Raw genomic sequence first — 57,183 nt, 5'->3', positions numbered from 1 at the left:
CTTATATTTTGGCATATAGCACATTTGGTGCGACAGCTCGCGAAGTAGTTGAATACTATAAAGACCGTTTAGGCATGCATCCTGTAGGTACAGGACCTTACATGCTAAGTAAATACGTACCACGAAGTAAAATTGAATTGGTTGCAAATCCTGATTATCGCGGCTTTGTTTGGAATTTTAAGTCCACTGGAACAGCTTGGGATAATCAACTGGTTAAAGAAATGAGCGGTAAGCAAATGCCGCAAATTGGTAAGGTCAACATTAGTATTATCGAAGAAGAGCAATCTCGTTGGTTGGCGTTTCAATCGAAACAACTCGATTTTGACAAAGTCACTGCGAATGCTATTCCTAAAGTCCTCGATCAAAATAATCATTTAAAATCTGAGATGAAAAACAAAGGTGTTCAGCTTTATCGCAATAAAGAGGCTGAGATTACCTATTCTATGTTGAATATGCGAGATCCGATTGTCGGTGGCTCATCTTTAGATAAAGTTGCACTGAGACGAGCAATTGCACTGTCATTTGATGTAAATGAATATATTCGTATTTTAAGAAAAGGACAGGCTGTAAAAGCTGAAATGCTTGTGCCAGCTGGGGTGAATGGTCATAACCCAAATTATCGCAGCAGTATCGGATACAACCCTGTTTTAGCCAATAAACTACTTGATCGATTTGGTTATAAAAAAGGGGCTGATGGCTATCGCACATTGCCTGATGGTAAAGCACTGACTTTGAAAATAAATACTGAAAGTGGCTCGGCTTCTGTCATGTATTCAGAGTTGTGGAAGAAAAGTTTAGATGCGATTGGGATTCGGTCTGATTTTCGAGTCAGCAACTTTGCCGATAATTTAAAAGCAGCAACACAATGTCAATACATGATGTGGAGTGGTGCTTGGCATGCGGATTATCCTGAGGGAGAGAATTTTACTCAGCTTCTTTATGGGCCTAATGTCGGACGCGGTAATCAGTCATGTTATCAGTCAGATGCTTATGACAATTTATATCGACAAGCGATGCAACAACCGCCTGAAAAGCGAATGCCATTTTACGAAAAAATGAGTCGACAAATAGAAGCAGATACGACTTGGATTTTACAAGATACACGAATTAGAAACTGGCTGATTCAACCTGAAGTTCAAGGTTTTAAAGCCCATCCAATTATGAATTCCAATTGGCAATATTTAGATATTGCTTCACCACGTCAAAATAAGTGATGAGTTTATGATGAAGCAAAAGTTTAAGCTTTCTTTACCTCGCTATGCCTTAGCGCTTTTGATTGGTAGCTCTATCAGCTTAAGTGCAGCATGGACTGAGGCTAAAAGCCCAGCAGATCCGAATAAGGTTTTGCGCTATGTATTTCCTGTTGCCGAAACAGGGTTTGACCCAGCTGGTGTGCATGATCTGTATTCGGCACATGTCAATGGTTCGATTTTTGAAACGCTATTTACTTATGATTATTTGGCTTCACCTGCAAAATTAGTACCTCGAACGGCAGTGGCTTTACCTGAAGTCAGTGCAGATGGTTTGACCTATACCATTCGTGTGAAAAAGGGTATTTATTTTGCCGATGATCCCGCTTTCAAAGGTAAAAAACGAGAGCTGACAGCTGCAGATTATGCTTACACATTCAAACGTTTGCTTGATCCAACATTGCGTTCACCAAATAGTTGGTTGTTGGATGGGCGAATCGTTGGGATGGAAGCTTTACAGAAGAAAGCGCAAAAAACAGGGAAGTTTGATTACGATCAGCCTGTTGCAGGTTTGCAAATGCCTGATCGCTATACGTTGGTGATTCGCCTAACTAGCCCTGATCAAAACTTTCCGATGTTATTGGCACATCAGCCTGCTGGTGCTGTTGCACGAGAAGTGATTGAAAAATATCGAAACAAAGCTGGCTTTGCGATGGGACATCCTATAGGCACAGGGCCTTATATGCTGTCGAGCTGGACGCCGGGTTCACGGATTATTTTAAAAGCCAATCCCGACTTTAGAAGTTTTGTGTGGAACTTTAAAGCAAGCTCAGCGGATGATGAAAAGATCGTTAAAGCCATGCAAGGCAAGCAAATGCCACAAATTGGTGTGATTGATATACAAGTGATGGAAGAGGGGCAGTCTCGTTGGTTGTCGTTTAGCAAAGATGAAGTCGATCTATTTCAATTAGAGGGCGAGCTTGTTTCCCAAGCCATAAAGGAAGGAAAGCTTAAACCTGAATTAGTTAAAAAAGGCGTGCAACTGTCTCGGATTGTTGATCCTTCAATTGATTATCACTATTGGAATATGCAAAACCCTGTTGTCGGTGGAATGAGTAAAGAGAAAATTGCACTTCGCCGTGCGATGTCGATGGCTTTTTCCGCGGATAACTATATCAATATCTTGCAAAAAGGCGATGCAAAAAAACTACAAGCCTTGATTCCTGAAGGAATTGTGGGGTATGACCCGAATTATAGAAGTAGTATTCCTTATTCAGTCAAAGCTGCGAATTTATTGTTAGATCGCTATGACTATAAAGTGGGGGCAAATGGTTGGCGAACTTTGCCGAATGGTAAGCCCTTAGTCATTGAAATGACGGTGAGTGGAAATAGTTTGCGTAGTCAACAACAAGCTGAGTACTGGAAGAAAATTTTGGATAGTCTAATGATCCAAATGACGACACAATCTTTACCTTTTTCAGAAGCATTAAAGTTAGAAAAACAGTGCAAAACCATGTTTAAAACATCTGCTTGGATCGCTGATTATCCTGATGCTGATAATTTTATGCAGCTGTTCTATAGCAAAAATATTCATGCCAGTAATAACAGTTGTACCAGTATTCCTGAATTTGATCGTTTATATGAGCAGACACAGAAAATGGCACCTGGACCTGAGCGTGATGCTTTATATCGCAATATGTCACGGGTACTAGAAGTGTATATGCCTGTACAGGTCATTGGCGCTCGTTACCGAAATATTCTAGCGCAACCTCGCGTAATTGGATTTAAAAAGCATCCCATTCTGCCTGCTGAATGGATGTACATCGATATTGACATGAAGAAATAGAAATTAAAAAACTGGAGTAGTGATGAAAAATCAAACATTCAAATTGACCACATTATGTCTATGTGCAATCGGAGCGAGCCAAATGGCTGTTGCTGAAACAGCCGTTCGTCAAACCTTACCTCAATTTCAAGCCAAAGACATTCCAGCGCTATGTGATGCGAAAATTAATGATGTCAAAAATCAGTTGAAGAATTTGGAGACATTAAAATTAAAGCAAGATGCTCCTGCTGCAGCTGTGCTTGCTGAATGGGATCGTATTTTTGCATCTTTTGAAGATTTTTATGGCCCGATTGGCTTATATAGCAATGTTTCTCCAGATGAGGCCGTGCGAAAAGCATCCGATGATTGTGAAATTAAAATCAGCCAGTTCCAAACCGATATTTTGCAAAACCCAAAACTATATCAGCAATTTAAAAAGCTAAAAGCATCGGATGCAATTGATACTAAATTCCGCGATGACATTCTCTATGACTTTGAAAAAACAGGCATTCAGCTATCAGCGGCTAAGCAAAAACGCTTAAAAGCGATCTTGGATGAACTCACAAAAATTGAGCAAGAATATGCCCGTAATGTCCGTGATAATCAGGAAAAACTTGAATTCACTCCAGATGAACTCAAAGGATTACCGCAAAGTTATATTGATGGCTTAAAGAAAAATGATAAAGGTAACTATTTACTCGGTTTCGAATATCCTGAATATCGCCCATTTATGGAATTGGCGGATAATGATGATGCGCGTAAACGTTATCAAATAGCATTCACTCGTCGTGGTGGAGAAAAGAATTTAGCCTTACTCAAGCAAGCGATGGATTTGCGATATGAACTTGCGCAATTGTTTGGCAAGGCGAACTATGCAGAGTGGGTATTACAAAAACGTATGGCAAAAACACCAGAAGCTGTTAACAAGTTTCTAGCCGATGTTCACGCCACAGTTGCACCTTTAGAACAAAAAGAAGTCGATACTTTACGTGCGTTCAAAGCCAAAACTTTAAATATCCCACTTGAGCAAGCCACAATTGAACGATGGAGCGAAGCGTATTGGAGTGAAAAATTACGCAAAGCTGAGTATCAAGTTGATCAAGAACAGTTACGTGATTATTTTCCAACTCAAGCTGCACAAGATTGGTTATTTGCAATTTCATCTAATTTGTATGGCATCGAATTTAAACCCGTGAAAGTTGCTGCTTGGCAAGATGAAGTTGAATATTACGACGTCACTGATGCTAAAACAGGGAAGCTTTTGGGCGGACTTTACATGGATAAATTTCCACGCGAAGGAAAGTATGGGCACGCTGCGGTATGGGGCGTTTATGGCGGCAGCACACTCACACAACGTAAACCGATTTCTGCTTTAGTCACTAACTTTAACCGTAAAGGTTTAAATAGCGATGAGTTAGAAACTTTCGTACATGAGTTTGGACATGCCTTACATGGCATTTTATCTAACACACGTTATTCCACTCAATCAGGTACTTCAGTGGAACGCGACTTTGTTGAAGCACCTTCGCAGTTGTATGAAGAGTGGGCGAGACGTAAAGAAACACTGTCTAAAGTTGCTGATTACTGTAAACCCGCTTGCCCTCGTGTAGATGATGCTTTAATTGCGAAGTTAAATGCAGTGCACAATTATGGTCGTGGTTTACGTTATGCACGTCAGGCACTCTACGCACAGTACGATATGGCGTTACATGGCAGCGATGCTTTAAAAGTACAGCCATTAGATGTTTGGAAAAAAATGGAAAGTGCAACAGCACTGGGTTATGTACCAACGACAGAGTTTCCAGGGCAATTTGGTCACATCATGGGCGGCTATCAAGTTGGCTACTATGGCTATATGTGGTCTGAAGTGATGGCTTTAGATATGTTGTCAGCCTTTGGAAATAACCTAAATAATCCAGAAGTAGGGCAACGCTACCGACAAACGATTTTATCTCAAGGTAGTCAAAAACCAGCACAAGCACTCGTTGAAGATTTTCTTGGGCGAAAACCTGATAACAAAGCTTTCTTTGATGAAATTACAGGTCAACGAGTGAAATAAGGGAGCATCTTTATGCTGGCATATATCATACGACGTATATGGCAGATGATCCCGACCATGCTTGGGGTTGTACTGCTGATTTTCTTCCTGTTTAACTGGGTAGGAGGCGATCCTGCCTATATCTTGGCAGGGAAAATGTCGAATCCAGAACAGATCGAAAATATCCGACAGCAGCTCGGTATTGATCAACCTTACTATGTTCAGCTGTGGATTTTTATTAAGCAGATATTAACCTTTGATTATGGTGTGAGTTGGAGTACAGGTGAATCTGTATCTCAAATCATTATGACGCGTTTAGGGCCATCACTGACCTTATTGATCCCGTTGGTGGTGCTTCAAACCGTGATCTCAATCATTCTTGCGCTGGCTGTTTCTGCGGTTCGTGGCAGCTTGACTGATCGTATGGTGATGATGATGTGCACGATAGGCATGTCGATCAGTATTTTAGTTTATATCATTGTTTTTCAATATTTTTTTGCTTATCAGTTGAGTTGGTTTCCAGTTCAAGGGTGGAGTGATAGTTTTACTGAAAATTTATTCAAATATTCACTATTACCTATTCTGATTATGCTAGTGGTGAGTATTGCTCCAACTCTACGTTTATATCGTAGCTTCGTTTTAGATGAAGTGAATCAGGACTATGTTCGTACCGCGCGTGCTAAAGGGGTGAGTGAGCGCCGTGTATTTGGTGTACACGTGCTGCGTAATGCATCTATTCCAATCGTGACAGATGTGATGGCAACCTTGCCAGCATTATTGATCGGTGCATTTTTGATTGAGCGTTTCTTTGGGATTCCGGGAATTGGGCGGGAAGTGATTATTGCGGTTGAGCGTAGTGATTTCCCTGTGATTAAAGCGATTACCGTGTATGTCGCCGCAGCAACGATGATTTTTAATCTCATCGCAGATCTGGTCTATAAATTGATTGATCCACGTGTGCAGTTGAAGTAGGTGGGAATATGCTGAGTATATTATTGAAAAAAAAGGCAGCTACTTCATCTAACACAGCTTCGTCAGGATTATGGCGGTTAGCAATGCGACGTTTAAAAGCAGATCGTATTGCGATGGCTTCTTTATTCGTGGTGTTGTGCTATTTCTTGGTGTTGATTTTGTCTGCGACGGGTGTGATTGCTTCAGACTGGAATAAAGAGGTTGCGGTAAGTTACGCACCCCCGAGTTTCATCGGTGCAGATAAGAGCGATAATCAGGCTGAGCAAAAAACTGAGGTGATTGAAGCTTTACCAGAGAATCCTGTTGATCCTTTAAAAGATGTGATTCATGAATTAAATGCTGAAATTGCTAAAGAGCAAAAAACAGGTTCACCAGTTGATTATTATGGTGTGGTCGATCCACTCGCAGAAGATATGCAAGCGATTGATCAGCAACTTGATGGACATTTACTTGATCAACAAGTCGAACTTAAACAAACCTTGCCATTTGGGGCTGATAAATGGGGACAAGATGTCCTATTGAAAACCATTAAAGGTGCAGAAACCTCTATTCTTGTAGGATTGTTATCGGCTTTGCTTGCTGTTGTCATCGGTACATTTTTGGGGGCAATTGCGGGTTACTTTGGTGGTTGGGTGGATGATGTCTTGAACTGGTTCTACAACATTTTTACCTCCATTCCTTATTTACTCTTGGTTCTTGCAATTGCTGCGGTACTTCAACAAAAAGGAATTTTGTCAATTGTTCTGATCTTAGGCTTGACAGGCTGGACAGGCGTATTTCGTCTCATCAGGGCAGAATACATGAAACATAAGTCACGCGAATATGTCCTTGCTGCCAAAGCGATTGGTGTGAGTCATTTACGTCGTATGTTTATACATATCTTTCCAAACGTTAGCCATATTGCCTTAGTGCAGATTTCAATTTTAGTTGTCGCATTTATCAAATCAGAAGTGATCTTGAGTTTCTTGGGTTTTGGTGTTCCTGTTGGCGTGGTGTCATGGGGCAGTATGTTGAATGAAGCGCAAAGTGAATTGATCTTAGGGAAATGGTGGCAATTGGCAGCTGCATCAATTGCAATGGCAGTATTGGTGACAGCATTTTCAATGTTCACTGATGCATTACGTGATGCATTAGATCCTAAACTGAAATAGCGGAGTGAAATAAGATGAATTATCATGATCAAGAAACGCTATTAAATGTCGAAAATCTTCATGTCAGTTTTAAGGGTGAAAATAAACAGTGGATTGAAACGGTCAAAGGCATTTCATTTTCGATTCCTAAAAATAAAACAGTCGCTTTGGTCGGAGAGTCGGGAAGTGGTAAATCCGTAACCTCGCTTGCAATTATGGGCTTGTTACCCAAAGGTCAGAGTCAAATCGCCACACAAAGTCAAATTACATTTGAAGACAAAGACTTGTTAAATCTTTCTATGAGTGAAATTCGGAATATTTGTGGTAAAGAAATTGCCATGATTTTCCAAGAGCCGATGTCTTCTTTGAATCCTGTTTTTACGGTTGGCGATCAAATTGCTGAAGTGTTACGAATTCATCTTGGCATGGGGCGTAAACAAGCACGAGCGCGCGTACTTGAGTTGTTAAAAGAGGTGGGGATTCCGTCACCTGAGACCAAGATAGATGCTTATCCAAGCCAGCTATCAGGTGGTCAACAGCAGCGGATTATGATCGCAATGGCGATTGCTTGTGAACCGAAATTGTTGATTGCCGATGAACCGACCACTGCACTCGACGTGACCATTCAAAAGCAAATTATTGATTTATTAGAGTCACTACGCCAACGCCGTCAAATGTCGATGCTGTTCATCACTCATGATTTGGCATTGGTCGGTGAAATTGCCGATCAAGTGATTGTAATGCGTCACGGTGAAATTCGTGAATGTGGCGAAGCCAAGCAGGTGCTCGAACAACCAAATGACGTTTATACACGCGCTTTATTGCATTGTCGTCCTCAGTTATCAGCTCGTCCTTATCGTTTACCTGTGACCAGTGACTTTATGAAACAGGAAAATGGTAAATTGGTTGAGGCGATTAATTTATCCACCTTTCACTTGCAAGAGCGTACACGTGGTGTAACAGGTGAAGAACCGATTGTGTTGGATGTGAAAGATTTGAAAAAGTCTTTTTATAGTCGTAAAGGGCTATGGGGACGTGATGAGTTTCAAGCAGTTAAAGGCGTATCTTTTCAACTGGCAAAGGGTAAAACCTTAGGGTTAGTCGGGGAGTCGGGTTCAGGTAAAACCACCATAGGTCTATTGTTAATGCGCTTGCATGAAGCAACTGGTGGTCAAGCCTTAATCGATGGAAAAGATATTTTGGCAATGTCTGAGAAAGAGTTTGCTCAGTATCAACGGAAAATACAGATCATTTTTCAAAATCCTTATGCATCGCTTAATCCACGTTTTACGATTGGGCAGATTCTACTTGAGCCGATGCGTATTCATGGCATTGGTCAAGACGATACGGAACGTAAGAAAATTGCTTTAGAGCTATTAGAGCGCGTCAGTTTACCTGCTCAAGCTTATGATCGTTATCCACATGAGTTTTCGGGTGGTCAGCGTCAGCGTATTGCGATTGCACGATGCTTAACTTTAAAGCCTGAGATTCTGATTTGTGATGAATCCGTTTCAGCGTTGGATGTATCGGTACAAGCTCAGGTGTTGAATTTACTGCAAGATTTACAGGATGAATTCGGTTTGAGTTATATTTTTATTTCACATGATTTATCCGTTGTGAAATATATTTCGGATCAAGTGATGGTGATGAATCATGGTGAATTGGTTGAGATTGCCAATTCAGATGAGTTATATCTACATCCACAGCATGAATATACGAAGAAGTTACTGAATGCGATTCCTCAAGGGGTGACTTCAACGCATTAACAGTAATAAAAAACGCTCTAATAAGAGCGTTTTTTATATCAGTACAAAGGATTAGAACTTCTTAAAACCTTTATTGAAACCAATCGTTTTACGACCGTTACTATTATTGCCATTACCACTTGAACGTTGTTGTGGTTGATCTTGTTCATCATCACGACGTTGTTGACGTAAATAACCACCACGACGAGCTGCCATTGGTTTATCAGTCATACGTTCAGTACGACGTTTTGCCATACCAAATAAACCTGTACCTTGACGCGGTTTTAACTCAACTGATTTCGCTAAGTTATCAATATCCGTTTTATCCAGCTCCATCCAACGACCAGTACGCAATTCGCGTGGCAGAATCACGGTACCGTAACGGGTACGTAATAGACGGCTTACTTTTAAGCTTTGTGATTCAAAGATACGACGTACTTCACGGTTACGACCTTCTTTTACAACCACTTGATACCAACGGTTGATACCGTCACCACCAATTTCAGAGAATGACTCAAATTTTGCTGGGCCATCTTCAAGTTCCACGCCTTTGAGCATGTTGTTGCGAATTTGCGGTGTGACTTCACCCATAACACGTACAGCGTATTCACGCTCAACTTCATTTGAAGGGTGCATTAAACGGTTTGCAAGTTCACCATCATTTGTGAATAACAAAAGACCTGTACTGTTAATATCGAGACGACCAACCATCACCCAACGATCATTAGCGATTTGAGGTAAATGATCAAATACAGTTGGGCGCTTTTCAGGATCGTTGCGTGAGCAAATTTCACCTTCAGGCTTATAGTAAATTAAAACGCGACGACGAATTTCGTCTTCAACTTGGAATTGTACTTTACGACCGTCTATACGAAGTTCATCTGTTGGTTCGATACGTTCGCCGACTTGCGCAATTTTACCATTGATGCTGACACGACCAGCAGCAATGACTTCCTCCATATAGCGACGCGAGCCAAGCCCGACTCTCGCTAACACCTTTTGTAATTTTTCACTCATGACAGCACAACCTTAGACATAATGATCAACAGTTCACCTTTCTCAGGACTTCGGCGCATGCGCGTCAAGTGCCATGAATGCTTCCTTGGCGTTCTGTAGGGGAGGCAATTGACCTAGCGAGGCTAAACCAAAAGCATTTAAAAATTGGGGCGTTGTCACTAACAACGCAGGTCTTCCAGGCAAATCTCTAAAACCAGACTCTTTGATCCAGTTCCAGTCAAATAACGTTCTTAAATTTTGACTATTATTTGATACACCACGAATTTGTTCAATATCTGCACGAGTAACAGGCTGATGATAAGCAATCACAGCAACCGTTTCGAGTAACGATGGTGATAGTTTCGTTGGGCGTTCAGGCCACACTTGAGCAATAATATTTCGATATTTTGCTCGGACTTGAAAGCGAAAGCCTTGTGCAGTTTCAATCAGTTCAATTGAACGGCCATGTTGCAACATCGCAAGTTGCTGCAAAAATGTACGTAATTGCTGTTTATTATATTGGTTTTGAAAAGCTTCTTTTAGTCTTGCAAGAGAAACTGGTGAGTCACTGGCAAATAAAATCGCTTCAATTTGTAGCAATACATCATGATGAATATCTTCTAAAGACATTCCTTCATTGGTATCAAATTGATCTAAACTCATGCAGCAACTCCTTGAATGGTTAAAGGAGCTTCAATACCTGTATGAATAATTTGGATTCTTTGTTGACGGGTGAGTTCAAGAACCGCCATAAATGTCACAACCATTCCCATACGACCTTGCTTGGGATTTAATAGTTCAATAAAACTGAGTGCTTCGCCTGATGCCAATTGGCTTTCAATAAATGCAATTCGTTCTTCAAGTAAAACTGGCTCTTGTGCAACAACATGTGTAACAGGTTCTGGACGATTAAAAACACAAAATAATGCATCATGCAAAGCTTCGACATCATAACCTTCATAAATTGGAGCAATATGACCGATACTGACATTGGCACTAAAGGTATCCCGCTCAAAAATTGGCATTTGACCGAGTCTTTCAGCAGCTTGTTTGATGCGTAAATAGGTTTCTAGACGATCAATCAGTTCTTGTTTTGGATCTTTTTCAAATTGGTCGATTGCTGTTGGTTTCGGTAATAACAGGCGAGACTTTAGATCAGCCAATAAAGCAGCCATCACCATATAATCTGCGGTCAACTCGATATTGAGTGACTTCATACTATCCATGTATGAAAGATATTGAGTTGCAATCGGAGAAATATCTAACTGTAGTAAATCAAAGCCATTCTTTTGAATTAAATAAATCAAGAAGTCTAAAGGACCTTCAAATTGTTCAAGTAAAATTTCGAACGCAGCTGGGGGAATGTACAAATCTTCAGGTATGACTTCTTGCCACTCGTCGAGCACGCGAATGGAAGGAGTTAACTCCGATGTAGAGGGAAGAATTTGGTTCATTACCGTTATAAGCCACGCGAATTTTCAAAAGCATGAAAGAGATTTTTTGTGTACTTGAGATGACACAAGCCGCAAAGAGCTACGCTATTCTAATCGAAATGCCTCATTTAATAAATTACTCACTTACAAAAACCTTAAGCTTCTTAGGGTATTTTTTGTGTTTATGCGCTATCGCATAGGTCATAGATATAATTTATGGTTAAATTAAATACTGAAATGATGCTAAACCATAAATTTCAATGAAAAATTACTTAAAAACGCAGCAAAATTTACTTGGTCAGGAAGTCGGCTATTCCATTGATAACCCTATTGTATGTCAGCAACTACAAACCAATTTGTTTGGGCATAGTGTAAGGTTGTTGAACACTTTAAATGATCTGACTGAGCTTGCAATAGATCAAATTTGGGAGTGTGTAGCCACTGAACCAAATGATGGGTGTTGGACTTATCTTCCATATCAACCTCCATCTGATCGAGAGAAGTTAAAGCTGTCTTTACTCAATCTTTTTGGTTTTAAAGATTCAACGCATTTTTTGATTGAAGTGAACGGAGAAGTTCATGGATGGATTGCGTTATTAGATCCTAGGCTTGAGCATGGCGTTATTGAAATAGGTAATGTTTATTTCTCACATAAAATGAAAAAATCTAGAGCTGCAACAGAAGTTATCTTTTTATTATTACAACAATGTTTTAAGCAAGAATTTCGACGTGTTGAATGGAAATGTGATGACGCGAATCAACCATCTAAAGCAGCGGCCTTGCGCTTTGGTTTTCAATACGAAGGACTATTTAGACAAGATCGTATTGTCAAAGGGCGTAATAGGAATACAGCATGGTTTTCAATCATTGATGAAGAATGGTCTGATTTAGAGCAAGTCTATCAATACTGGCTAAATTCAGAAAATTTTGATGCAAATGGTATTCAGAAAAAGCGTTTATCTGACTTCATGTCAGTATTTACAAGTTTATGATCGAAACAATAGCCTTTTTGTTGTCTGTCGGAAATATAAAATGGTTTTAAAATTTTAATATGATTTTTATTGTCTTTCGACATAATTTATTAATAATGAAGCTATAAATAATTTTAAATTTCATCACTATAAGTTAAATAATTTGGGGTCGTATGAATATCAAATTTATTACAATTGGTTTGGTAATTATTGGTGCATTATATTTTGGTACAGAAAAATATTGGCAGCATGAATTTGAGGAACAACAGCGTAACGAACTTAAAAGCCTTACATTTGATGAAAAAATGCAAGAAGAAATTAGAGGCTTGCCAATCAAAGGAGATATTTTGAATCAATATCCAAATATTTTCTTATATATGAGTTTTACTGCTGATTTACCAAAGAATATAGAAACTCAAATTAAGTCAAAATTAGCAGAGAATAGTCAAAAATTGATATGTCGTTATTTTTCTGAGGTATCCGATCAAGATGATAAATATAAAGATCGTGCTAAAGCAATCGTTAATGTTATTGAGGAAGATAATATAACAATGACATACATAGCAAAAAACCGCTTAGGTGATATTTTGCTTGAACATAAGCAAGTCTTGTCACAGTGCCCTGAATTTATAAATTTAAAGCAAAGTATTTCATAGCATATTAGCCTTTAATCTATTAAAAATAATTAAAAAATCTTTTTAACTTATTTTAGCAGTTTAAAACGCTTTCAGTTTTAGGCTGCTAAACTCAATATTGTTATTCAAACGCACTGACATCACCGACGCCACGACGAACGATTTCTGGGTTTTCACCCGATAAATCTACGATACTGGTAGTTGATAAAGTGCCAAAACCACCATCAATAAACACATCAATACGTTTGCCTAACTGATTTTCAATATCGTAAGGATCATCAAGTGGATCTTTTTGATCAGGTAAAATTAATGTACTGGTCAATAACGGTTCACCAAGTTCTTGCAGTAATGCTTGAGCAATTGGATTACTTGGAATACGTAAGCCAATGGTTTTTTTCTTTGGATGCATCAATCGCTTAGGAACTTCACTTGTTGCAGGCAGGATAAAAGTGGTTACGGCAGGGGTATTGTTCTTGAGGAGTCGATACATCGCATTGTCGACTTTGGCATATGTGGCAATATCGGATAAATCACAACACATAATTGCATACTGATGTTTTGGGCCTAAGCCACGAATTTGTGCAATTCGCTCCATTGCATTCTTATTTCCGATTTGGCAACCAATCGCATAGGCTGCATCTGTTGGATAGACAACGACATCACCAGCACGAATACGGTCAACGGCTTGAGTAATCAGACGGGCTTGTGGATTCTCAGGATGAATATGTAGATGTAACATGATTAAACTCCCTGATTGATATACCGTTAAATTGAGTATGAAACTTGTTGCTGCTGAGATGCAAGTGTTTGCTGTGGTAATTTTGTCATTTAATTCAGCGATTCACGTTTAAATTCATCAAGTTGTAATGGCTTTCCATTGCGAGTACAGATACAGATGTAATGAATAAAATGTGCCGCATCAAGAGGCAATTTTGCTTCACCAGAAAAATAACGTTGAACTTGCATAAAAACATTGTCTTTAAAATGCTGTCCATTTCCGCCATCACCTGTCAGATTGTCGAGAGACACGCGAAATTTACGACCAAATGCAATCGCAAATAACCATTCTATCGCTTGTGGTTTAATTTCCACCTGTTCAAATAACGCTTGTTGTTCTGCACTTCGACCATCTGGTGCGTACCAATAACCAAGGTCTGGTAATAGTCGACGTTGTGCTCCAGAAATCGTCCAATGACTGATTTCATGCAGAGCGCTATTAAAAAAACCATGCGCAAATTGGATTCTTGCGGGATGTTCTATAGTTGCTGGGAAATATTCTGGTTCAAAATCACCTTTAACAAGCGTGACATTATGGTGGGAAAACCAGTGATTAAAGTGTAAAATAAGCCAATCAACTTGTTCTGCTTCTGTTGTTAACTTTTGCCAAGATGAACGTTGCACTTGATCGGGCGTTAATGCAGGAACAGATGTTGAATGGGTGCTAACAAGTAATGAAGTTGTTACTTCAAGTTGCGGCTGCAACAGGTGCATTGCTTAATTTACCCCGAGTTCTGTCTAAAGAAGTGCAAAATTGTATCTTAATCTTTGACAGAGTACCGATGAATTTGTAGAATTGCCGCCTTAATTATGTCAGCAAATACCTTTCCGGCACAGATTGAGCCGTTTAAATGGGCTGAACAGGGCTTTACATGGTCAGGCACACTGCCATTGTCTCGCTTTGCTCGTATCGCTCGTGAAGCTGTTGGATCAATTAATGATCAATTGATCAACATAGACTGTAAGCTATCAATGGATGCCTATCATCGCATTGTATGGTTAGATGCACATGTTGAAACAAAAGTTCCGATGGAATGCCAACGTTGTTTGGATACTGTTGAGACTCCACTTGTTTTAGATGTTCGTTTAGCTTTGATTGATGATGAGTCACTGATAGAGCGCTTGGATGAGGATGCTGATTTCATCGTTTTAGGTGAAAGTGAATCTTCGAAAAAAGGTGATTTTGATACACCTGCTTCGATTGATTTGCTCGCATTGCTAGAAGATGAATTGTTATTGTTGATGCCTCTATCTCCCAAACATGATGTTTGTGAGCATAAACATCAACCTGTCGTTCAGGAAGTTGTCGAAGAAAAGCGGGATAACCCGTTTGATGTTTTGGCAAGTTTGAAAGGCAAACTTAACTCATAACACAATTTGTGTTATTATGTTGAGTTAAGACAACTGAATTTTTTCTGATCCATTTTTCGATCTTTGTAAGGAGCCATCATGGCCGTTCAGCAAAACCGTAAAAGTCGCTCTCGCCGTGACATGCGCCGTTCACATGACGCTTTAACCGAGAATGCATTATCTGTAGACCAAACTACTGGTGAAACTCATCGTCGTCACCACGTGACTAAAGACGGTATTTACCGTGGTCGTCAATTATTCGCTAAAGCAGCTGATGCTGAATAATTGAGTCATATGCATTAAGCGTTAGCTTAAAGTATAAAAAAAATGGGAGCGAAAGCTCCCTTTTTTGTTGTTTTTCGCAATTATAAAACGATTTAATCAATGGTAAATTGCCGCATCGGGAAAGAGTCTGTTGTCATTCTCATGTAAAATCATGAGTGTTGATGAAATTGGCGATAGACCATTTGAAGGATTTTTATATGTCGACTAAACGACTTGAGCAGGCTGCTCAAGCAACAAAAACTGCATTTGTTTTTCCTGGTCAGGGTTCACAAAAAGTAGGTATGTTAGCTGAACTTGCTGAGCAATTTAGTGTGGTTCAAGAAACTTTTGCTGAGGCGTCTGAAGCGCTTGGTTTTGATCTTTGGCATATCGCGCAAAGCGGAGAAGGTCTAGATCAAACTGAGAATACTCAGCCTGTCTTACTTACAGCAAGCATTGCATTGTGGCGAGTTTGGTTAGAGCTTGGGGGCGTTGCACCAAAATACTTGGCTGGTCACTCTCTTGGCGAATACAGTGCGTTGGTTGCGGCAGAAGCGATGACGCTTGCAGATGCAGTTAAGTTGGTTAATTTACGTGGTAAGTTAATGCAAAGTGCTGTTCCTCAAGGTGAAGGTGCAATGGCTGCGATTCTTGGCTTGGCAGATGAAAAAGTGATAGAGCTTTGCCAAAAAGCGTCTGCTACAGGACAAGGTTCAGTTGAGGCAGCCAATTATAATGCTCAAGGTCAAGTTGTGATTGCTGGAAGTGCAGCTTTGGTTCAACAAGTGATGGCTGAAGCAAAAGAGCAATCAGGCAAAGCAATCGCATTACCAGTTTCAGTACCGTCTCATTGCACATTGATGAAGCCAGCAGCAGAAAAGTTTGCTGAAGCTTTGGAACAAACTGCCATTGAGCTACCACACCTTCCTGTAATACAAAATGTCAACGCGGAAATCGCGACAGATGTTGCTCAGTTGCGTCAAGCTTTAACGGCTCAATTGTACGAATCAGTACAATGGACCAAGACGATGCAATATCTACAAGATCAAGGTATTCAGTATGTGGTTGAGTGTGGACCAGGGACTGTACTTAGCAATCTTGCAAAGCGATTACCGAACATAGAAAAAGCTTTTGCCATTGATAGCAAAGCTCGGATGGAAGATGCCCTAAACGCAGTGTTAGTGGCAGAAGGAAAAATTGCATGACACAACAACGAAAAGTTGCGTTAGTGACAGGAGCAAGCCGAGGAATTGGCGCAGCAATTGCACAGCAACTCATTCAAGACGGTTTTTTTGTAGTTGGTACAGCCACTTCTGAATCAGGCGCGCAAAAACTCACAGAGAGCTTTGCAGAGAATGGTGCAGGCGCAGTATTAGATGTTCGTGATGGCGAGGCGATTGATGCACTTGTTTCAGATATTGAACAAAAATACGGTTCGGTTTTGATTCTCGTAAACAATGCGGGTATTACCAAAGACAATTTATTATTGCGTATGTCTGAAGATGATTGGGATGACATTCTCAATATCCATCTCAAAGCAGTCTACCGCTTATCTAAGCGTGTGCTGAAAGGTATGACCAAAGCTCGTTTTGGGCGCATTATTAATATCAGTTCTGTTGTTGCGCACTTTGCTAACCCTGGTCAAACAAACTATTCAGCTGCCAAAGCTGGTATTGAAGCGTTTAGCCGTAGTTTAGCAAAAGAGATGGGTAGTCGTCAGATTACTGTAAATAGTGTTGCACCAGGCTTTATTGCAACTGAAATGACTGATCAGTTAAGCGAAGAGATTCGTAAAAAAATGACTGATCAAGTCGCTTTAAATCGTCTAGGTGAACCTCAAGATATTGCTGATGCAGTGAGTTTCCTTGCTAGCGATAAGGCAAGTTACATTACTGGTACAGTTTTACACGTAAATGGTGGTTTATACATGGCCTAAGTGGTGATGTATAAACTTTTAAAAATTTTTATATTCAATTAAACTAGTGGCAAATTAAAACGCCACAAGCAATGAGGAGAATTCCTGTGAGCGATATCGAACAACGCATCAAACAAGCAGTAGCTGAACAATTAGGTATGCGTGCTGAAGAGATTAAAAACGAAGCATCTTTCATGGATGACTTAGGTGCTGACTCTTTAGATTTGGTTGAACTTGTAATGTCTTTTGAAAATGATTTTGACATCACGATTCCAGATGAAGATTCAAACGAAATCACAACTGTTCAATCTGCAATTGATTACGTAACCAAAAAACTTGGTTAATCATATTGCATGATCAAAAGCCACCGAAAGGTGGCTTTTTTATCTGTTCAACTTTTTAACTGGATAGATATATAAATATCTTTACAAGAAAAAATAAACGATCAACATGAAAAGGATTTATTTAGGTGTATAAATTTTATTCAATTTAAAATAACAGACTAAATCATAACAACAAAAGGAAATATTATGAGTATCGAAATGCGAGTTAAAAAAGTTATTATTGAAAAACTTGGTGTAGAAGAGCAAAAGGTCGTACCTAGTGCACTTTTTGTCAATGACCTAGGGGCTGATTCTATGGATCTCGTTGAATTGCTCATGGGTTTTGAAGAAGAATTTGGCTTTGAAATCCCAGATGAAGATGCCGAGAAAATTACGACAGTCCAAGCTGTAATTGACTATATAAGAACTACTGTTGGAGACGATATGTAATCGTATAATCCAATTTAACGATCAAAGGCTACCGTAAGATAACTTTTTATATGTTTAATTTTTATTTGAGTAAATATAAATTTTTTTACAAGAAAAAATAAATGATAAATATGCAAAGAATTTATTTGAGTGTATAAAGTTTATGCTATTTAAAAATAATTGATTAAACCATAACAACAAAAGGGAATTTTATGAATATAGCAGAGCGTATTAAAGAGATCATCATTGAGCAACTTCGTGTAGATGCAGATGAGGTTGTGCCTAGTGCATCTTTTACAGATGATTTAGGTGCTGATTCGTTGGCTGTTGTTGAGCTGATTATGGCTTTGGAAGGGGAGTTTAGTATCCAAATTCCTTATGAAGAAGCAGAAAAAATCATCACGGTTCAATCTGCAATTGATTATATGACCAATATTGTGGGAGAAAATGCTTAAATTACACCGTATTTTGAGCAGGTTAAAAGCTACCGTTAGGTGGCTTTTTTGTATTTAAAAATACGTGAATCTGCGAGTTTTATATAAGTTTTAGCGTATATACATATGTTTACAAGACCTCGTTAAATTGAAACTCGCATGCTTCATTTTTTCGGTATAACTAATTGTGAGTCTGTTTCGACTATGCTTAATCAATAATTACAGAGGAAATAACAATGGGTCTTTTTGATTTTGTGAAAGGTATTGGTAAGAAAAATACAGCGCCAGCAGAACCACAAGCTGCACCAGCAACTCCAGCTGAACCTTCTGCTCAGGAAGTCGCAAATAAATTATTAGGTTTGATTAAAAGTTTAGGTTTAGGTGTTGAAGGCCTATCAGTTACTTATAATGGAAATACTGATACAGCCGTAATTAAAGGTCAGGTGAAAAGCCAAGCCGATAAAGAAAAAATTATTCTTGCTGTAGGTAATATTGATCATGTTGCACAAGTTGATGATCAAATGACGGTAGAAACGCCTGAGCCTGAAAGTAAGTTTTATACAGTGAAATCTGGTGATAATTTATCTAAGATTTCAAAAGAAATGTATGGTGATGCAAATCAGTATCCGAAAATTTTTGAAGCAAACAAACCAATGCTCAAAAGTCCTGATGAAATTTTCCCAGGTCAGGTGTTGCGTATTCCGCAATAATTTCAAAGTAATAGAAAAGGCGCATTTAGCGCCTTTTTCATAATTTTAAAAAGAAGCATAGTATGAAACTTTATAATACGACCATATCAGGAAATTGCTATAAAATTAGATTGTTACTTTCATTTCTACGTTTAGATTATGAGAAGATCAACATTGATTTAAAAGCAAAGGATCAAAAGAAAGTTGAATTTCTTGCGCTCAATCCTTTAGGGCAAGTGCCTGTGCTAGAAGATAATGGTATTTATTTACGTGATTCTCAGGCGATCCTGTGTTACATCGCCCGTGAGTATGATGTGGAACAGTTATGGTTTCCATTAGAACCGATGTTAATGGCACATGTTTTAGAGTGGTTGTTTTTTGCGAATCAAAATATTGCTTCTAGTTTAGCGGCTGCACGAGCTTTTTATTTAGTAAATAAACCACATGTACAGATTGAGCATGCAACTGAACAGGCTTATGTAGTATTAGAGATGATGAATCAACATTTATCTGAACAAGATTGGTTGGTAGGGCGTCGAGCAACGCTAGCAGATATTGCTTGTTATCCTTATGTGGCGATGGCTCATCAAGGTAAGATTGAGTTAGATCAATATCCATACATCCAAGCTTGGTTGAGACGTTTTGAGCAACTCCCAAACTTTATTGAGCTGAATAGTTAGAACGAAAAGAATAGAAACAACTCGGGTTTCTATTCTTTTTTTATTTTTAAAAGCGTTTTGGAATTTTTTGCCCATTCGGAACAGGTGTTTCAGCATTCTTTAATACACCGAATAACCATGTTTCAGCATACTGAACGGCTATTTTCAATGAATCACCCAATGCTAAACGTCCAGCAATAAAGCTTGCTAAGGAACAACCTGAACCATGATATTGACCCTCTAAGCGAGGACAGCGACTTTCAGCAATCATTTTTCCATTTGCATAAAGCACATTTCGAATATGATCAGGTGTATCTTCATGCCCACCTTTAACTAGGACGGCTTGAGCACCCATTTCAAATAATTTCTGAGTTGCTCGTTCGATATCATCTAAACCAGTGAGTGCACGCAGTTCAACGGTATTTGGTGTAATGACTGTTGCTAAAGGAATTAATTCAACAAACGCCTTTACTAAGGTTGCTTGATCGCCGAGTGAACCACCGCTATTGGCAACAAGTACAGGATCAAGCACATACAAGTAGTCAGGATGCTCACGTAAGAACGTTGCGAGTGCTGCAATATTGTCAGTTGTCCCTAACATGCCCGATTTGACACATTTAATCGGAAGATCGCCGACGACGGCATTTGCTTGGGCGAGTAGGAGTGCTTTAGATGTTGCTTCAAAACCAAACACTTGTTGTGAGTTTTGCACGGTCAACGCAGTACAGGCAATTGCTGCATGTGCACCACTTTGTCCAATCGCCTCAATATCAGCTTGTAAGCCAGCACCACCTGATGGATCTAAACCTGAAAAACAAAGTACGGTAGGTCGCACTGCAATTTCCTTTTATTCTTCAATATACGCTAGTATAAGGAAGTTTCGAGAAACTCTCGACACTGTTGTGTAAGGCGATAAGAGATTGAACGAATGACGATCAAATATATTTTGATAGATTTAGATGGGACATTAACAGATCCTAAAGAAGGGATTCATCGTTCAATTCGGTTTGCACTAGAAAAATTGGGTCAGCCAATTGCAGATAATATTGATTTAGATTGGACGATTGGCCCACCTTTAAAAGCATCGTTAGCAAAATTATTAAATACACAAGATGATGTTCTCGCTGAACAGGCATTAGCAGCTTATCGTGAGCGGTTTTCTGTCACAGGCTTATTTGAGAATGAAGTCTATCCAAAAGTTGCTGCAACTTTGCAACAGTTGCAAGCGCAAGGTTTTTCTTTATTTTTGGCAACAGCTAAGCCAACAATTTACGCCAAACAAATTTTAGTTCATTTTGACTTGGCTCAATACTTTACCGAAATGTATGGTAGCGAATTGACTGGAGAGCGAACTAATAAAGCTGATCTAATTGCTTATATACTTGATCAAGAAAAGTTAAATGCTCAAGAATGTATCATGGTTGGTGATCGTCAATATGACATTATTGGCGCGCGTGCGAATGGAATTGAAACGATTGCGGTGGACTATGGTTATGGAACGGCTGAAGAGTTGTTACAGGCACAACCTGTGATGCAAATTGCAGAGTTTAATCAATTGATTGCATGTGTGGATCAGATTAACGCAGAACGAAAAGTTTCATGATAAAAGATGGAAAAAGCCTCGAATGATCGAGGCTTTTTTGTTTAATTAAACATTATGTTTTAAGCGATATTGCACCAGTTCATCAATACTGATCACAGTCAAACCATGTGTTTGAGCATAAGCTAAGACTTGAATGCCGGAAGCCATAGAACCATCTGGATTTGTTAATTCACACAGAACACCAGAAGGTTTCAGACCTGCTAAACGTGCTAAATCAATAGTTCCTTCAGTATGACCACGACGGCTTAATACGCCGCCATCACGGGCACGTAATGGAAAAACATGACCTGGACGGCTGAGATCACTTGCAATAGCACCACCTTTAGTTGCAGCTAAAACAGTGGTTACACGATCTTTAGCAGAAACACCTGTTGTTACACCTTGAGCAGCTTCAATTGTGACCGTAAACGCTGTTTTGAATTGGCTAGAATTATCCATAACCATAGGTGGAAGTTCTAAGTGATCTGCAAGTTCTTCTGTTAAGCATAAGCACACAATACCAGAGCCATCACGGATCATTTGTGCCATGGTTGCAACGGTTAAAGTCTCGGCTGCAATTATTAAATCAGCTTCGTTTTCACGGTCAAAGTCATCCATCACCAATACGGGTTTACCTTGGCGGATGTCTTCTAAAGCTTGTTGAATACGTTGTTCAGCAGGGGAAAGGGCTGAAAAGAAAAGTTCGGGTTGGATTAAACTCGACATAATGAAACGCTCTCGTAAATAGGATACGGTTGAACATTTCAGGACTGATGTAAAAATAAGCGGATACCAAAACAAACCAAAGTTGTTTTGGAGGTTTCGTCTTCTTTCATCCGGACTATACCGTCGGCTTTGGTTTCTCACCAAATCTGCTTATATATAAAACATATACAAGCTCGTGGGCTGATTAGGTCATGCCTAACTTACCACCGGTGGGGAATTTCGCCCCGCCCTGAAGCGATGTGCTTTGATTATAGCCATAATTATTATGTGAAAGGGAACTTTTTTATAGAATGAATCGTTCTATGAAAAACGATAATGTTGCGAACCAAATCAATTTTTTAATTTAATCTGTGAAACTGGTAATCAGTCAACAATCGGCATAAACTCATTAGATAAAACAACAATAACATGGAGTAATGAATTTATGGACCCAGCCAATAAAAGCGAAATTGAATGTTTGGCACAACAATTACACCGACCAGTCATGAGTCTAAAAGCATTTTCTCAAATGTCAGATCGTGATTTAGCATGGCTCAATCAGAAGTTATCTGAAGCAATGCAAAATGAAGAAAAGAAAATGAATCAAAGTTTGTACCAGACACCTTTCTTTTTACGTTGGTTATTCAAACAAAAATAACATGGATAGATGCGATGACTCGATTAGCAGTACAGGCAGAAATCATTAAGCTCGCAAGAATTTTAAATGTATCAGAGCAAGAGTTGGCTTTCATGCAGCAGACTGCACCAGAGAGCTTGAGACAATTTCGTTTTGCGATATTAGACAGATTACAAAATCAACAAAAAATGCGTTTTAAGCATTTGGCTGGATGGGTAAATTGGCTGCCACTGGGACTGAGTGTTTTTATGGTTAAACACTTCTTGGAGCCGTATATTGTGGCGCAAATTGCTGTGTATTTATCCACTGAACGTTCTTATCGGATTGTAAAGCATTTACCCCCGAAAACCGTAGCGGCAATTTCTGTTCATCTTGATCCTCGATTAGCCAGAGAGTTATTGGGGTATCTAACCACGCATCAAATTACTGATATTACCAAGGTATTATTGGCGCAACGTGATTTTGTCACGATGGGGCGATTTGTCAGCATGTTATCTGATTCGGTTTTACAAGATGTTGCTCAGATCGTTGAAAGTGAGAGTGACCTCTTGGAAATTGCATTCTATATTGAATCGAGAGAGCAAATCGATCATTTAGTTCATGTCTTACCCAAGCAACGAATTGAACAGGCTTTACTGATTATTGGTGATCCTGAGCAACGGCTGATATGGCCAAAGGTTTTGGCACTGATGAGTTATATCAGTTATGGACTAAAACAGGAGCTTGGGGATTTAGCTGTGCAGCAGGGGGAAGTGGTGATTAATGCGATTATCCAAGCCACCCAAGAAGATCAGCTTTGGGAGGATATGCTGCCAGTAGTTGCATGTTTATCTGAGAATGCACAAAGTTTTGTCGCTAATTTACCTGCTTTAAGAAAAGTGGAGATCATTCAAAGTATTGTTGAGGCTGCTGATCGTTGTGATCTTTGGGCTGATATGTTGGTGATCGTAAGTTATATGTATGATGAAGCACGGCAGGCTGTCGCTACTGCAATTGCGCAGATCGATGAGTTCGTACTGCATCATATTGCTTATGCATCTTTGTTACGCTCACAATGGGAGGTCACATTCGATATTATGCGACGTATGCCTATTCCTAAACAACAACAGTGCCACAAAATTTTGGACGTTTACATGAGGCAATTAGATATTGAAACCTATCAATATTTAGATGAGTTATTAAATCGCTTTCAGATTCATACTTCGGTTTAACTGGTCGGGAGTGTATTTCTAATCGGTAATAAGGTCTCTAAGGCATGTTCATAACCACGTTCAACGAGTTCGTCTAGTTTATGCCAGTCAAACATACCAATACCTTCAATTGGCATTCGAATATGTAAATTGGCACGTTCGATTGCAGCAGTTTGAATCATGGTGTCGCTGGCAAGTGTTGCGGTTCGCATTAAGATTTCGGCGAGTCTTGGCGCATGTAGTAGTTTATCTTTAATAATTTTATTCCAATTCAATAAAGCGCTTTGATCGGGTTTGTCTAAACCAATACCGGGAACGCGGATATCATCATGTAAGCTCACATTACTAGCAATCACTGTTCCTCTCTCAAGATTTTGCATGACATCCGTCGGTAAATTATTAATTACGCCTCCATCACAAAGTAAATTTTCATGCCAAGCCACAGGAGGAGCGACACCGGGGACACTCATACTGGTTCCAACCCACGTTGCAAGCTCGCCTTGATCATGAATCATGGCTTGACCTGTCGTCAGATTAGTAGAGATACAGTAAAAGGTTTGTTTTAACTCTTCTATTTTTCGTTGTCCAAAGATTGCGTGCAATCTTTCATGAAAGCGTTGTCCTCGAATCAATGAAACTCTCGGCATGGTGTAATCATTTAAATAATTTCTGGCTACAAAGGTTTCATAAGCAATATGCGTCATTTCTACACTATTAAATCCACAGGCAACGAGAGCTGCAACGAATGCGCCCATACTAGTTCCACCAACGATATCAATAGGAATATGCAGTTGTTCAAGTGCGCGAATTAAACCGATATGCGCAAAACCTCGTGCACCGCCGCCGCCTAGCACTAAACCTAAGCCTTGGCTTGAAATTTGTCGAGCGACGGCACAAATATCTGCTTGAGCCCAAGGATGAATGAAATAATGTGCTCGAGCGTGGTAAAGCTTTTTCCAAATAAGCGTATGAGGAGAGGGGTCACCTTCAGAGCGTAATAACACTAATTCAATTGGACTTTGCCAATTATGCTGATTAAGCACATCGACCAGTTTGGTATGAGTTGGTGTTTGATTGGCTTCTGCAAGAATCAGAATACGATCTGCTTGATGTAAACAGCGTTTAGTCCATTCATCTTCATTGTTATGTGCTGCATATAGAACATAACAATGTTTTTCTTCTAAGCTTGCTAACCATTGTCGGAGCTTAAGATCATCTACGCTATAGTCCAATGGTGTTTGGCTAAAGCCCTCACCAAATAACGCATCAACATGTGCCGCGGTGACTAGACGAACATGGGGCCAACGTTGCAAATGTTCAGTCAGCTTTTCGGCTAGGTGTGTGGCAGGTATTTGAGATGAAACAGGAATTACTGAAAGCGTGCGGCTATGACTCATCGCATGAATATGCTGTAGTTCAGGTTGTGAGCGACTAATAATCAAGCGAGAGAGAGTAAATAAGATATTGGCATGTTGGGTAATAAACTCAATGAATTGTTGCTTAGGAATAACGACTAAAGCTGTGTCTCTTAATGCGTTAACAGTTCCGTGATGCGGTTGATTTGAGATCACGCCCGTTTCACCAACAATTTCATTCCGCCCAAGATAGGTAACTAAACCTGAAGGTGTCGCTAATTTTACTCTGCCAAAAGCAATAATGTAGATGTAGTTAGCTTGATCATTAACCTTATAAAGTTCTTGTCCTGTTTGTAGGTGACGAATATGACAGTGCATCGCCAATGTCGACAAAATAGATTGATCTAGTTCAGCAAAAAGCGTTGCTTTGCTTAGAGTCGTTATAATATCCATATTCTTCGAGTTATCTTTATTGTCTTTTTATTTAATAAAGCATATGCCTGTTTTACAAGTCAGATTACGTAAACAGATAAAAGCTAATTTCATGCAATATTTATAAGTTTGCTTTTATTTAGACATAAAAAAAGCCAGTTCATCATGACTGGCTTTTTAAATTTTATCTTTTGCTTATGCAATTTGTACAGGAATACAGTTTGCTGTGTGATTCACTGTATTGTCTGGATTTGCATACACAAGACGAGGTTTGTGAAGATTAGCTTCAACTTCAGTGAAATCACCAAAAGTTGCAATAATCACTAAATCACCAACGTCAGCTTGATGTGCTGCACCACCATTAACTGAAATAATACCTGAATCATCTTCACCACGGATTGCGTAAGTTGTGAAGCGTTTGCCGTTAGTTACGTTCCATACGTGGATTTCTTCGTATTCACGAATCCCTGCTAAGTCCATTAACACACCATCAATTGCACAAGAACCTTCATAATGAAGCTCTGCATGTGTCACAACTGCACGGTGAATTTTACATTTTAATAAACGAGATAGCATGGCTAGCGTCTCCTGAGTAAGACCTAAGATGGAATCTTATGGTTGACTTGTCACGTTTTCCGCAGGGTGTAGGCGGTTTGATGCGCATTTTGCGCTTAAAAGTGCAATATAGCAAGCGTGATTGATCAACAATTCAGTTTAAGTTTAAGCGGGTTTGTAAGCATTAATTTGATTCATGGCTTGTGAAACTTGTCCGTCAACAAGCATTTTCACTTTTGAAAGAGCATGATCAATTGCTGCATCCATTAAATCTTGTTCACTGCTTGGAGCTTTGCCTAGCACATGACCAGAAACATGTTCTTTTGAACCTGGATGACCAATTCCAATACGTAAACGATGGAAATTAGCGCCAATATGGGGAACGATATCGCGAAGACCATTGTGTCCGCCGTGTCCACCACCTGTTTTTAAACGAATAACGCCTGGATCCATATCAAGTTCATCATGAGCAATAAGAATTGCTTCAGGTGCAATTTGATAAAATTTAGCGTAAGGGGCAACACTTTGACCAGAACGGTTCATAAAAGTGGTTGGTAATAATAATCGAACATCATGGCCTTCAACTTGACCACGACCACTGTATCCATGAAATTTCGGATCAGCTTTTAAATTAATACCATAACGATCTGCAAGCTGTTCAACGAACCAGAAGCCTGCATTATGGCGGGTTTGGGCATATTCCTTTCCAGGATTACCCAAACCAACAATTAGCGAAATATTTGACACTAATTTACGCCTTTAACACTTATGCGCGTTTGAAGTCAGCGTGCATAGGAGTGTTTTTAGCTGGGTGACGTTGTAATGCTTGGATTTTAACGTTTTCAACTTTGTCACCGATTTTGATTTCGATAACTTCTTCGAAGAAAGCGTTGTTTTCTAAAGCTTTAACGATTTCACGAAGCTCTAAAGTGATTGCTACAGGCTCAGCGCTGCCACCGTAGATGATAGCTGGAATTAAAGAAGCGTGACGAAGGCGGCGGCTCGAACCTTTCCCTTGTTGTGCTTCTTCACGTGCTTGAGCGTTTAATACGAAGTTTGCCATGGGCATATCCTCAGAGAGTTAAGTAACTAAACTTGCGACCAGTTTAGTGATAGAAAAACCCTAGCGAACTAGGGTTTAAGAAAAAAAGCTGCGCTATTATAGATAACTATCGAACATTGCGCTAATAGATTCTTCGTTATTGATACGACGAATTGTTTCAGCAACCATGCTAGCAACAGAAACTTGGCGAACTTTACCGAGTTTTGAAGCTTCTTCTGAAAGAGGAATCGTGTCTGTTACAACAAGTTCATCAATGACAGAGTTACGAAGGTTTTCTAACGCTTTGCCAGATAAAACAGGGTGAGTTGCATAAGCAATAACGCGACGAGCACCAAACTGTTTCAGTGCATCAGCAGCTTTGCAAAGCGTACCTGCAGTATCTACCATGTCATCAACAATGACACAGTCGCGATCTTTCACATCACCAATCAAATGCATCACTTGAGATTCATTTGCTTTTTGGCGACGTTTATCGATGATAGCTAAATCGATATCACCCAATTGTTTTGCAACAGCACGGGCACGAACAACACCACCTACGTCAGGTGAAACAACCATCAAGTTGTCATGTTGTTGTTGACGTAAGTCAGCCAATAACGCTGGCGTACCATAAATGTTGTCAACTGGAATATCAAAGAAACCTTGAATTTGGTCTGCGTGTAAGTCGATCATTACGACACGGTCGATCCCAACGGTTGTTAGCATATCTGCAACAACTTTAGCAGTAATTGGCACACGAGCAGAACGTGGACGACGATCTTGACGTGCATAACCGAAATACGGAATTACTGCTGTGATACGACCAGCACTTGCGCGACGTAAAGCATCAGCCATAACCAAGATTTCCATCAGGTTATCGTTGGTAGGCGCACAAGTAGATTGAACGATAAAAACGTCTTTACCACGAACATTTTCAGTAATTTCAACTGAAATTTCACCATCAGAGAACTTGCTTACAGAAGCAGCACCGAGTGGAATATGTAAATGGCTTACGACTTTTTGGGCGAACTGTGGATGAGCACTTCCACTGAAAACGACAAGATTGGGCATGAAGCACCTGAGCGAGGGTTAAGCGAAGCATTACTTCGACCGAGCGCAAGGGAAAAACTTTAAGTTTTTCCAACGGGTAATTTAGAAACAATCTATTATATGGCAGGGGCGGCTGGATTCGAACCAACGGATGCCGAGATCAAAACCCGGTGCCTTACCACTTGGCGACGCCCCTAATGCGGCAGAACTTTAATAGTTTTACAAGATAATGTCAATATATTTGAGCAAATACCGATGTAAAACAAGTCTGTCTTAAAGATATGGCAGGGGCGGCTGGATTCGAACCAACGGATGGCGAGATCAAAACCCGCTGCCTTACCACTTGGCGACGCCCCTAGATTTGATGATATGTAATGGCAGGGGCGGCTGGATTCGAACCAACGGATGCCGAGATCAAAACCCGGTGCCTTACCACTTGGCGACGCCCCTATTATTACATACATCTACAGGTGAAAATTGGCAGGGGCGGCTGGATTCGAACCAACGGATGCCGAGATCAAAACCCGGTGCCTTACCACTTGGCGACGCCCCTAACGTGTAACTTTAAAATGTCTGAGAGGTGATTCTGCTAAACTGTTAACCAAGTAAGCTTTACAAGGCACATTTTGCAAAATCTGTTCTACATTCATTTCATTGGTTACTTCAGAAAAAACACAAGCACCTGTACCTGTAAGCTTTGCTAGACCAAACTGATCTAAATATCGCATTGCTTCATCTACTTCAGGATATAACTGTCGAGCCAGAGGTTCAAAGTTATTTCCAAAACTAGATGGTTGTAACTGATAGGCGCAAAATGTAGTGATCTTAGAATCTCTTGTCAATGTTTTTTGCGAAAAAAGCTGTTGAGTGCTGATAAAACAGTCAGGTTTTAATATTATGAATTTTTTTTGAGCTAAGTCTATGAATGATAAATGTTCACCGATACCTTCAGCCCATGCATTTCGACCTAAAACAAAGATCGGAACATCAGCACCGAGCTTGACACCGTAATCGGCAAGTTGCTGTTCACTAAGCCCACATTTCCATAGTTGATTAAGTACGATCAGAGTCGTGGCTGCATTCGATGAACCGCCACCAAGCCCAGCTCCCATTGGGATATTTTTTTCAATACGAATATTTAATCCACATGGTTTTTTTGCATGAGGTTTAAGTAACTGCGCAGCTCGATAGATTAAATTTTGTTCAAGTTGAACGTCATCTAAGCCTTCGATTTGAATGTCTTCATCACCAATTGCTTCAAAATTCATCCAGTCATATAAATCAATGAGTTGGAAAATGGTTTGTAATTCATGATACCCATTTTCACGACGACCAGTGATGTGAAGAAATAAATTCAATTTGGCAGGGGAAGGCACTCTAATCATAAAAAAGAATCTAAATTATCGGTTTTGAATAACCATTGTAATACGGTTTTCTTTACCTTCTGCAAGTGATTGTTTGAGCAACAGCTTGTTGGGTAATGTTTGAGCATCGTTATAGCTGAAATCAACCGTCCAGCCATCTTCTATCAGTTGTTTTAGACGGTTTTGCTCATCATTTGTTACTTGAGCATTTGATGTTGCTGGTTTGGCTTGAACCCAGTAAGCCAAATGCATAATTGGAGCTTGCCAGCCGGTCGCTTTTTCTAATAATTCTTCAGGGGTTGTCGCTGTGATCAAGCCTGTTTTCGCGCTATTTAGAGTGACTTCGCCTGGTTTGCCTTGAATCTGAGTTTTGCCAACACCCAAAATACCAGTGAGTTCAATATCAAATTGATCTTGCTGCTGTAACCAAGTAAAAAATGCACTGCCAGATTGTTGCGGTGTACGAACACCAATTTTGCCTTGCAGACTAAAGTTATTTTCATTTTGTAATTGCGGTGCAATCTGGATTTGTTTGGGTTGGCTGAAATGCTGACAACCTGAAAGGAATAGAACGCTGCTACTACATACTGCAACGCATAATTTAGAAAACAAATGCATGGATTTAACTCTTTTTTACGGTTACAGGTAAGATTAAGCTATCAAGTTGTTGTAATTGTGGGGCATTCGCATGATTTTGTTTCAGTTGCTGTAACACATCGCTAAACTGCGTTAATGCACCTTGCATATACAAAGCTTTTGCATATCGGATGCCGATATTTACATTTTGGCTCAATGCGTAAGCTTGTCCGAGCACTTTAACTGCAGTTTCAAAATCATTTTGTAGAAAGGCAATATAGCCTAATGTATCTAAAATTGACGCTTGTTCTGGTGCATATTCCAGTGCAAGTTCTGCATATTTACGAGCTTCTTTAAGCCTGCGGTTTTGCAACGCTAAGGTATATGCATAAGCGTTCAGATAAGTAGGGCTATTGGGTTCAATAATTAAAAGCTGTTTAAGCGTTTTATCTAGTTTGTCTCGATCGGTGAATGGATCGAGTAATAAAACCTCTGCATAAATCAGTTCAGGGTCATCTGGTAGATTCTTAATCGCCTCATCAAGCAATGCCAGTGCCGCTTTTTTATTATTCGTTTTTTTTAAAATATCAGCTTGGGCTTGATATAGAAAACTAGCATGTTGTGGATAATTGACACGCTCTTGAGTTAGAAAACGAAGCGCATCATTAAGTTGATCTTGCTTATCAAAAATCGCAATCATATTGCGTCGAGAGGTGATATAGAGACTGCCATCGACAAGTCGATAATATGCCTTGGCTGTTTCATAATGCTGTTTACGCTGGGCATTGATCGCCAAATAATAATAAGCTTCGTTTTGATATTTAGCTGATGTGCGTAGATCAACTAAATATTGTTCAGCTTTCTCATATTGCTTCAAATCAATACTGGTTAAGCCTGCAATAAAAAGTGCTTCTTGAGCATCGGGATGATCTTTAATGATACTTTCAAGTTTACTTAATGCTTCTTTCTGCTCATTAATCTGAATGTAGTAACGCGCTTCGGCTAAGCGAATATCTAAATTATCTTTATTACGACGGCTTGCTTTAGCGAACCAATCTTTAGTTGCCTCATCATCTTGTAAAGCAATTAATAGATTGGCTTTCATTAAAATGAAACTGGTCGATTTGGAGCGTTTACGAAGTGCACGATTGATATTGTTCAGTGCCTGTTCGTACAAGCCATTTTGGGCTTCCAAACCTGCGATTAATGCCAAAATAGACGGATTGTTTTTCTCTTTACTTGCACGTAAAGCATTAAGCAAAATATCTCGATCTTGTGGTTGTTCTGGTGCGATACCCGCTAAAATTTCTTCTAAATCGGCAGTTGGATCAATATTTAAAATTTTATCGAGTGTTTCTGCAGCGAGTTCATATTCATGGGTTTTTAATGCAATATGAGATAAATAGAATAAGGCTGGAACATCAGTCGGCTCTTGTTCAACCCAATGTGTTGCGATATCTAGTGCTGCTTGCAAGTCGTTATATTCTAATGCGATATCTAAAGCACGTTGTTTAATGGTTGTGGAATTACTGCGGATAGCTAGCACAGTATAATTGTGTAGAGCAGTTGCAATATCGTCATAAGCAAGAGAAAATTCAGCTACCATGCTTTGTTGCAGTGCATTTTCAAAGCTTTTGTCTGCATACATCTCGTGTATTGCTTGAGCAGAGGCATAAGAGCTCATGCTACCTAACAACAAGATTGTGGTAGAATACCGTCTAATCGTCTTGCCGCTAAAATGTTTACGGCGATATAGCTGACGCAATTTTTATTGATCCAAAGTAATGCTTTTTATGACACCGATGTTGCACAATAACATAAATTTAGCGAAATGATGATCTGATATGTCTTTCTTTGCATTGGGTGTCAACCATCAAACAGCTTCTGTTGAATTACGTGAGCAAATCGCTTTCAATGCAGAGCGGTTAGCTGTGCTATTGCAGGAGCAACGTCAACATCCTTCATTGAAAGATATGGTGGTTGTGTCTACATGCAACCGCACAGAAGTTTATGCCATGACAGAAGACGCGGATAGCGTCTTAAACTGGCTCGCCCAAGTGAATAATATTGATGTAAAACAATTAACTCATCATGTTTATCGTTACGAAAACGCTCAAGCTGTTACACATTTAATGCGTGTTGCCAGTGGTTTGGATTCGCTGATGCTTGGCGAACCGCAAATTTTGGGACAGGTAAAAAGTGCTCTGGCCTTATCAAAAGATGCTGAAACAGTATCCCCAGAATTGAATAGTGTTTTTGAATATGCTTTCTACGCAGCAAAGCGTGTACGTTCAGAAACGTCAGTCGGTAGCCATGCCGTATCAATGGGTTATGCCGTTGCGCAACTAGCATCACAAGTATTTAGCCACCCAGAGAAAATAACGGTAATGATTGTTGCTGCGGGTGAGATGAATACACTTGTTGCCAAGCATTTAGCTGAGATGGGTGTTGCTAAGATTATGATTTGTAATCGTAGTCGTGAACGTGCAGATCTTCTTGCCCAAGAAATTGGACATCAAGTCGAAGTTGAAATCATTCCGTTTAATGAGCTAGCAAAAAATCTTTATCGTGCTGATGTCGTCTCTAGTTGTACGGGGAGCTTGCATCAAGTCATTGGATATAGTGATGTCAAATATGCCCTTAAAAAGCGTCGCTATCAACAAATGTTGATGGTTGATTTGGCTGTGCCGCGCGATATTGATCCCAAAGTTGAGTCATTAGATAACGTTTATTTATACGGTGTTGATGATTTACAAAGTGTGATTGATGAGAATCTTGCGCAACGTCGTCAAGCGGCAGTTGAAGCAGAGGTAATGGTCAATCAGCTTGCGACACAGTTACTTACACAGCAAAAGGTTAAAGAGGCGAGTGGTGCGATTCAAGCATACCGTCAGCACAGTGAAGAAATGAGTCAATTGGAACTCAATCATGCCCTAGAGTCTTTACAGCATGGTCATACAGCTGAACAGGTTTTACATGAGTTCGCACATCGTTTGACTCAAAAATTGATGCATCCAACTTCCATTCTTTTAAGAGAAGCTGCGAAATCTGAAAACCCAGATTACTTTGAATGGTTGCAACAACATTTGCACGATGTGTTTGAGCACGAACGTAAACCAAGACAATAGCAACAATTAAGACAATAAGCGTAAACTGATTTGCTTGGTCAATTCATTGAGTTGTTGACGCAAATTTCTTGATTCAATTAGTGTAATCGGTGATTTAAGTTTTAATCTTAAATACTTCTCTTGTAAACCGAGTGCATATTCTTTAGCCAGTTTATCTGCAACTTCTGGTGCTTGCGTGAGCGATTGAATATTGGTTCGTTGCATAATGTCTGCAATTTCATGGCTATAGCTGCTACATGCACCCAGCACATAATAAGTTGCCAATTCCTGATCATCGGGCAAATCATCAAATACTATATTTAATGAAGCCAAAATTTTGGCCAATAGTTCAGTTTGGTCTATGACTGCTCGTAATTCTTCAAAATGAATATATAAAAATGGGTGGTGCATCAAGATCGCAATTGCAAAATCTTCATCTTTGGTATGGATATTAAAAGATAAAGAAGCATCATGACTGATTTGCGGTGTAAAGCGTTTACCTAAGCCTAATTTTTCTCTAAAGGATTGTGTGAGTAGATAACGGAATGAGCCTTGTTTAGGCAATAACTCTGTAAGCTCACGTAGTTCACCCATGACTAAGCTTTTGCCTTCAGGTGAACTTACATCATGCTGACCCGTTAAATGCGCAAATACAAAGTCAGATAACAATGGAGCTTGTTGCAATAGTTTTTGGAAGTTTTCCAAACCTTCACGGCGAATTAAAGAATCAGGATCATGTTCATTAGGAAGGACAAAAAACTTTAATTCTCGACCATCATTGAGTAAGGGCAGTGCAATTTCTAAGGTACGACGTGCTGCTTTTTGTCCAGCAGCATCACCATCAAAAGCGATAGTGATTCGTGAGTTTTGCTTAAATAGTGTGGTTAAGTGATCTGCATTACTTGCTGTTCCTAGTGTCGCAACAGCGCCATTAATGCCATACTGCTGCAAGGCGATGACATCCATATAGCCTTCAACCATTAACCAATCATTGGCTTTAAGCTTACGCCCTTCATATAAGCCATACAGTAATTGGTTCTTGTGGAAGACTTCTGAATCAGGAGAGTTAATATATTTGGGTTTGATTTCATCATTTAGTGCACGACCACCAAATCCGACAACTCGGCCTTTATGATCACGAATAGGAAAAATAACGCGGTCACGTAATAAATCAAAATCTCGACCACTATCACTTGATCGAATCAAACCAATTTGTTTTAACCCTTCAATATCTTGAGGAAAGGCTTTTTCTAAATGTTGCCAGTCTTCAGGAGCGTAACCTAAACGCCAAAATTGAATTGTTTGTGCTGATAAACCACGTTGTTTGAAGTAATTCTGTCCTTTTTGACTATTGGGCAGTTGGCGTTCATAAAATTGCGCAACATTTTCCAGTAAGTCATATAGGTTTCCTTCCTGTACATTTTCATCCACCATAAATGATGGATCGAACTGGGCAAAAGGATCATCCATAAAACGATCCATGTCGATGAAATGATCATCCATCGGCGTTTGAATTGGAGGATTAAGCTCAGTTGTCTTATCTTGTGTTACAGGTAGTTGTACTGCTGGCGTTGGTTGAGGACTACGTTTATACGAGAGTTTTTTATTGTCGTGATTGTCTTTCGGGAGATCAATGCCTGTCTTATTCGACAGTTCTTTCATCACATCAACGAAGTTACGTCCATCAATATCCATTAAGAAACGAATGGCATTGCCATTGGCCTGACAGCCGAAGCAATGAAAATACTGTTTATCTCGATAAACATGAAAAGATGGTGTTTTTTCTTGATGAAATGGGCAACAACCAGAATAAGTTCGTCCAGTCTTTTTTAACTTCACACGTTGACCAATCAAATCGACAATGTCGGTTCGATCTAATATTTGATCAATCGTATGCTGTGGAATTGCCATGTGCGTTAAACCATTTCAGACAGGAGTAAGACTAAGACATTATTACAGTGCAAAAATGTCAGGAACCATTGTTGCATAAAATAAAAAACAGGCAAGGGAGACTTGCCTGTTTGCTGTATCAGATGATTGCAAATTAGTTTGCAGCATCTTCCTCAGTTGTATTTTGTTGTTCAGGTTTATCTAATAATCCAAAGCTTAGACGATTCGTCCAGCTCTTTTCCTGAGTCGGTGTTTCTGGTGCTGCAACTGGCTCTGGCGCTGTTTTCTCAGATTCAGGTTTGTCGAATAAGCCTAAAGTGAGGCGATTGGTTAAGCTACGCTGTTCAGTTTCACTCGTTGTTTCGACATTTTTAGCATCAACAGTTTTAGACTCGCGTCCTAATAAACCTAATGTTGCGCGATTAATCCAGCTACCTTCTTTACGTGCAGCGCGTAAATTCACTTCACCATTTGATTTAACCAAATGTGGGTAATTGAGTTTTAAAATCTCGATATATTGTTGAGAAGTCGCTTGATCACCAAGTTTTTGATAGCTGTAAGCTAAAGTTGCTAACGCTTCTGGTGTTTGTGGTGTTTGAGGGTAATGTTCAATCACCCATTGCGCACGCTCAGCAGCAGCTAACCATGCTTTACGCTGAATATTGAATCGTGCGGCATTCATTTCATTTTCAGCAAGTTCTTGGCCAATAAATTTCATGCGTTGCGCTGCGTCAACAGAATATTGGCTACTTGGGAAACGACGAATGAGGTCAACAAAGTTTTGATAGGCAACTTTGATATAACTGACATCACGATGTGATTGTTGTAAAGATGTGTAGCGAATTAGGCTGTCGTAGTTCATTTCCATGTTCGCAACGCCGCGAACATAGTAAGCATAGTCAACATTTGGATGTTGCGGATTTAAGCGAATGAAACGATCAGCTAGTGCAATTGCACCTTCATAATCTTTTTGTTTGAATTTAGCGTAGAGAAGTTCAAGTTGCGCTTGTTGCGTATATTGTCCAGTAGGATAGTAAGTATCTAAAGCTTCTAGCGATTTCACGGCATCAGTATATTGATTACGATCAAGCGATTTTTGTGCTTTATCAAAATAAACCTGTTCGCTTGATTGCGGTCCTTTATCAACCACTTCTTTTTTGCTTGGATTGCTGCTACAGCCCACAAATGCAGATGCTACACCTAAAGAAAGCGCAAGCATCGTAATTTTATAACGTGGTAGCGACATAAAAACTCCTCTGTTATTCTGGGCAATGAGCTACAATGGTGCTATTAAACCACTTTTGTACCGATCATCAAATGACTTCAGCACAATCTTCCAATTCAAACATCTCTGAAACAGATTTCTTACTTGAAGATTCTGTCGATGCAGATAATCATAATTCTGACTCAACTGCAACACGTTTATCGTTGCAAATTCAACTTGATGAAGACTATTTAGGTCAACGTATTGATCAGGTCGCAGCACTCGTCTGGAGTGAGTTTTCTCGTGAGAAACTTAAGCAGTGGATGAAAGACGGTCATCTGTTGGTAAATGGTAACACGGTTAAGCCAAAGTACCGTTGTGAAGGTAATGAAGTATTAACCCTAGATGTTGAGCTTGAAGCACAAACATCGAGTCAGCCTGAAAATATCCCGCTCAATATTGTCTATGAAGACGACGATATTATTGTGATCAATAAAGAAGTAGGGATGGTTGTTCATCCAGGTGCCGGCAATCCAACGGGAACTTTAGTGAACGCCCTACTTTATCACGCGCCAAAACTGGCTGAGCTATCACGAGCTGGACTTGTTCATCGTATTGATAAAGACACCAGTGGCTTATTGGTCGTTGCTAAAAATCTGGAAGCTCAATTTTCATTGAGTAAACAGTTGGCAAAGAAAACGGTTTATCGCGTTTATGATTTGATTGCCTACGGTAATATCATTGCAGGCGGAACGATTGATGAACCAATCAAACGTCATCCAGTTGACCGCGTTAAAATGGCGATTTTACCCGGTGGGCGTGATGCGGTAACACACTATAATGTCAAAGAACGCTTCCGTGACTTTACCCGTATTCAAGCGCAGCTTGAAACTGGCCGTACGCACCAGATTCGTGTGCATTTTAGTTATTTAGGTCATGGTTTAGTTGGTGATCCTGTTTATGTGAATCGCGTTCGTTTTCCAGCCGGCGCTTCAGAAAAACTAACCGATATGCTGCGTAGCTTTAAACGTCAAGCACTACATGCCGCTAAGCTTGGTCTAGTACATCCACGCACTGGTGAAGAAATGATGTTTGAAGCACCGTGGCCAGAAGATTTCACTCAATTGGTTGAAGTTCTTCGTAGTGAAAATGAAGCGTATTAAGTAAAGCTCAACCGTCCTCTAAATTTCCCTCCTTTAAGGAGGGAGACTTTTGTGAATTCAATGTCTTGCAATGCTTTAAATTCCCATTCCTTTTAGTAGAGGGCTAGGGAGAGGTTGACGGTAGAAAATATAGCTCAGGAGATATTTATGGAATTTGTACAAGGTTTACCCAAAGGTATTTTCGTTGGGCAAACACGTATTGAAAATACGCAAACGATTGCAACATCCGATAATCATTTAGCTGGTTTTAATTTAGCGCTACATGTCAATGATGATGCACAGCGTGTGCAACATCATCGGATGATCTTATTAAATCAGCTATCAGAATTTGGTGTTGATAAAATAACGTGGATGACACAAACACACAGTACTATTTGTCATACGATCAATGAGCAAATTCCATTTATCGCACTTAAAGGTGATGGGCTGGTGACTCAGCGCCAAGGTCATGCATTAATGATGATGACAGCGGACTGTCTTCCTATTGTACTCGGCAATTCCGAAGGGACAGAGGTTGCGAACCTACATGCAGGCTGGCGTGGTTTGGCCAATGGTATTATTGAAAATACAGTGACTGAAATGCAATCACAACCAACGTGGGCATGGTTGGGGGCGGCGATTAGTCAGCCTTGTTTTGAAGTGGGCGCTGAGGTAAAAGCTGCTTTTTGCGAAAAATATCCTGAATTGGAAAGTGCTTTTATTGCTGGTCAATTTGAAGGTAAATACCAAGCCGATTTATATGCGATTGCACAATTTATTTTAAATCGTTTCGGTGTGGGAACTGTTTTAGGTGGGAATCAGTGCTCTTATCAGCAAGATAAAGATTATTTTTCTTACCGCCGTGATCCTAAAACAGGACGAATGGCGACATTTGTTTTTATGCGATAAATATATCTTGGATTGCTGATTCGCCTTGAGTGGTTTAAAAATGTTAAACTTGATCTAATTCATTGGTTTTTAAATTTTCCATGTCTGTTATTGAGCAAATTACTCCCCAAGTCAAAGTTTGTGTGATTTATCATAGTCCTTATGGGCATACGGCAAAAGTTGCACAATATATTGCTCAAGGCGCAGAGCAAGCAGGTGCAGATGTGCATCTTATTTCTGTCGCTGCACCACAGTGGGATTTAATAGATCAAGCAGATGTCATCGTGATGGGTTGCCCAACTTATATGGGCAGTCTAACGTCTGCATTGAAACAATTTATGGAAGACTCTTCTAAACGTTGGTTAGCGCGTACATGGCAAGGAAAAATTGCTGCAGGCTTTACCAATGGTGGTGGTTTAAGTGGTGATAAATTAGCGGTATTACAGCAAATTAATTTGTTTGCGATGCAACATGGCATGTTATGGGCAGGCTTACCGTTTATGCCGACAGGGCGTAGTCCACTAGACATTAACCGTATGTCGAGTTTTCTTGGTCTAATGACACAATCTGATAATGCCAGTGTGAAAATTACACCGCCAGAAGGTGATCTGGAAACTGCAAGAAAGTTTGGGAAATATTTGGCAGAGTTGAAAATAAACAAGTCTTAGTCTAAATTTTTTTAAAATCAATATAGTATATTAAAATTGTAAAAATATTTTGTGGGATATTCAGTGTCTCGTAAGGGTGCTATTCTCGTTTTAATCAGATGATTAATGAGATTGCCTCATGGATAAATCTATTTCGAGTTAAAGATAATATTTAGATATTTTGAATGGGTTATGGAAATATATGGAAAATTTAGAAATATTAGAAGGAAAAGTGAAAAAATTCAAAGAAATACATGAGAGTAATTATGCTTATAATTCAATGTCTAAAAACTTTATTAGTACTTTATCCGTAGATGAACAACATTGGTTTTGGAGTGTATTATTTGTTTTTCAAGAAGTTTTTAGTGATGAAAGGATGGATAGTTACTTTCAAGGAAGTAGAGCGGCAGATCAAGAAGGAAATAAAAAGAATAAAGGTAATCCAAATGATCGCTATAATTATTTAACTTTTGGACGTAGAAAAGTTGGAGAAACACAGCAATCTAAACCTATGGTAAGACTTGGACGGTGGAGTAAGGACGGAATTGCTTTTCATATACACAATATATCTCGTCTAGAAAATATTCGTAATAAAATGCAGGAAAAATATGGGAGTAGTAGTTTTTCAATAGAAAGAAAAACAATTGAAGAAATTAAACAATGGATGCTAGATTTTTATGGATTCTGTGGTCAAGATATTTTAGATGAATATAAGGGAGATCGACGTTTTCCTAATACTTACATTGAAAGTGAAAACATAGATAATGAGCAGATATTGGAAGATGTAGTAGTAAAATTTAAAAAAGACAATAAGAAAAACTATGCTTATGATGAAGATAGTGAGGCATTTGTTGAAAATCAAACAGGATGGTGGTGGACAGTTTTATATGTGATTCATCAAATTTTTCCAGAAGTTGATAAGTATTATTTACCAAGATTAAAACAAGAAATCAGAATTGGTAAAAAAAATATAGGCGAAGATGCAAAAGCTGTAATGGCAACCTTATATCCGAAAGAATTTAGTATACGTAGTATGGATGGTCTTGCTCGTGTAAGAGATATGATGCAAGAGAAAGGTATCCATTTTTCTACAGAGAAGAATTCTGTGGCTGAAATTACGAACTGGATGAAAAGTTTACGAGATACTTTAGATAAAGAAAAAATTTTGAGTAATTTTCAAGGAAATGGATATATGCCTAAAGATTATATGAGTAAAGGAATGGCATCTAAGATCACAACAGAATACTCTCTCAATCAAATTTTATTTGGTGCGCCAGGAACAGGAAAAACGTTTAATACAAAACGAATAGCGGTTGAGGTGATTAATGGAAATAAAGAAAGAACACGTGAAAAAATTAATGAAGAATATAACGAATTAGTTAATGCACAACAGATTGTATTTACAACTTTTCACCAAAGTCTAAGTTATGAAGATTTTATTGAGGGGATAAAGCCTGAAACAGCAGATGGTAATGTTGTATATGATGTAAAAGATGGAATTTTCAAAGCCCTGTGTTTAAAAGCTAATCCTAAAAATACGATAGATTTTGAAAAAGCATATGATAAATTACAACAAAAGTTAGTAGACAGTGAAATAATTGAGTTGAAAACACCAACTGGTAAAGTATTTGCTATTGCATTGAATAAGAATGGTAATTTAAGTTTAATGACAGGGAATAAAAAAGAAAGACAAGGTGTTTTGACTAAGGATAGAATATTACGAAACTTAAATGGAGATGATATTTACCCTTTTTGGGCAAGCTATTTTAAAGGTGTTATTAATTATTTGAAATCCGAGTTTGGTTTCAATTCAGAATCCATAGAGGAAAATAAAAATTATGTCATTATTATTGATGAAATTAATCGTGGAAACGTTTCAGCTATTTTTGGTGAATTAATCACACTGCTTGAAGAAGATAAAAGAAAAGGGAATAAAGAGCAGATTGAAGTCACTTTACCATATTCCAATGAAAAATTTTCCGTTCCGAACAACGTTTATATTATTGGAACAATGAATACGGCTGATCGAAGTGTAGAAGCACTTGATACTGCTTTAAGAAGACGTTTTTCATTTGTTGAAATGCAGCCTAATCCTGAAATTTTATCAGATTCAAAATATCAAGATGTGAATTTAAAAAAATTACTTGAAACTATAAACCAACGTATTGAAGTATTAATTGATAAAGATCATCAAATTGGTCATTCATACTTTATCGGAATTCAAAATTTGGACGATTTGAAGTTGGTTTTTAAAGACAAGATTATTCCACTTTTGGAAGAATATTTTTATGGAGATTTTGGAAAAATAGGTTTGATTTTGGGAGGGAAGTTTATTCTTCAAGAAAAAAATACAGCAAAATTTCCAAAAAACTTAAATTATGAACATGATTTCTCGGAAGACAAAAAAGTATATCGGTTTACTTCATCTGAAAATTGGAATGAAAGTACGTTCGTTAGTATTTACGAAGACTAGTGTATGAATACTAAAAATTTCATACAAGTTTTTGAACATCAGAAACTTAGATACAGTGATTCAGGAGTTTTTCGGAGACATCATTTTGATGCAATGGTCAAGTTCAATGAATTACACCAAAATAAATACTTTACACCCATTCATAATGGGATCTGTTTTGGAAGTTATGTTGGTGTAATTCAAATTGGTGGTTTAACAATTGAGATTCTTCCCAAAGCTGACAATAGTACAAGTCCTGATGCAAATTTATGGCAAAATATATTGCTCAACATGTTAAAGGTCTGTAAGCGTATCCCTGTTGAATCTGTTTCAGAAACACAGCTTAAGAAAAGAAAACATTCGATTTTAGACGCTTACTTTGATTTATATTTGGATGAGATTGATAAACTTATCAAAAAAGGACTAATAAAAAAATATCGAAAAAATCAATCTAATCAAAATTCGCTAAAAGGTAAGTTACTATTTTCTAAAAATATATGTAAAAACTCAGTACATAAAGAATATTTCTATTGTGAGCATCAAGTCTATGATGGAAATCATTTTCTACATCAAATTATTTATAAAGGTTTATTAATTTTAAAAGCGCTTATAAAGAATGATTTAAAAGATAAGTTAAATCGATTATTGTATGAATTCCATGATTTTGACCATGTGAATATTCAGAAGAAAGATTTTGATAAGTTTGTCATGAATAGAAAAAATTATGAATATAGAAAAACGATTGAAATAGCTAAAATTATTATTCTAAATTACTCTCCAAGTCTAAGTTGTGGCAGTGAAAATCTTCTCACTCTTTTATTTGATATGAATACTTTGTGGGAAGAATATATTTTTCGCATTCTTCAAAGACATAAAACTCACGAGATAGATGTTACTTTCCAAAATTCAGATAAGTTTTGGGAGGATAAGAAAATTCGACCTGATATTGTCTTAAAAATTAAAAATGATATTTTTGTAATTGATACAAAGTGGAAAATTGTTGATTCAATGAGACCATCAGATAATGATTTAAAACAGATGTTTGTTTATAACTTACATTGGAATGCTAAGAAAACACTATTACTCTATCCTAAAATCAATCAGACTGATAGTGAGTTTGGAGTATTCCATTACAATAATTTAGGTAATAAATGTAAGCTAGGATTTCTTGATATTACAAATGGAGGAAAAATTAGAAATAGCAAAATATTGGTGAATGAAATTTTTGAAAAGCTAAAATAGCAATTTGTAAAGAACACTTACATTTAACATCAGTTTAGAAAAAGAGAGTTAAATGCAAGGTCTTAAGGTCTTAATGAGTTAGGTTGTTACTTATGCAACATACGTGCTTTATCACGCTGCCAATCACGGTCTTTTTCAGTCGCTCGCTTATCGTGCATTTGCTTACCTTTTACCAATGCAATTTCAAGTTTAACTAAGTGACCTTTCCAGTAACATGCCAAAGGCACGCATGAATAACCTTTTTGATTCACTGCACCCATGAGTTGTTCAAGCTCACGACGCGAAAGTAATAATTTACGTGTACGTGTAGCTTCTGGAACCACATGTGTTGAAGCTGATAACAACGGTTGAATTTGCGAACCAAATAAAAATGCTTCGCCATTTTTGAAAATGACATAACTTTCAGTCAAGCTCATACGACCAGCGCGAAGAGATTTAACCTCCCAGCCCTGTAATGACATACCTGCTTCAAATTTTTCTTCGATAAAGTAATCGTGACGTGCTCTTTTATTTTGAGCAATCGTGCCACCATTATGTTTTTTTACTACTGTTGCTTTCGCCATAATTTAAACTTCCACAATTGCGCTTATTGTGCCGTAAAACGCAATCTTTTTCCATCATTTAGGAATTTAGCGTTTATGCTTAACTTTTGTTAAAATATGCACCTTATCTCATAGACGCAGAGTACAACGCATGTCTAAAACACGTGTGATTTATCCGGGGACATTTGATCCAATTACCAATGGTCATGTTGATTTGGTTGCTAGAGCATCAAAAATGTTTGATGAGGTTGTTGTAGCAATTGCGATTGGACACCATAAAAATCCAGTGTTTAGCTTAGAAGAGCGTGTTGAGTTAGCAAAAGCATCATTGAGCCATTTATCTAATGTGGAATTCGTGGGCTTTGATGGTTTGTTAGTCAATTTCTTTCGTGAACAACGTGCAACAGCAGTATTACGCGGTTTAAGAGCAATTTCTGATTTTGAATATGAGTTTCAGTTGGCAAACATGAACCGTCAACTTGATCCACAGTTTGAATCTGTATTTTTAACTCCATCGGAGCAATTTTCTTTTATTTCATCAACGTTGGTAAGAGAAATTGCACGATTGAAAGGTGATGTGACTAAATTTGTTCCAGCCATTGTGGTTGAAGCATTTGAACGTAAGCATCAACAAGGCTGGTAAAGTGTCATTATATATTACAGATGAATGCATTAACTGTGATGTCTGTGAGCCTGTGTGCCCTAATGAAGCTATTTATATGGGGGAGCTGATCTATGAAATAAATCCTGCGCTTTGTACAGAGTGCGTAGGACATCATGATCAGCCTCAGTGTCAGTTGTTTTGCCCAGTAGACTGTATTCCTCTTGATCCTCAGCATGTGGAATCACAAGATGAATTGATGGCAAAGTATAAAAAGCTCACGGCACAAAAAAATGCGAGCAATTAATTTTAATTTTTGATAAGATGCGCCTCGAAGTGGGCTGGACGGTCGCTGCTGTGGAGGTCTCCGTGACTGAAGCAGGGGAGGAAAGTCCGGGCTTCATAGGGCAAGGTGCCAGGTAACGCCTGGGCGGCGAAAGCCGACGGCAAGTGCAGCAGAGAGTAGACCGCCTCATTCGTGAGGTAAGGGTGAAAGGGTGCGGTAAGAGCGCACCGCGTGTCTGGTAACAGTTCACGGCAAGGTAAACCCCACCAGAAGCAAGACCAAATAGGAATCCTGAGGCACGGCCCGTGCTGGATTCGGGTAGGTCGCTTGAGCGTATGAGTGATTGTGCGCCTAGAGGAATGATCGTCCTCGACAGAACCCGGCTTATAGGCTCACTTCTAAGATTTTTTGAAAATTGTGCTTGACGTGTGTAGCGAAAGTTAAGATAATGCGCCCACAGTTTTCGGCTATGTAGCTCAGTTGGTTAGAGCACCGCACTCATAATGCGGGGGTCACAAGTTCAAGTCTCGTCATAGCCACCATTTTATAGACCACGCTCCTGCGTGGTCTCTTTTTATCTGCTGTTTTTTAAAAACAACTTTTTTTATTTTTCTGATTGAATTTTTAACAAATCATTCTGACATTTTCATTAAATTTTTAATTTAGCTGTAAATTAGTTGAAAAATGATCAAATACAATTTAAAAGAATAAAAACTGTTCATATGTCCTATATTTTCAATGCCATAGGCTTGACCTGTAGGGTGGAACACTAGATAATGCGCACACAGTTTACGGCTATGTAGCTCAGTTGGTTAGAGCACCGCACTCATAATGCGGGGGTCACAAGTTCAAGTCTCGTCATAGCCACCATTTTATAGACCACGCTTCTGCGTGGTTTCTTTTTATCTATAATTCTTATAAAAAAAGCCAAAGGTTACTTTGGCTTAAGAACAGATTTTATAAATGTTTTTCTATCGTCGCTAACGTTTGGCTGTTTTCATAGAACGGCTTTAAAATTAGTGTAATGATGGGCTCTAATACTTCATGTTCATCTAAAGCGACTACCACTTTAGGGTAGAACCGAACAGCCTCGTTTTGTAGATCACTTTCTTCTAGTCCAATTGCAGCAAAAACATCTGCTAAGCTTTCATCTTTGTAGAAATCATAAAAGACTTTAACGCCGTATAAAATTAAGTCCTGAATGTAAGAAGATTCGCGTAGTTCTTTCCAGTATTCGTAGATCATCACGAAAAATTCTTCAACATCAAGCGGGGTTACTTGCTTGGTGTATTCAGAGAGTGGTTTCGATTTATTATCATCCCAAACATTGCGAGCGAGTGTCTCTAAATCATCATTTGAAAGTAAGCTGAGATCTACGAGCTGCTCTTGAATGAAGCGAGCAATACTATCTTCAATTTTTTGTTCGATACGTTGTTGTTGGCGATGAGAGAATGTTTTTAGTTTCTGTTGCCATTCATATTTACTAGAAGAAACTCTGTCTTCATCAGATTGCGAGAATAATTTTGGTAATTTATTCTGTAATGTTGTTGTTGCAATATATTGGCACAACTGCTGAATAGATGGGCTTTCTCTCAGGAAGTGATTCAAATAGTGGCGAATATTTTCTAGTTCTAGAAACTTCGATAACCACATTTCAAACTGTTGGTCTGAAAATAAGTCTTGTAACTCTGCTGATGACTGTAAAGAAAAAACATGCAATCGTTGAGCGATTTCACCAATAAATTCTAATAGCCCTGCACCCAACTGCATTTCAAATGCATAGCGTTTGACGACTGCTTGAATTTGTTCGAGTTCGACAACTTCATTCAGTTGAATATTGGGTGCGTGCTGCAAAAAAAGTTGAATGAACTGCTGAAAAAATTCAGCGGAAAGTTCAGTTGTAAGTTGTTTTTTATAAAATGCAACTTGCTCAAGCATAAGTGCTTGAGCAAGTAATTGTGACTTTTCAGAAACAATTTTTTCAGTCATTCGCTGTCCATCCATTGACGATAGGGTAGCGTCGTTCACGACTGAACGCACGCGAACTAATGCGTGGTCCAATTGCGCCTTGACGACGCTTGTATTCATTACGATCAACCAAACGAATCACTTTCTCTACGACTGCAGCTTCGTAGCCTTTAGCAATAATGTCTGCTTGACTTAGGTCTTCTTCGATATATGCATATAAGATTGCATCTAATACGTCATATGCAGGTAAAGAGTCTTGGTCTTTTTGATCTGGACGTAACTCAGCTGAAGGCGGGCGAGTAATTACACGCTCAGGAATAACAGGAGTTTTGTCTAAAGTGTTGCGATATTTTGCTAATTCAAACACGATAGTTTTGTAGACATCTTTTAATACAGAGAAGCCACCAACCATATCGCCATATAAAGTACAGTAACCAACTGAAATTTCAGATTTGTTTCCTGTAGAGAGCACAAGATTACCGAACTTATTTGATAATCCCATCAGTAATGTGCCGCGTGTACGGGCTTGTAAGTTTTCTTCTGTTGCATCTGCTGGGCTATTTCCAAAGAATGGATAAAGCGTTTGCATGAAGCTATTTACAATCGGATGAATTTCGGCGATGCCAAACGTCACACCCATGCGGCGTGCTTGTTCAGTTGCATCTTCGACACTCATTTGTGATGTGTAAGTGTACGGCATCATCACAGCCTGAACTTTATCAGCGCCAATCGCATCGACTGCAATTGCAAGCGTTAATGCTGAGTCAATACCGCCAGATAAACCCAAGATGACACCAGGAAATCCTGAACGTTGAACATAATCACGAGTCGCTAGAACTAGCGCTTGATAAATTTCAGCGAAAGTTTCTAAAGCTGGCGCTGTTTCAGACGTTTTAAATTGTTTTTGTTCTGCGTCGTACTCTGCAATATAAAGGTCTTCTTTAAAGCTTGGTGCTTGTAAAGCAGCTTGACCATTGTTATTGCAGACAAAGCTCGATCCATCAAAAATTAAGTCATCTTGTCCGCCAACTTGGTTAACGTAAATAACATTAAGACTTAATTGTTTAGCAAGCTCATTTAATGTTTGAACTCGATGTTGTGGCTTGCCAACTTCATATGGTGATGCATTTAAAACTAATACTGTTTCTACATTCAGCTGACTTAATTGTTTAACTGTATTGAGAGACCAAACATCTTCGCAAATGAGTACACCAAATTTATGTCCAAGGTACTCAAAAATTAAATGCTGATGACCATCTTGGAAATAACGTTTTTCATCAAAAACGCTATAGTTTGGCAAGTTGTGTTTATTATAAATGCCCAAAACTTGACCATCTTTCATGACGGCAGCAGAGTTGTAACGATGACCATCTTCAGTTTGGTGCACAAAACCAAACACCATTAAAATATCTTTTACTTCGCTTAATTGAGCGAACGCTTTTTGGGTGCGTTTTTGTAAATTAGGGCGGAGTAATAAATCTTCTGCTGGGTAACCGATGGTAGAAAGTTCAGGGAAGATGACCAAATCAGCCTTTTGTTGTTTCGCTAGATTTGCTTGTTCAACCATCTTTTGAGTATTTGCGTCAATATTGCCAATATGCGGAGAGAACTGAGCAAGGGCAACTTTAAAATTTTTCATTCAAACCTAATCCTGAGTTTTAACTGGTGCTGATATACAAGGTTTTGATTTATATAGGTATAGTTTTAAAAACGCTTGTATATCATGGTGTCAAACATTCTATATCTTAAAGAAAAATGACAAGTTTACTAATATATACTAAATGCACATTTTTCTGCGTAAAAATAACAAGTTTTTCTGTATAAAACAGCAACATTTCTCAATGTTTGCGTTGTTATGGTGCATGATTGTGAATAAATTTAATATAGCTATAAAAAGATTTTTTTCATGTCAATTTCGCATATGGAAATGACAGCTAAATGACATCATAGAAATCATTCTTTCGTATGATTTCTATCTTGATTTGAAAAAATGCGGAAATTTAGAGTTTCTCTAAAATATAAATGATTCAAATATATAATTTTATTGAGTTGTGCCTTTTTTGACCGTTCGTCGGGAATCTATTTGCTACACTTGAGTGTACATTTGTGCACTGCTATTATCCTAATCAATGTGAACATATGTACACTGTGATTTAAGTTAAGTATGTAGCGATACATGCTCAGAAAAACAAAGAGGTATTCACTATGTCAGTTGTATTATTTCCAGTTATCGCATTTGGTTTAGCTGTAGTTGTTGGTCGTGTAGGCACGATTATTTTAAATGATGGCGATCAGCAAGCTTAAGCTAGCAGATCACATCTACTATCCAGTTACAAGTGAGGTGAAATATATGTCTATTTTATTAATATTAGCTGTTGCATCTGGCTTAGCCATTACTGTTGGTCGTGTAGGTACAGTAATGCTTCGTGAGAATGAGAACTAAGTTTTATTCACTCAATAAGCATTTTGAAGAGAGGTTGATGATATGACTTTGATGCTTGTGTATTTTGTAATTGCTTTAGGATTAGCAATTGGTGCGGGACGTATGAGCACAATCGTTATGGATGCAATGCGTGTAGATTTTACGACTGAAATGGATGATAGTCATGAACTCAACTCTGAAACTCAAAAAAGTACTGCTATGTAATACATGTTGTAGTTCTTTTACTTAAAAGCTCTGTAAATTAAATTTATAGAGCTTTTTTATTTCCCAAGAATAATGTTTGGAATCTTATTTAAAAAAATGTCTCGGGCAACGTCTCCTTGTTGTTCAATATTGTAGTCTGTGAAAGCTTTTCCTTGAATAAAATGATAATGGTAGGGATTGTATTTTTTAAAACTCAAATAATAGCCTAATTGTAAGATTACACCCTTTAGAATGACATTCGTCTGTTGCTGAAACTGTAAGATATGTGCCATTTCATGAATAAAAACTCCTTGTAAGTTGGTTGAGCAACTTGAGTAGTCAGAACGGAAATACTTGGGATGAACAAATAGATTTCCATTTGGGGCAATAAAAATGTTTTCTGGTTGCCAAGGTAGGTACGGGATGTTAAAAATTTTGACTTCTTTGTAGTTAATTAAATGACCAAAGACTGAACGTGCCATTTCGATTTCACCTGTAGTCAATTGACGATATTGAAATTGATCTATTTTCAGATAAATGATTAAGCTGGAAATGAATCGAGCATTTAATCTGTTTAAATAGTGCTGAGATGGTTTGATCATCAGAATTTGATATATGAAAAAACTTAAATATCTATTCTAAAATAGAATATTTGTTAGATAGTTGTTTTTTGGTATTTAGGCAATTTAATGGTTTTTGGATATTTGAAAACAAGAAAATGGCCTAGTTTGAGCTAAGAGTGTATTAATTATTTGTAATATTTAGTATGAATACGAAAAATGCTGTACAAGCATATAAGCAAAGTACAGCATCCGAGAAGATTCGCTCATTTAAAACTGAGGTTTTACGACCACAAGAATGACCACTGCAAATAGGATCAGTGTTGGCATTTCATTAAAGAAGCGCCAAAACTTATGTGATTTGTAGTGAGCATTACCAATCAGCTTTTTACGGTAATAACCACATACTAAATGGTAGATCACTAGTAAGCCAACCAAGCCTACTTTGAGATAAAACCATAATGCATCGTGGTAATGTCGAGTTGCATCACCCCAATCAACTAGAAAGTGAGCAGTAATTAATGTGGCAATCATGGATGGCCACATAATCCCTCGATATAACTTGCGTTCCATCACTTCAAAGCGTTGATGGCTTAGAGCATCTTCACTCATGGCGTGGTAAACAAAAAGACGTGGTAAGTAGAACAACGCAGCGAACCAACAAACCACGGCAATAATATGTAATGCTTTTACCCACAAGAAAGCATCAGAAGGTGCATCCATCGATAATCCTAGGTGGGATTATGCATCCCACTTCTTGAAAATAAGGCAAGCGTTAACACCGCCAAAGCCAAAACTGTTACTCATCACAGTATTCAGTTTTGCATCACGTTTTTCAAGTACAATATCGAAACCTTGAGCACCTTCATCAAGTTCAGTCACATTGATGTTTGGAGCGATAAAGTCATTTTGCATCATTAATACAGAATAAATCGCTTCTTGAACGCCTGCTGCACCCAAGCTATGACCAGTCATTGATTTTGTTGAACTTAACGCAGGAACTTTGCCTTCACCAAATGCGCGCTCCATTGCTTTTAGCTCAGTTACATCGCCAGCAGGGGTAGATGTACCATGTGTATTCACATAATCAACTTTTTCTACACCATGTTGTTTGGCTTCATCTAATGCCATAAGGATACAACGTGTAGCACCTTCACCTGATGGTGCAACCATATCGGCACCATCACTATTCGCTGCATAAGCAACGACTTCAGCTAAGATATTTGCACCACGTGCTTGAGCATGTTCTAGTGATTCTAAAACCACAAAACCACCGCCGCCTGCGATGACAAATCCATCACGGTCTGCTGAGTATGGGCGAGATGCGGTTTCAGGAGAGTCATTATATTTAGAACATAAAGCACCCATCGCATCAAATAGTAAGCTTTGAGACCAATGGTCTTCTTCACCACCACCTGCAAGCATTAAATCTTGCTTACCAAGTTGAATGAGGTTAAAAGCGTATCCAATAGCATCTGCTGAAGTTGCGCATGCACTAGTAATAGAGTGCGCGATCCCTTGAAGTTTTAAAGCGACGCCAACGTTTGCAGTAATCGTATTACTCATATTACGTGGAACGAAGAAAGGACCGACTTTACGTGCGCCTTTTTCCTCAAGAAGCTTTACCATTTCAGTCACTGATGCAGTTGAGTTACCACCAGAACCGCCAGCAATACCATAACGTGGATTATGGGCTAAATCTTCTTGTTTAAGACCTGCATTTTCCACAGCCGCAATTGCTGCATTGTATGCATACATCGCGCATACGCCCATAAATCGCTTAAGTTTACGATCAATACCGTCAAAGTCTTGTACTGCTGCAGCACTTACATGGCTTTTGAAGTTAAGTTCTGCATAAGTTGGGTTAAAACGTGTTCCAGAGATTCCATTTTTTAGAGAATGAGTAACCTCTTCTAAAGAGTTACCGATACATGAGTTAATGCCCATACCAGTGATTACAACACGTTTCATTTACAGTTCCCTTTTATGGTAATACGAAGCCTTTGTAGTTATCGCTATGAATACAACTCAGGAGAATATAACGATTAAAATGGCTTTTGAGTGAATGACACCATGATAGCAGAAAGGTTTTTTATTTCTTATGGCAAATTTTATGCCTATTTCCAGTTGTGTAAATATTGGTAAACATAAGTGATGTTGTGACGAAACGTAATGAAAGAATACAGATAAAAGTTGAGATAAATCTGCATTCAACCTAGTATTTACCTAGAAATGCACAGATTACAGAGCAGAGGTTCTTGATGGCAAAATCTAAAAACAAGCAAACTTCAGGTTTATTTGCACAAGCCTTTGGAGTGGCTAAAAAGCTCAGTTCCGAATTACAAAAACTTCAAGTAGCTCCAACCACATCTGGTGCTGAACTTGCGAATGCATCACAGATTGTTGAGGGAAAAGCTCGTTTTAAAAGCCCATTTGAGGTGGAGAGTTATGAAAGTCCACAACATATGCTTCGTCAACAGTTACCTAAATTGTCCCATCAATTACTTGGTCGTCATTACGGTCGAGTAAATAATGTAGCGACCTTTGTTTCACCAGATCTTGGTGAAAAAGTTTCTGACTATTTATTTCAATGGTTAAACGAGTTCAGTTCAAACAGCTCTTTAACTGAGAAAATTCTTGAAGAAGCTGGAGTCAAAGACATTGCTGAGTTGACGCGTGATACAGGTCGCTCACAACGTTTAAGTCAAGCATTGATTGAACAAAATAAATTATTAGCTGCTGCTCAAGGTTTAATAACAGGTGCAACAGGTGTATGGGGTGCTGCTGTTGATATTCCTGCATCTATCGTTTTAGCGCTGAGAACAATCTACCAAACGGGGCGCTCTCATGGCTTTGACTTGTCAGAAGATGCAGACCAAGAGATTGTTGCTTTTATTTTTAAAGAAATTGATTTGGGTCTTGTTGCTGAAAAGCAAACATTATTACTCGCACTGAAAGCATTAAAATCAATGTTAGAAACACATGACTTACAGCAATTTCAGCAATTATTGGGTTCAAATAATGATATTGAACTTATTAAGAAATGGCTGGTCGATGAAGAAGGGCAGTTTAAGTGGGGGTGGCTCAATCATATTCCACAAGTTTCTGTTATAGGCCGGTTAACACCAGTTGCAGGAGCTGCCTTAGGTGGTTTTTATAGTTGGAAGCTTCTAGAAGATGTTGGACATAAATCGCAGTCTATTTTTGGTGCTGCACGTTTCTATTTAAATGAGCATCCAGATGAAAATATTTCTCCATTAGAGGCTTATTTAAAGGCTGAAGCTTTATTGAAAAAAGCAAGTCCAAGACTTTTAAATGCGGAGAATGTAAACAATGCATCGCAAAGTAACGCTCAGAATGAAGTGATCACTCAGGTAGAGGTTCAGGCGAAAAAACAGGCTGAGACTAATGAATCTAAGCTTGATGAGGTAGAGTTAGGGATTGAACAACTCGCTGAAAAGCATGTGGTTGAACATGAACATACGAAACAGCAGCCTGCTTTAAGCGATGCAGAAGAGCAACAAGTTTTGACTGAAAAAGCAGAACTTGTCACTGAACAAAAGACGATAGATATTGAGCCAGCGTCGAACAAACACAGCTAATTTATTTCAGGATGTGTAATACATACTGAAAATTAACAAAACTCTAGGAATGGTCAGCATTTGCTATGCATCGCAATGTTGACCATTTTTACTTCTTGGCTTACAATTATGTGCCCTTGAAAAGAGGTGTTTTTCTTTTTGAGGTTGTTTAATAACGGGAGAATTGCCAAATGGCAACAACAAATCAGTTGATCCGTAAGGGTCGTACAACTTTGATTGAAAAATCAAAAGTTCCTGCGTTGAAGGCTTGTCCACAACGTCGTGGTGTATGTACACGTGTATATACGACTACACCTAAAAAACCTAACTCAGCAATGCGTAAAGTTTGCCGTGTTCGCTTAACTTCAGGTTTTGAAGTATCTAGCTACATCGGTGGTGAAGGTCATAACTTACAAGAGCACAGTGTTGTTCTTATCCGTGGTGGTCGTGTTAAAGACTTACCAGGTGTACGTTACCATACCGTTCGTGGTTCTTTAGACTGTGCTGGCGTGAAAGATCGTAACCAGTCACGTTCTAAATACGGTGCTAAACGTCCTAAGAAGTAATTCTAGGAAACTAGCCCAAGCAACCCTTTAGCGTTTCGCTTGTTTGAATTCTTCATAGATTTGTAATTCAAGCGACGTATAGTAAGGCCAGCGTCATGTACACGACACTTAGTACAACTGCTGGATCATCCTGAAGTGTCATATTATTAGGTGTATTAAAATGCCAAGACGTCGCGTAGTCGCTGCTCGTGAGATCCTTCCAGATCCAAAATTTAGCAGCCAAACAATCGCTAAATTCATGAACCACGTAATGCAAGATGGTAAAAAATCTGTTGCTGAAGGTATCGTTTACGGTGCTTTAGAACGTGTTCAAGAAAAAAACAAAGTAGACCCAGTTGAATTTTTCGAGACTACTCTTGAAAAAGTTCGTCCTATGGTTGAAGTAAAAGCACGCCGTGTTGGTGGTGCTACTTATCAAGTACCTATGGAAGTACGCCCATCCCGTCGTACTGCTTTAGCTATGCGTTGGTTAGTAGATGCTGCTGCTAAGCGTTCTGAAAAAACGATGGCTTTACGTCTTGCTGGTGAGTTGCTTGATGCAGCTGAAGGTAAAGGTGCAGCGATCAAAAAACGTGAAGACGTGCATCGTATGGCTGAAGCCAACAAAGCCTTCTCTCACTACCGTTTCTAAGCGGATAAAACAGTCCCTAATCAGGAGAATATTCATGCGTACAGCAGCTCGATTCAACATCGCTCTTTATCAAAGTGGGAGCTTTGCGGGTATTTAAGTTGCCTGCTTGGATATTCGTGCGCATCAATTTAATTGGTGCGTCCTGTTTTAAATATAACATTTAGGAATGTAGACATCATGGCTCGCCAAACCCCTATTACTCGTTACCGTAACATCGGTATTTCTGCGCACATTGACGCAGGTAAAACAACTACAACTGAACGTATCTTGTTCTACACAGGTGTATCTCACAAAATTGGTGAAGTACATGACGGTGCAGCAACAATGGACTGGATGGAACAAGAACAAGAGCGTGGTATTACAATTACCTCTGCTGCGACGACTTGTTTCTGGTCTGGTATGGCTAACCAATTCCAACAACACCGTATCAACGTAATTGATACACCGGGACACGTTGACTTCACAATCGAAGTTGAACGTTCAATGCGTGTTCTTGACGGTGCGTGCATGGTTTACTGTGCAGTTGGTGGTGTACAGCCTCAGTCTGAAACTGTATGGCGTCAAGCGAACAAATATAAAGTGCCTCGTTTAGCATTCGTGAACAAGATGGACCGTACAGGTGCAAACTTCTTCCGTGCTGTTGAACAAGTTAAAACTCGTTTAGGTGGTAACCCTGTTCCTATCGTTGTGCCAATTGGTGCAGAAGATACGTTTGCAGGTGTTGTTGACCTTATCGAGATGAAAGCGATTATCTGGGATGAAGCATCTCAAGGTATGAAGTTTGAATACGGCGATATTCCAGCTGACCTCGTTGATACGGCTAACGAATGGCGTACTAAGATGGTTGAAGCTGCTGCTGAAGCTTCAGAAGAGTTGATGGACAAGTACCTTGAAGAAGGTGATCTTTCTAAAGAAGAGATCATTGCTGGTTTACGTGCTCGTACATTAGCATCTGAAATTCAAGTAATGCTTTGTGGTTCTGCGTTCAAAAACAAAGGTGTTCAACGTATGTTGGATGCTGTAATTGAATTCTTACCATCACCTACAGAAGTTAAAGCAATCGAAGGTATCCTTGACGACAAAGACGAAACTAAAGCGTCTCGTGAAGCATCTGACGAAGCTCCGTTCTCTGCGCTTGCGTTCAAAATTATGAACGACAAATTCGTAGGTAACTTAACATTCGTACGTGTTTACTCTGGTGTTCTTAAACAAGGTGATCCAGTTTATAACCCAGTTAAATCTAAGCGTGAGCGTATCGGTCGTATCGTGCAAATGCATGCGAACGAACGTCAAGATCTTGATGAAATCCGTGCAGGTGATATCGCAGCGTGTGTAGGTCTTAAAGACGTTACCACGGGTGATACATTATGTGATGAGAAAAACATCATTACACTTGAGCGTATGGAATTCCCAGAGCCAGTAATTTCATTGGCTGTTGAACCAAAAACTAAAGCTGACCAAGAAAAAATGTCTATCGCTTTAGGTCGTTTGGCTAAAGAAGATCCATCGTTCCGCGTTCGTACAGATGAAGAATCTGGTCAAACGATTATTGCGGGTATGGGTGAACTTCACCTTGACATCATCGTTGACCGTATGAAGCGTGAATTCGGTGTTGAAGCGAATATCGGTAAACCAATGGTTGCTTATCGTGAAACGATCAAGAAAACTATTGAGCAAGAAGGTAAATTCGTTCGTCAAACAGGTGGTAAAGGTAAATTCGGTCATGTATATGTTCGTTTAGAACCACTTGACGTTGAAGCTGCTGGTAAAGAATACGAATTCGCTGAAGAAGTTGTAGGTGGTGTAGTACCTAAAGAATTCTTCGGTGCGGTTGATAAAGGTATTCAAGAACGTATGAAGAACGGTGTCTTGGCTGGTTACCCAGTTGTAGGCGTTAAAGCAGTTCTTTTCGACGGTTCTTACCATGATGTCGACTCTGATGAATTGTCGTTCAAAATGGCTGGTTCATACGCTTTCCGTGACGGTTTCATGAAAGCTGATCCTATCCTTCTTGAACCAATCATGAAAGTTGAAGTTGAAACTCCAGAAGATTACATGGGCGATATCATGGGTGACTTAAACCGTCGTCGTGGTATGGTTCAAGGTATGGACGATCTTCCTGGTGGAACTAAAGCAATTAAAGCTGAAGTACCACTTGCTGAGATGTTTGGTTACGCGACTCAAATGCGTTCTATGTCTCAAGGTCGTGCGACTTACTCTATGGAATTCGCTAAATACGCTGAAACTCCACGTAACGTGGCTGAAGGCATCATCGCTAAGTTCCAAGCTGGCGGTAAAAAAGGTGACGACGAGTAATCTTTCGATTACTATATTACCCAACTAAAATTTAGTTAAAAAACCAAGTGCTCATGGGCGACCCTCATGAGCAGTTTATAAAGGAAGATCATCATGGCTAAAGCCAAGTTTGAACGTAATAAACCACACGTAAACGTGGGTACAATTGGTCACGTTGACCATGGTAAAACAACTTTAACTGCTGCGATTGCAACGATCTGTGCAAAAACTTACGGCGGTGAAGCTAAAGATTACGCAGCTATTGACTCTGCACCAGAAGAAAAAGCACGTGGTATTACAATTAATACTTCACACGTAGAATACGATTCTCCAACTCGTCACTACGCTCACGTAGACTGCCCAGGCCACGCCGATTATGTTAAAAACATGATTACTGGTGCTGCTCAGATGGACGGCGCGATCCTTGTATGTGCTGCGACTGATGGTCCAATGCCACAAACTCGTGAACACATCCTTCTTTCTCGTCAGGTTGGTGTACCTTACATTCTTGTATTCCTTAACAAGTGTGATCTTGTTGATGATGAAGAATTACTTGAATTAGTAGAAATGGAAGTTCGTGAACTTCTTTCTACTTACGACTTCCCAGGTGATGACACTCCAGTTATCCGTGGTTCTGCTCTTGCTGCGCTTAATGGCGACGCTGGTCAGTATGGTGAGTCTTCAGTTCTTGC

57 protein-coding genes, 6 tRNA genes, 1 other RNA gene and 1 riboswitch (1 of these 65 only partly in view) are annotated in these 57,183 nt (G+C 39.0%); of the genes, 37 read left to right on the top strand and 27 right to left on the bottom strand.

The genetic code is table 11. The annotated features are described in order from the left end of the window. The 6 genes in view from ACF8D3_RS09180 to ACF8D3_RS09155 are tightly spaced (at most 22 nt apart) and all read left to right on the top strand, a layout consistent with a single transcriptional unit that may run on beyond the window. A protein-coding gene (locus ACF8D3_RS09180; protein ID WP_392471200.1) for an ABC transporter substrate-binding protein crosses the window boundary here: on the top strand, positions 1 to 1,214 show its 3' portion. The gene continues 574 nt to the left of window position 1, outside the view; only the last 1,214 of its 1,788 coding nucleotides appear in the window; the start codon falls outside the window, past its left edge; the stop codon is at positions 1,212 to 1,214. Between the two features lie 10 nt (positions 1,215 to 1,224). After that, positions 1,225 to 3,036, top strand: a complete 1,812-nt coding sequence (locus tag ACF8D3_RS09175) for an ABC transporter substrate-binding protein (RefSeq protein WP_392471199.1) — start codon at positions 1,225 to 1,227, stop codon at positions 3,034 to 3,036. 22 nt (positions 3,037 to 3,058) lie between these two features. Beyond that, positions 3,059 to 5,074, top strand: coding sequence for a M3 family metallopeptidase (locus tag ACF8D3_RS09170; RefSeq protein WP_392471197.1), 2,016 nt, complete (start codon positions 3,059 to 3,061; stop codon positions 5,072 to 5,074). A gap of 12 nt (positions 5,075 to 5,086) precedes the next feature. Beyond that, positions 5,087 to 6,025, top strand: a complete 939-nt coding sequence (locus ACF8D3_RS09165; protein ID WP_061516285.1) for an ABC transporter permease — start codon at positions 5,087 to 5,089, stop codon at positions 6,023 to 6,025. Between the two features lie 8 nt (positions 6,026 to 6,033). After that, the gene (locus tag ACF8D3_RS09160) at positions 6,034 to 7,176 is read left to right on the top strand and encodes an ABC transporter permease (protein ID WP_392471195.1); all 1,143 of its coding nucleotides are present in this window, start codon (positions 6,034 to 6,036) and stop codon (positions 7,174 to 7,176) included. 14 nt (positions 7,177 to 7,190) lie between these two features. Beyond that, positions 7,191 to 8,921, top strand: a complete 1,731-nt coding sequence (locus ACF8D3_RS09155; protein ID WP_392471194.1) for an ABC transporter ATP-binding protein — start codon at positions 7,191 to 7,193, stop codon at positions 8,919 to 8,921. Positions 8,922 to 8,972: 51 nt separating this feature from the next. On the opposite strand, the gene rluB is transcribed toward ACF8D3_RS09155, so the two are convergent. Genes rluB through ACF8D3_RS09140 form a run of 3 tightly spaced genes read right to left on the bottom strand, consistent with a single transcriptional unit; the run spans position 8,973 to position 11,350 of the window. Next, positions 8,973 to 9,917 (bottom strand): 23S rRNA pseudouridine(2605) synthase RluB, encoded by a 945-nt coding sequence (gene rluB, locus ACF8D3_RS09150; protein WP_004881173.1) that lies wholly within the window; start codon positions 9,915 to 9,917, stop codon positions 8,973 to 8,975. 42 nt (positions 9,918 to 9,959) lie between these two features. After that, on the bottom strand, positions 9,960 to 10,559 hold the full coding sequence (gene scpB, locus ACF8D3_RS09145; RefSeq protein WP_392471193.1) for an SMC-Scp complex subunit ScpB: 600 nt from the start codon (positions 10,557 to 10,559) through the stop codon (positions 9,960 to 9,962). Beyond that, a complete protein-coding gene (locus tag ACF8D3_RS09140) occupies positions 10,556 to 11,350 on the bottom strand; it encodes a ScpA family protein (protein ID WP_061393293.1) in 795 nt (264 codons plus the stop codon). Before ACF8D3_RS09140 ends, scpB begins: the two co-directional genes overlap by 4 nt. Before the next feature lie 239 nt (positions 11,351 to 11,589). Between ACF8D3_RS09140 and ACF8D3_RS09135 the strand changes: the two genes are divergently transcribed. Continuing rightward, the gene (locus ACF8D3_RS09135) at positions 11,590 to 12,321 is read left to right on the top strand and encodes a GNAT family N-acetyltransferase (protein WP_392471192.1); all 732 of its coding nucleotides are present in this window, start codon (positions 11,590 to 11,592) and stop codon (positions 12,319 to 12,321) included. Positions 12,322 to 12,473: 152 nt separating this feature from the next. Further along, a complete protein-coding gene (locus tag ACF8D3_RS09130; protein WP_007481117.1) occupies positions 12,474 to 12,956 on the top strand; it encodes a hypothetical protein in 483 nt (160 codons plus the stop codon). A 100-nt stretch (positions 12,957 to 13,056) separates the two neighbouring features. On the opposite strand, the gene ACF8D3_RS09125 is transcribed toward ACF8D3_RS09130, so the two are convergent. After that, positions 13,057 to 13,674: an L-threonylcarbamoyladenylate synthase gene (locus ACF8D3_RS09125; protein ID WP_004881165.1), complete on the bottom strand. Its 618-nt coding sequence runs from the start codon at positions 13,672 to 13,674 to the stop codon at positions 13,057 to 13,059. 89 nt (positions 13,675 to 13,763) lie between these two features. Further along, a complete protein-coding gene (locus ACF8D3_RS09120; protein WP_007481122.1) occupies positions 13,764 to 14,426 on the bottom strand; it encodes an elongation factor P hydroxylase in 663 nt (220 codons plus the stop codon). A 96-nt stretch (positions 14,427 to 14,522) separates the two neighbouring features. On the opposite strand from ACF8D3_RS09120, the gene ACF8D3_RS09115 reads away from it, so the two are divergent. From ACF8D3_RS09115 to ACF8D3_RS09075, 9 genes are all read left to right on the top strand, one after another. Continuing rightward, positions 14,523 to 15,083, top strand: coding sequence for a DUF177 domain-containing protein (locus ACF8D3_RS09115; protein WP_004881163.1), 561 nt, complete (start codon positions 14,523 to 14,525; stop codon positions 15,081 to 15,083). Between the two features lie 78 nt (positions 15,084 to 15,161). Further along, positions 15,162 to 15,347: a 50S ribosomal protein L32 gene (gene rpmF, locus ACF8D3_RS09110; protein ID WP_004638135.1), complete on the top strand. Its 186-nt coding sequence runs from the start codon at positions 15,162 to 15,164 to the stop codon at positions 15,345 to 15,347. 197 nt (positions 15,348 to 15,544) lie between these two features. After that, a complete protein-coding gene (gene fabD / locus ACF8D3_RS09105; protein ID WP_004881162.1) occupies positions 15,545 to 16,531 on the top strand; it encodes an ACP S-malonyltransferase in 987 nt (328 codons plus the stop codon). Further along, entirely contained in the window at positions 16,528 to 17,262 is a 735-nt protein-coding gene (gene fabG, locus ACF8D3_RS09100; protein ID WP_392471191.1) for a 3-oxoacyl-ACP reductase FabG, read from the top strand. The genes fabD and fabG overlap by 4 nt, the downstream gene beginning before the upstream one ends. Before the next feature lie 86 nt (positions 17,263 to 17,348). Beyond that, positions 17,349 to 17,585: an acyl carrier protein gene (gene acpP, locus ACF8D3_RS09095; RefSeq protein ID WP_004655272.1), complete on the top strand. Its 237-nt coding sequence runs from the start codon at positions 17,349 to 17,351 to the stop codon at positions 17,583 to 17,585. Between the two features lie 186 nt (positions 17,586 to 17,771). Beyond that, positions 17,772 to 18,014: an acyl carrier protein gene (gene acpP / locus ACF8D3_RS09090; protein WP_392471190.1), complete on the top strand. Its 243-nt coding sequence runs from the start codon at positions 17,772 to 17,774 to the stop codon at positions 18,012 to 18,014. 191 nt (positions 18,015 to 18,205) lie between these two features. After that, positions 18,206 to 18,448: an acyl carrier protein gene (acpP, locus tag ACF8D3_RS09085; protein WP_004881157.1), complete on the top strand. Its 243-nt coding sequence runs from the start codon at positions 18,206 to 18,208 to the stop codon at positions 18,446 to 18,448. Between the two features lie 215 nt (positions 18,449 to 18,663). Further along, entirely contained in the window at positions 18,664 to 19,137 is a 474-nt protein-coding gene (gene lysM, locus ACF8D3_RS09080) for a peptidoglycan-binding protein LysM (RefSeq protein WP_004881155.1), read from the top strand. Between the two features lie 62 nt (positions 19,138 to 19,199). Next, positions 19,200 to 19,796, top strand: a complete 597-nt coding sequence (locus ACF8D3_RS09075; RefSeq protein ID WP_061393287.1) for a glutathione S-transferase family protein — start codon at positions 19,200 to 19,202, stop codon at positions 19,794 to 19,796. A gap of 46 nt (positions 19,797 to 19,842) precedes the next feature. On the opposite strand, the gene ACF8D3_RS09070 is transcribed toward ACF8D3_RS09075, so the two are convergent. Next, complete coding sequence (locus tag ACF8D3_RS09070; protein ID WP_392471188.1) at positions 19,843 to 20,610, bottom strand: hydroxymethylpyrimidine/phosphomethylpyrimidine kinase; 768 nt, start codon at positions 20,608 to 20,610, stop codon at positions 19,843 to 19,845. A gap of 93 nt (positions 20,611 to 20,703) precedes the next feature. Between ACF8D3_RS09070 and ACF8D3_RS09065 the strand changes: the two genes are divergently transcribed. Further along, positions 20,704 to 21,378 (top strand): HAD-IA family hydrolase, encoded by a 675-nt coding sequence (locus tag ACF8D3_RS09065; protein ID WP_392471187.1) that lies wholly within the window; start codon positions 20,704 to 20,706, stop codon positions 21,376 to 21,378. Positions 21,379 to 21,423: 45 nt separating this feature from the next. Here the strand turns inward: ACF8D3_RS09065 and ribB are convergent, their stop codons facing one another. Beyond that, entirely contained in the window at positions 21,424 to 22,083 is a 660-nt protein-coding gene (ribB, locus tag ACF8D3_RS09060) for a 3,4-dihydroxy-2-butanone-4-phosphate synthase (RefSeq protein WP_392471186.1), read from the bottom strand. 94 nt (positions 22,084 to 22,177) lie between these two features. Then, positions 22,178 to 22,323: riboswitch (FMN riboswitch) on the bottom strand. Positions 22,324 to 22,507: 184 nt separating this feature from the next. On the opposite strand from ribB, the gene ACF8D3_RS09055 reads away from it, so the two are divergent. Both ACF8D3_RS09055 and ACF8D3_RS09050 read left to right on the top strand, forming a co-directional pair. After that, positions 22,508 to 22,720: a hypothetical protein gene (locus tag ACF8D3_RS09055; RefSeq protein WP_136457681.1), complete on the top strand. Its 213-nt coding sequence runs from the start codon at positions 22,508 to 22,510 to the stop codon at positions 22,718 to 22,720. Between the two features lie 14 nt (positions 22,721 to 22,734). Next, complete coding sequence (locus ACF8D3_RS09050) at positions 22,735 to 23,910, top strand: hypothetical protein (RefSeq protein WP_392471185.1); 1,176 nt, start codon at positions 22,735 to 22,737, stop codon at positions 23,908 to 23,910. On the opposite strand, the gene ACF8D3_RS09045 is transcribed toward ACF8D3_RS09050, so the two are convergent. The 12 genes from ACF8D3_RS09045 to ACF8D3_RS08990 all read right to left on the bottom strand — a co-directional run bounded on the left by ACF8D3_RS09045 (position 23,907) and on the right by ACF8D3_RS08990 (position 32,028). Beyond that, positions 23,907 to 25,697, bottom strand: coding sequence for a patatin-like phospholipase family protein (locus tag ACF8D3_RS09045; protein ID WP_392471184.1), 1,791 nt, complete (start codon positions 25,695 to 25,697; stop codon positions 23,907 to 23,909). The two genes, ACF8D3_RS09050 and ACF8D3_RS09045, sit on opposite strands and share 4 nt — an antisense overlap. A 174-nt stretch (positions 25,698 to 25,871) precedes the next feature. Next, entirely contained in the window at positions 25,872 to 26,252 is a 381-nt protein-coding gene (panD, locus tag ACF8D3_RS09040) for an aspartate 1-decarboxylase (protein WP_004655255.1), read from the bottom strand. 144 nt (positions 26,253 to 26,396) lie between these two features. Then, complete coding sequence (gene pth, locus ACF8D3_RS09035) at positions 26,397 to 26,978, bottom strand: aminoacyl-tRNA hydrolase (RefSeq protein WP_392471182.1); 582 nt, start codon at positions 26,976 to 26,978, stop codon at positions 26,397 to 26,399. A gap of 19 nt (positions 26,979 to 26,997) precedes the next feature. Next, a complete protein-coding gene (gene rplY / locus ACF8D3_RS09030; RefSeq protein ID WP_004881142.1) occupies positions 26,998 to 27,294 on the bottom strand; it encodes a 50S ribosomal protein L25 in 297 nt (98 codons plus the stop codon). A 96-nt stretch (positions 27,295 to 27,390) separates the two neighbouring features. Next, complete coding sequence (locus ACF8D3_RS09025) at positions 27,391 to 28,344, bottom strand: ribose-phosphate pyrophosphokinase (RefSeq protein ID WP_061397995.1); 954 nt, start codon at positions 28,342 to 28,344, stop codon at positions 27,391 to 27,393. A 100-nt stretch (positions 28,345 to 28,444) separates the two neighbouring features. Further along, a tRNA-Gln gene (locus ACF8D3_RS09020) sits at positions 28,445 to 28,519 on the bottom strand. Positions 28,520 to 28,605: 86 nt separating this feature from the next. Beyond that, a tRNA-Gln gene (locus tag ACF8D3_RS09015) sits at positions 28,606 to 28,680 on the bottom strand. An 18-nt stretch (positions 28,681 to 28,698) separates the two neighbouring features. Further along, positions 28,699 to 28,773 (bottom strand) — tRNA-Gln (locus ACF8D3_RS09010). Positions 28,774 to 28,801: 28 nt separating this feature from the next. After that, positions 28,802 to 28,876, bottom strand: a tRNA-Gln gene (locus tag ACF8D3_RS09005). Beyond that, a complete protein-coding gene (ispE, locus tag ACF8D3_RS09000; protein WP_392471180.1) occupies positions 28,875 to 29,708 on the bottom strand; it encodes a 4-(cytidine 5'-diphospho)-2-C-methyl-D-erythritol kinase in 834 nt (277 codons plus the stop codon). Before ispE ends, ACF8D3_RS09005 begins: the two co-directional genes overlap by 2 nt. A gap of 15 nt (positions 29,709 to 29,723) precedes the next feature. Continuing rightward, positions 29,724 to 30,305 (bottom strand): lipoprotein insertase outer membrane protein LolB, encoded by a 582-nt coding sequence (gene lolB / locus ACF8D3_RS08995; RefSeq protein ID WP_392471179.1) that lies wholly within the window; start codon positions 30,303 to 30,305, stop codon positions 29,724 to 29,726. A 4-nt stretch (positions 30,306 to 30,309) separates the two neighbouring features. Continuing rightward, a complete protein-coding gene (locus tag ACF8D3_RS08990) occupies positions 30,310 to 32,028 on the bottom strand; it encodes a tetratricopeptide repeat protein (protein ID WP_392471178.1) in 1,719 nt (572 codons plus the stop codon). A 79-nt stretch (positions 32,029 to 32,107) separates the two neighbouring features. Between ACF8D3_RS08990 and hemA the strand changes: the two genes are divergently transcribed. After that, positions 32,108 to 33,391 (top strand): glutamyl-tRNA reductase, encoded by a 1,284-nt coding sequence (gene hemA, locus ACF8D3_RS08985; protein ID WP_392471177.1) that lies wholly within the window; start codon positions 32,108 to 32,110, stop codon positions 33,389 to 33,391. Between the two features lie 6 nt (positions 33,392 to 33,397). Here the strand turns inward: hemA and ACF8D3_RS08980 are convergent, their stop codons facing one another. Beyond that, positions 33,398 to 35,281 carry a DNA primase gene (locus ACF8D3_RS08980; RefSeq protein WP_392471176.1) on the bottom strand — a complete coding sequence of 628 codons (1,884 nt, stop codon included), beginning with the start codon at positions 35,279 to 35,281 and terminating at the stop codon, positions 33,398 to 33,400. A 133-nt stretch (positions 35,282 to 35,414) separates the two neighbouring features. Continuing rightward, positions 35,415 to 36,506, bottom strand: coding sequence for an outer membrane protein assembly factor BamD (locus ACF8D3_RS08975; protein ID WP_004881127.1), 1,092 nt, complete (start codon positions 36,504 to 36,506; stop codon positions 35,415 to 35,417). Positions 36,507 to 36,577: 71 nt separating this feature from the next. On the opposite strand from ACF8D3_RS08975, the gene rluD reads away from it, so the two are divergent. The 5 genes from rluD to ACF8D3_RS08950 all read left to right on the top strand — a co-directional run bounded on the left by rluD (position 36,578) and on the right by ACF8D3_RS08950 (position 42,835). Then, positions 36,578 to 37,627, top strand: a complete 1,050-nt coding sequence (rluD, locus tag ACF8D3_RS08970) for a 23S rRNA pseudouridine(1911/1915/1917) synthase RluD (protein ID WP_031234748.1) — start codon at positions 36,578 to 36,580, stop codon at positions 37,625 to 37,627. A 147-nt stretch (positions 37,628 to 37,774) separates the two neighbouring features. After that, positions 37,775 to 38,515 carry a peptidoglycan editing factor PgeF gene (pgeF, locus tag ACF8D3_RS08965; RefSeq protein WP_392471173.1) on the top strand — a complete coding sequence of 247 codons (741 nt, stop codon included), beginning with the start codon at positions 37,775 to 37,777 and terminating at the stop codon, positions 38,513 to 38,515. Positions 38,516 to 38,595: 80 nt separating this feature from the next. Further along, positions 38,596 to 39,162 (top strand): flavodoxin family protein, encoded by a 567-nt coding sequence (locus tag ACF8D3_RS08960; protein ID WP_392471171.1) that lies wholly within the window; start codon positions 38,596 to 38,598, stop codon positions 39,160 to 39,162. A 181-nt stretch (positions 39,163 to 39,343) separates the two neighbouring features. Beyond that, a complete protein-coding gene (locus tag ACF8D3_RS08955; protein WP_392471170.1) occupies positions 39,344 to 41,614 on the top strand; it encodes an McrB family protein in 2,271 nt (756 codons plus the stop codon). A 3-nt stretch (positions 41,615 to 41,617) separates the two neighbouring features. Further along, positions 41,618 to 42,835 (top strand): McrC family protein, encoded by a 1,218-nt coding sequence (locus ACF8D3_RS08950; RefSeq protein ID WP_392471169.1) that lies wholly within the window; start codon positions 41,618 to 41,620, stop codon positions 42,833 to 42,835. An 86-nt stretch (positions 42,836 to 42,921) separates the two neighbouring features. Here the strand turns inward: ACF8D3_RS08950 and smpB are convergent, their stop codons facing one another. Continuing rightward, positions 42,922 to 43,398, bottom strand: a complete 477-nt coding sequence (gene smpB, locus ACF8D3_RS08945) for an SsrA-binding protein SmpB (RefSeq protein ID WP_004881119.1) — start codon at positions 43,396 to 43,398, stop codon at positions 42,922 to 42,924. A 130-nt stretch (positions 43,399 to 43,528) separates the two neighbouring features. Between smpB and coaD the strand changes: the two genes are divergently transcribed. The 5 genes from coaD to ACF8D3_RS08920 all read left to right on the top strand — a co-directional run bounded on the left by coaD (position 43,529) and on the right by ACF8D3_RS08920 (position 45,134). Next, positions 43,529 to 44,020, top strand: a complete 492-nt coding sequence (coaD, locus tag ACF8D3_RS08940) for a pantetheine-phosphate adenylyltransferase (RefSeq protein ID WP_004881118.1) — start codon at positions 43,529 to 43,531, stop codon at positions 44,018 to 44,020. Position 44,021: 1 nt separating this feature from the next. Beyond that, complete coding sequence (locus tag ACF8D3_RS08935) at positions 44,022 to 44,285, top strand: YfhL family 4Fe-4S dicluster ferredoxin (RefSeq protein WP_004881115.1); 264 nt, start codon at positions 44,022 to 44,024, stop codon at positions 44,283 to 44,285. Positions 44,286 to 44,311: 26 nt separating this feature from the next. After that, positions 44,312 to 44,667, top strand: an RNA gene (gene rnpB, locus ACF8D3_RS08930) — RNase P RNA component class A. 62 nt (positions 44,668 to 44,729) lie between these two features. Further along, positions 44,730 to 44,806, top strand: a tRNA-Met gene (locus tag ACF8D3_RS08925). Positions 44,807 to 45,057: 251 nt separating this feature from the next. Next, positions 45,058 to 45,134: transfer RNA gene (locus tag ACF8D3_RS08920), tRNA-Met, on the top strand. Positions 45,135 to 45,221: 87 nt separating this feature from the next. Here ACF8D3_RS08920 and ACF8D3_RS08915 read toward each other — a convergent pair. Then, positions 45,222 to 46,253 (bottom strand): hypothetical protein, encoded by a 1,032-nt coding sequence (locus ACF8D3_RS08915; protein WP_004881114.1) that lies wholly within the window; start codon positions 46,251 to 46,253, stop codon positions 45,222 to 45,224. Continuing rightward, on the bottom strand, positions 46,246 to 47,871 hold the full coding sequence (locus ACF8D3_RS08910) for an NAD+ synthase (protein ID WP_392471168.1): 1,626 nt from the start codon (positions 47,869 to 47,871) through the stop codon (positions 46,246 to 46,248). Before ACF8D3_RS08910 ends, ACF8D3_RS08915 begins: the two co-directional genes overlap by 8 nt. 846 nt (positions 47,872 to 48,717) lie before the next feature. Between ACF8D3_RS08910 and ACF8D3_RS08905 the strand changes: the two genes are divergently transcribed. Next, a complete protein-coding gene (locus tag ACF8D3_RS08905; protein ID WP_004881106.1) occupies positions 48,718 to 48,879 on the top strand; it encodes a hypothetical protein in 162 nt (53 codons plus the stop codon). 56 nt (positions 48,880 to 48,935) lie between these two features. On the opposite strand, the gene ACF8D3_RS08900 is transcribed toward ACF8D3_RS08905, so the two are convergent. The 3 genes from ACF8D3_RS08900 to ACF8D3_RS08890 all read right to left on the bottom strand — a co-directional run bounded on the left by ACF8D3_RS08900 (position 48,936) and on the right by ACF8D3_RS08890 (position 51,389). After that, entirely contained in the window at positions 48,936 to 49,460 is a 525-nt protein-coding gene (locus ACF8D3_RS08900) for a hypothetical protein (protein WP_392471167.1), read from the bottom strand. A gap of 228 nt (positions 49,461 to 49,688) precedes the next feature. After that, positions 49,689 to 50,141: a CopD family protein gene (locus ACF8D3_RS08895; protein ID WP_004881102.1), complete on the bottom strand. Its 453-nt coding sequence runs from the start codon at positions 50,139 to 50,141 to the stop codon at positions 49,689 to 49,691. An 18-nt stretch (positions 50,142 to 50,159) separates the two neighbouring features. Continuing rightward, complete coding sequence (locus tag ACF8D3_RS08890; RefSeq protein WP_004881100.1) at positions 50,160 to 51,389, bottom strand: beta-ketoacyl synthase N-terminal-like domain-containing protein; 1,230 nt, start codon at positions 51,387 to 51,389, stop codon at positions 50,160 to 50,162. Between the two features lie 290 nt (positions 51,390 to 51,679). Between ACF8D3_RS08890 and ACF8D3_RS08885 the strand changes: the two genes are divergently transcribed. From ACF8D3_RS08885 to ACF8D3_RS08865, 5 genes are all read left to right on the top strand, one after another. After that, positions 51,680 to 53,020 carry an EcsC family protein gene (locus tag ACF8D3_RS08885; protein WP_392471166.1) on the top strand — a complete coding sequence of 447 codons (1,341 nt, stop codon included), beginning with the start codon at positions 51,680 to 51,682 and terminating at the stop codon, positions 53,018 to 53,020. Between the two features lie 170 nt (positions 53,021 to 53,190). Then, a complete protein-coding gene (rpsL, locus tag ACF8D3_RS08880) occupies positions 53,191 to 53,565 on the top strand; it encodes a 30S ribosomal protein S12 (RefSeq protein ID WP_004638184.1) in 375 nt (124 codons plus the stop codon). A 160-nt stretch (positions 53,566 to 53,725) separates the two neighbouring features. Then, on the top strand, positions 53,726 to 54,196 hold the full coding sequence (rpsG, locus tag ACF8D3_RS08875) for a 30S ribosomal protein S7 (RefSeq protein ID WP_004638185.1): 471 nt from the start codon (positions 53,726 to 53,728) through the stop codon (positions 54,194 to 54,196). Positions 54,197 to 54,373: 177 nt separating this feature from the next. Then, complete coding sequence (fusA, locus tag ACF8D3_RS08870) at positions 54,374 to 56,512, top strand: elongation factor G (protein WP_007481211.1); 2,139 nt, start codon at positions 54,374 to 54,376, stop codon at positions 56,510 to 56,512. A 93-nt stretch (positions 56,513 to 56,605) separates the two neighbouring features. Beyond that, positions 56,606 to 57,183, top strand: a 578-nt coding sequence (locus ACF8D3_RS08865; protein WP_392471164.1) for a GTP-binding protein, incomplete at its 3' end; no start/stop codon positions are given.

It is taken from the genome of Acinetobacter sp. YQ_14 (assembly GCF_043102985.1).
Lineage (GTDB): Bacteria > Pseudomonadota > Gammaproteobacteria > Pseudomonadales > Moraxellaceae > Acinetobacter > Acinetobacter venetianus.
The sequence above is the reverse complement of the archived record's forward strand: the minus strand, read 5'-3'. Positions and strand labels throughout refer to the sequence as shown.

Excerpts from the sequence above, each read along its gene's own strand:
- ACF8D3_RS08950 (WP_392471169.1), top strand. The coding sequence starts at position 41,618 with ATGAATACTAAAAATTTCATACAAGTTTTTGAACATCAGAAACTTAGA.
- ACF8D3_RS09045 (WP_392471184.1), bottom strand. The coding sequence starts at position 25,697 with ATGGATATTATAACGACTCTAAGCAAAGCAACGCTTTTTGCTGAACTA.
- rpsL (WP_004638184.1), top strand. The coding sequence starts at position 53,191 with ATGGCAACAACAAATCAGTTGATCCGTAAGGGTCGTACAACTTTGATT.
- ACF8D3_RS09065 (WP_392471187.1), top strand. The coding sequence starts at position 20,704 with ATGACGATCAAATATATTTTGATAGATTTAGATGGGACATTAACAGAT.
- fabG (WP_392471191.1), top strand. The coding sequence starts at position 16,528 with ATGACACAACAACGAAAAGTTGCGTTAGTGACAGGAGCAAGCCGAGGA.
- coaD (WP_004881118.1), top strand. The coding sequence starts at position 43,529 with ATGTCTAAAACACGTGTGATTTATCCGGGGACATTTGATCCAATTACC.
- ACF8D3_RS09120 (WP_007481122.1), bottom strand. The coding sequence starts at position 14,426 with ATGCACCTGTTGCAGCCGCAACTTGAAGTAACAACTTCATTACTTGTT.
- ACF8D3_RS08885 (WP_392471166.1), top strand. The coding sequence starts at position 51,680 with ATGGCAAAATCTAAAAACAAGCAAACTTCAGGTTTATTTGCACAAGCC.
- ACF8D3_RS09125 (WP_004881165.1), bottom strand. The coding sequence starts at position 13,674 with ATGTTACATCTACATATTCATCCTGAGAATCCACAAGCCCGTCTGATT.
- ACF8D3_RS08960 (WP_392471171.1), top strand. The coding sequence starts at position 38,596 with ATGTCTGTTATTGAGCAAATTACTCCCCAAGTCAAAGTTTGTGTGATT.
- ACF8D3_RS09050 (WP_392471185.1), top strand. The coding sequence starts at position 22,735 with ATGACTCGATTAGCAGTACAGGCAGAAATCATTAAGCTCGCAAGAATT.
- smpB (WP_004881119.1), bottom strand. The coding sequence starts at position 43,398 with ATGGCGAAAGCAACAGTAGTAAAAAAACATAATGGTGGCACGATTGCT.
- ACF8D3_RS08975 (WP_004881127.1), bottom strand. The coding sequence starts at position 36,506 with ATGTCGCTACCACGTTATAAAATTACGATGCTTGCGCTTTCTTTAGGT.
- ACF8D3_RS08915 (WP_004881114.1), bottom strand. The coding sequence starts at position 46,253 with ATGACTGAAAAAATTGTTTCTGAAAAGTCACAATTACTTGCTCAAGCA.
- ACF8D3_RS09115 (WP_004881163.1), top strand. The coding sequence starts at position 14,523 with ATGTCAGCAAATACCTTTCCGGCACAGATTGAGCCGTTTAAATGGGCT.
- lysM (WP_004881155.1), top strand. The coding sequence starts at position 18,664 with ATGGGTCTTTTTGATTTTGTGAAAGGTATTGGTAAGAAAAATACAGCG.
- acpP (WP_392471190.1), top strand. The coding sequence starts at position 17,772 with ATGAGTATCGAAATGCGAGTTAAAAAAGTTATTATTGAAAAACTTGGT.
- ACF8D3_RS08905 (WP_004881106.1), top strand. The coding sequence starts at position 48,718 with ATGACTTTGATGCTTGTGTATTTTGTAATTGCTTTAGGATTAGCAATT.
- pgeF (WP_392471173.1), top strand. The coding sequence starts at position 37,775 with ATGGAATTTGTACAAGGTTTACCCAAAGGTATTTTCGTTGGGCAAACA.
- ACF8D3_RS08955 (WP_392471170.1), top strand. The coding sequence starts at position 39,344 with ATGGAAAATTTAGAAATATTAGAAGGAAAAGTGAAAAAATTCAAAGAA.
- ACF8D3_RS09025 (WP_061397995.1), bottom strand. The coding sequence starts at position 28,344 with ATGCCCAATCTTGTCGTTTTCAGTGGAAGTGCTCATCCACAGTTCGCC.
- lolB (WP_392471179.1), bottom strand. The coding sequence starts at position 30,305 with ATGCATTTGTTTTCTAAATTATGCGTTGCAGTATGTAGTAGCAGCGTT.
- ACF8D3_RS09160 (WP_392471195.1), top strand. The coding sequence starts at position 6,034 with ATGCTGAGTATATTATTGAAAAAAAAGGCAGCTACTTCATCTAACACA.
- ACF8D3_RS08895 (WP_004881102.1), bottom strand. The coding sequence starts at position 50,141 with ATGGATGCACCTTCTGATGCTTTCTTGTGGGTAAAAGCATTACATATT.
- ACF8D3_RS09140 (WP_061393293.1), bottom strand. The coding sequence starts at position 11,350 with ATGAACCAAATTCTTCCCTCTACATCGGAGTTAACTCCTTCCATTCGC.
- fusA (WP_007481211.1), top strand. The coding sequence starts at position 54,374 with ATGGCTCGCCAAACCCCTATTACTCGTTACCGTAACATCGGTATTTCT.
- scpB (WP_392471193.1), bottom strand. The coding sequence starts at position 10,559 with ATGAGTTTAGATCAATTTGATACCAATGAAGGAATGTCTTTAGAAGAT.
- ispE (WP_392471180.1), bottom strand. The coding sequence starts at position 29,708 with ATGATTAGAGTGCCTTCCCCTGCCAAATTGAATTTATTTCTTCACATC.
- panD (WP_004655255.1), bottom strand. The coding sequence starts at position 26,252 with ATGCTATCTCGTTTATTAAAATGTAAAATTCACCGTGCAGTTGTGACA.
- ACF8D3_RS08980 (WP_392471176.1), bottom strand. The coding sequence starts at position 35,281 with ATGGCAATTCCACAGCATACGATTGATCAAATATTAGATCGAACCGAC.
- ACF8D3_RS09055 (WP_136457681.1), top strand. The coding sequence starts at position 22,508 with ATGGACCCAGCCAATAAAAGCGAAATTGAATGTTTGGCACAACAATTA.
- ACF8D3_RS09170 (WP_392471197.1), top strand. The coding sequence starts at position 3,059 with ATGAAAAATCAAACATTCAAATTGACCACATTATGTCTATGTGCAATC.
- ACF8D3_RS09165 (WP_061516285.1), top strand. The coding sequence starts at position 5,087 with ATGCTGGCATATATCATACGACGTATATGGCAGATGATCCCGACCATG.
- ACF8D3_RS09135 (WP_392471192.1), top strand. The coding sequence starts at position 11,590 with ATGAAAAATTACTTAAAAACGCAGCAAAATTTACTTGGTCAGGAAGTC.
- ACF8D3_RS08910 (WP_392471168.1), bottom strand. The coding sequence starts at position 47,871 with ATGAAAAATTTTAAAGTTGCCCTTGCTCAGTTCTCTCCGCATATTGGC.
- rluD (WP_031234748.1), top strand. The coding sequence starts at position 36,578 with ATGACTTCAGCACAATCTTCCAATTCAAACATCTCTGAAACAGATTTC.
- ACF8D3_RS08900 (WP_392471167.1), bottom strand. The coding sequence starts at position 49,460 with ATGATCAAACCATCTCAGCACTATTTAAACAGATTAAATGCTCGATTC.
- rplY (WP_004881142.1), bottom strand. The coding sequence starts at position 27,294 with ATGGCAAACTTCGTATTAAACGCTCAAGCACGTGAAGAAGCACAACAA.
- acpP (WP_004881157.1), top strand. The coding sequence starts at position 18,206 with ATGAATATAGCAGAGCGTATTAAAGAGATCATCATTGAGCAACTTCGT.
- rpsG (WP_004638185.1), top strand. The coding sequence starts at position 53,726 with ATGCCAAGACGTCGCGTAGTCGCTGCTCGTGAGATCCTTCCAGATCCA.
- rpmF (WP_004638135.1), top strand. The coding sequence starts at position 15,162 with ATGGCCGTTCAGCAAAACCGTAAAAGTCGCTCTCGCCGTGACATGCGC.
- ACF8D3_RS08890 (WP_004881100.1), bottom strand. The coding sequence starts at position 51,389 with ATGAAACGTGTTGTAATCACTGGTATGGGCATTAACTCATGTATCGGT.
- ACF8D3_RS09155 (WP_392471194.1), top strand. The coding sequence starts at position 7,191 with ATGAATTATCATGATCAAGAAACGCTATTAAATGTCGAAAATCTTCAT.
- fabD (WP_004881162.1), top strand. The coding sequence starts at position 15,545 with ATGTCGACTAAACGACTTGAGCAGGCTGCTCAAGCAACAAAAACTGCA.
- ACF8D3_RS09175 (WP_392471199.1), top strand. The coding sequence starts at position 1,225 with ATGAAGCAAAAGTTTAAGCTTTCTTTACCTCGCTATGCCTTAGCGCTT.
- hemA (WP_392471177.1), top strand. The coding sequence starts at position 32,108 with ATGTCTTTCTTTGCATTGGGTGTCAACCATCAAACAGCTTCTGTTGAA.
- ACF8D3_RS09075 (WP_061393287.1), top strand. The coding sequence starts at position 19,200 with ATGAAACTTTATAATACGACCATATCAGGAAATTGCTATAAAATTAGA.
- ribB (WP_392471186.1), bottom strand. The coding sequence starts at position 22,083 with ATGTCGAGTTTAATCCAACCCGAACTTTTCTTTTCAGCCCTTTCCCCT.
- ACF8D3_RS09130 (WP_007481117.1), top strand. The coding sequence starts at position 12,474 with ATGAATATCAAATTTATTACAATTGGTTTGGTAATTATTGGTGCATTA.
- rluB (WP_004881173.1), bottom strand. The coding sequence starts at position 9,917 with ATGAGTGAAAAATTACAAAAGGTGTTAGCGAGAGTCGGGCTTGGCTCG.